The organism is Sphingomonas sp. LM7 (genome assembly GCF_002002925.1).
Classification (GTDB): domain Bacteria; phylum Pseudomonadota; class Alphaproteobacteria; order Sphingomonadales; family Sphingomonadaceae; genus Sphingomonas.
The window spans coordinates 1187136-1244806 of sequence record NZ_CP019511.1 but is presented as its reverse complement, the minus strand read 5'-3'; the positions used below and the strand labels follow the sequence as shown (position 1 = coordinate 1244806).

Below are 57671 nucleotides of genomic sequence, written 5' to 3'. Positions count from 1 at the left end.
CGCCGGACTGCTCGACGCGCAGGACGATATCTATCTGTTCGGCACCGAGGACGTGACTGCGATCCTCGATCCGGTGACGTTGATGCTCAACGACATCACCGAAGGCCATGACGGCGCGCTCGAACTGGTCGGCGTCGGCAACGCCGTCCATGGCTCGGTTTCGATCACCGCCGACGGCAGGATCGCCTTCACCGGCGCGGCCAATTACAACGGCGATGCGTTCTTCGACTATACCGTCCGCGACGACTTCGGCCGCGAATCCACGGCGCGTGTCGAAGTGAATCTCGCCCCGGTCAACGATGCGCCGGTCGGCGTCGATGATCCTCGGATCAACGCCACCGAAGACATGATCCTGCGCATCCGCATCGATGCGCTGCTCGCCAACGACTATGACGTCGATGGCGACGGCGAGTTCGAGCCGCTGACCATTGTCGGGGTGCGCCCGCTCAAGGATGAGGGGGGCAACGACCTCTATCCCTATTGGAAGCGCGACGAATATGAGGGGCCGGCGACCAACCTCACCTGGAAGATCGACGGCCAGTATATCGAGTTCAAGCCACGGCCCGATTTCTTCGGCTTCGCCGGCTTCGAATATATCTTGTCCGACTCCGCCGGCGCTACTTCGACGGCCAAGGTCGAAGTTTATGTGAACCCGGTCAACGACGCGCCCCGGCTCGACAAGCAGCAGCAGGTCGTCCGCATGGACATGACCACGACGATCACCGTCGCTGAGCTGATGGCGTCGGTCTACGATATCGAAACCGACGCCTTCTCGTTCGTCGGGCTGCATTATGCGGCCAACGGCAAGGCTACCGACAATGGCAATGCGATCTGGGATGCCGCGACCCAGACGATCGCCTATACGCCGGGTGCGCTGGGCAAGGGGTTCCTGACCTTCGACGTGATCGACGCGCGCGGTGCCTCGGCGACGCTGAGCTACGAGCTCAAGGTGCGCCCGCTCAACGACGCACCGGTCGCGCGCAATGATTATGGCCTGCGCACGCTCGAAGACACGATCCTCGTGATCGATCCGGCGACCCTGCTCGCCAACGATACCGACGAGAATGGCGACACGCTGACGCTCGTCAGCGTCCAGCGCTTCCCCGATAATGGCAAGGTCCGCATCCGCGCCGACGGGATGATCGAATTCAGCCCGCGTGCCGATTACAATGGCGGCGCCGGCTTCCAGTACACGATCAGCGACGGCCGTGGCGGCACTGCGACCGGCTATGCCGCGATCACGGTGATGCCGCGCAACGACGGCCCGGTGCTGCGCGACGATGTGGTCCGCGGGATCGAGGACAAGACGCTCTACGTCATCCCTGCCGAAGCCTTCGGCAACGATTACGACCTGCAGGGCGACGTGCTTTTCTTCCGCGACTCCGCGGTGCTCGGCGTGCTCGACCGGCGCTTCCTCTCGGCGGGCTTCACTGTCGAGGCGCGCGCTGCCAACAACGAGGGCCTGCCCGAGTGGCTGAGCTTCGACGCCGCGACGATGACCTTCACCGGCACCCCGCCTCAAGGCACCGTCCGCACCGACGTCGTCGTCTTCCTCCACGATCCCAGCAATGGCACCACCTTCGCGCACCGCTACAGCTTTGATCAGGGCGCGGCGGACGAACTCGCCGCCGGTCTGTCGGTCGGTGAAGAGGTGATGGGCGGCTATCAGGTCCGCGCACCCTTCGCCGTCAGCCATGAATTCGGCGAGACTGCGTTCGCCGCGGGCACCAGCGTTGTGGCGACCCTCGCCGACGGCGCGCCGCTGCCCGTCTGGCTCGCCTTCGACGCCGTGACGCGCCGCTTCACCGGCACCCCGCCGGAGGGCGCCACCGCACCGATCGACGTCACGCTGGCATTCAGCTGGCAGAACCCGGCCGATCCCGCGGCGGTGCCGGTGACTCGCAGTGAGACGGTGACGCTGGATCCTGCCGCCTTCTCAGGCGGTGCGGGCATCGGATATGACAGCGACCTTGCCCTGTTCGACATGGCGCAGGGTGGCTTTACCGCCAGCCTTGCCGGTGGTCGCGGGCTGCCCGACTGGCTCGGCTTCGACGCCGCAACGCGCACGCTCCACCTCACCGGCTTCGAGCCCGATTCCGACGCCCCGGTGGCGCGCCTCCAGATCACCTTCACGCCGCCGGCCGAAACGCTGGGCGAGGACGAGTATGACGCCGCCAAGCGCGGCTTCACGCTCGAGTTCGTCATCGATCCCCGCCTGCCGCTCGATCCGGCGATCAACGCATTGCTCGCGGGCGATCCCTATTTCGCCGCACAGGGCCTGTTCGCGCTCGACCTGGGCGGGGCAGGGGCGATCACTGCATCGCGTGAGAGCCGCGCGCCGCTGCCGAGCTGGCTGAGCTTCGATGCCGAGACCTTCGCCTTCACCGGCACGCCCCCCGCGAGCTTCGTCGGCGCAGTGCCTGTGCGGCTCGATATCGCCGGCAACGGAACGACGATCCCGGCGATGTCGATCATCACCGAAGTCGCAGTCGATGCGCATTATCGCCTCAATGATGCCGATGGCTTCGGGACCAGCACCGCCGGCGAGCGGATCAATCTTCACGCCCCGGTCGATTTCAACGGCACGATCGCGATCCTCTACAACGCCCAGGACGAGAAGGGCGGCGCCTCGCTCGATCCCGCGACGATTCTGTTCGATGTCGCCCCCGATGCCGAGAAGCCCGATGCCGGCGCCGACAGCTTCACGCTGCGTGAGGCCGAAACGGTCAGCTTCCGGATCATCGACCTGATCGCCAACGATCGCGATGACGATGGCGACCGGCTCCGCGTCACGGCGCTCACCGCAACCACCAACGGTGCGCTCGCCATCGCGCTCGCCACCGTCACGCTCGAAGTCCCTGCCGGGCTCGCCGCGGCCGGCGCGACTTGGTCGGCGACGCTCGCCGACGGCTCGGACCTGCCCGACTGGATGGTGATCGACGCCACCACCGGCACGGTCACCGCCACGGTGCCGCTCGATGTGCGCAAGAGCTTCGGCCTGGTCTGGACGCGCAGCACCGACGGTGTGACCGGCGCCGCGACGCGCTTCTTCGACGGCAATCTCGCCACGGTCACCTACACACCCAACACCGGCTTCTCGGGCCTCGACGGTTTCGGCTACACGCTGACCGACGATCGTCAGGGCGCCGTCTCCGGCCAGGTCTCGCTCGAAGTCCAGTCGCGCTTCGACGCCCCGCATGCCGTGACCGATCGGTTCCAGGGCCTCGAAGAGACGGTTCTGGTCCTCACCCCTGCGGACCTGCTCGCCAACGATTATGACGTCGATGGCGATGCGATCCGCTTCCTCGACGTGCTCAACGCAGTCAACGGCACGGTCAGCTTCGACGGCACCAGCATCCGCTTCACGCCCAAGGGCGACTGGGACGGTCTGGCGAGCTTCGATTACACCGTCACCGACGACGTCCACGGCACCAGCGTCGGCCGCGTCGAAGTCGATGTCCGCCCGACCAACCGTGCGCCGACCCTCGTCGCCGACGTCTTCGCCGCGACCGAGGATACGCCCTATATCTTCACGGCGGCCGACCTCCTCGCGAACGACAGCGATCTGGACGGCGACGCGGTCCGCTTCGTTTCTCTGTCGACCGAACATCCGGACGGCCGCATTCTGACGCTTCCGAACGGCCGCTACCAGTTCGTTCCCGACGAAAACGTCACCGGGCCGGTCGCGTTCAGCTACACGATCACCGATGGCCGCCGCACCAGCACTGGCAGCTTCACCTTCGATATCGCAGCAGTGAATGACGCGCCGATCGCCAATCCCGACGGAATCTATCTTGGCGATCAGGATACCGAGCTGGTCGTCAACTTCGCCGATCTGATCGCCAACGATCGCGATGTCGAAGGTGATGCGTTCACGCTCGTCGAAGTGTTCGACGGCGACAACGGCGTCGTCCGCCGCGAAGGCGATACCGCGGTGTTCCTGGGCCGCGAGGGCTATTATGGCGACGCGGGCTTCCATTACCGCGTTACCGATATCCACGGCGCGACCAGCACCGGCTATGTCTCGCTGATCATCAAGCCCGAGTTCGACTTGCCGATCGCGGTCTCCGACCGGGGCCTCGAAATGCTCGAGGACGGCTATCTCGACATCGATCCGGCGATGCTCCTCGCCAACGACTATATCCCCGAGGGCACCACGCCGATCTTCCTCGGCCTCACCGGCGGCAACGTCGTCGAGCTCGCCAACGGGCTGTGGCGCTTCACGCCCGACGCCAATTTCTTCGGCAAGGCGACGCTCACTTACGCGATCACCAACGAGAGCGGCTTCGCGATCCCGACTACCGTCACGATCGACGTGCTGCCGGTCGCCGATCGCCCGGTCGCGACCGGCGACACGCTGGCCATGGTCGAGGATACGCCGCTCACCCTCTTCACCACCCAGTTGCTCGCCAACGACTATGACGTCGATCGGCAGGCGATCGTGCTCAAGCGCATCGTCGACCAGCACAATGTCACTGTCGTCGACAACGGCATCGGCCAGCTGGTGATCACGCCCGCCACGAACGCCAACGGCGAAGCGTGGTTCGATTATGAGATCATCGATTCAAGCGGCGCCACGGCGGTCGCTCGGGTCGCAGTGACGATCGCCGCGGTCAACGATGCCCCGGCGATCGACATGCTGCCAGTGCTGACCGGCGTCGAGGACCAGCCTTTCACTGCCACGCTGCCTGCCGGCCTCGTCAGCGACGCCGATGGTGATGCGCTGGTCGTCGAACTGCGCGGGCAGGGCGGCACCGCGCTGCCCGACTGGCTCCACTATGATCGCCAGACGCGCATGCTCTCGGGCCAGCCGCCCGCCAATTTCAACGGCGGACTGGTGCTCGAACTCGCCGCCGCCGATCAGTCGAGCGAGACGATCCGGGAGATCCTCGTCTCGATCGCTCCAATCAACGACGCGCCGACGCTCACTGCGCCGATCGCCGATCGCACGGCGAGCGAGGACCAGCCCTTCGCCTTCGCGCTGACCAGCAACGCCTTCGCCGATGTCGACGGCGACACGCTGACCTTCAGCGTCGCGCTGGCCGATGGCAGCCCGCTTCCGGAATGGCTGGCATTCGACGGCACAATGCTCTCGGGTCAGGCGCCGCCGAACTTCAACGGCAGCCTCTCGCTGGTGGTGACTGCCAGCGACGGCAAGCTCACCGTGTCCGACAGCTTCGACCTGATTATCACACCGGTGAACGACGCGCCGATCGCCGCCGCTCCGCTCGCCGACGTCATCGTCGCCGAGGACACGCTGGTCGATATCCTGATCCCAGCCGCGGCATTCAGCGATGTCGATGGCGATGTGCTGACTCGCACTGCGCGGCTGGCGGGCGGCGATCCGCTGCCGGCCTGGCTCACCTTCGACGGCCTGCGGTTCTTCGGCCAGCCACCGATCGATTATACCGGCGTGCTCGATCTCGAAGTCTCGGCCAGCGACAGTGCATTCACCGCCACCCAGGGCTTCCGCCTGACGATTACCGGCGTCAACGATGCGCCGATCGCCACGGGATCGATCGCCGACGCCAGCTTCGGCGAAGACAGCCTCGTCGATATCGCGCTCCCCGCCGGCCTGTTCGCCGACGCCGATGGCGACACGCTCAGCCTTTCGGCCCGCCTCGCCTCGGGCGCGGCGCTGCCCGGCTGGCTCAGCTTCGACGGTACGCGCTTCACCGGCACGCCGCCCGTCGATTTCAACGGCGCGCTCGACCTCGCGGTCGTGGCGAGTGACGGCACGCTCGATGCCAGCGTCCAGTTCCGCCTGACTATCGCTCCGGCCAATGACGTGCCCGTGCTGCTGGTGCCGATGGCCGATGTCGCGCTGCGCGAGGACGAAGCGGTCTCGATCGCGCTGCCTGCGGGAATGTTCGCCGATGTCGACGGCGATGCGCTGACGCTCTCGGCCCGCCTCGCCTCGGGCGCCTCGCTTCCGTCATGGCTGACGTTCGATGGTGTCCGCTTCACGGGCACGCCGCCCGCCGACTTCCACGGCGCGCTCGAACTCGAAATTACCGCCAGTGATGGCACGCTGACCGCCGCCGATCGCTTCATCTTGTCAGTCGCGTCGGTCAATGACGCACCGATCGTCGTCGCCCCGATCGGCGACGTCACTACCCCCGAAGACCAGCCGATCGACTTCGCCATCCCCGCGGGCACTTTCGCCGATGTCGATGGCGATACCCTAGCGATCACCGCGACCCGCGCGGACGGCACGCCGCTGCCGGCCTGGCTCAGCTTCGACGGCAGCCGCTTCACCGGCACGCCGCCGGCGAACTTCAACGGCACCATCGCACTGACCGTTACCGCCAGCGACGGCACGCTCGCCGCGACCACCGGCTTCGCGCTGATCGTCGGCGCAGTGAACGACGCGCCCGCGCTGGTACAGCTGCTCGCCGACGTGCACGGTCGCGAAGATACCCCTTTCGACATCGCGCTCCCCGCCGGCAGCTTCACCGATATCGACGGCGACCTGCTGAGCTGGACCGCGCGGCTTGCCGACGGCAGCGCGCTCCCCGCGTGGCTCGCATTCGACGGCCTGCGCTTCACCGGTACGCCGCCCGCCGACTATAATGGCGCAATAGACATCGTCGTGACCGCCAGCGATGGCCAGGCGAGCGCGAGCGACATCTTCCGCCTGACGATCGATCCGGTGAACGACGCCCCGGTCCGCCTTGCCACCCTCGCCGATATCGCCTTTGCCGAGGATCAGGCGATCGTGATCGAACTGCCCGCCAATGTCTTCGCCGATGCCGACAGCGCCCTTACGCTCAGTGCGCGCCGCGCCGATGGCGAACCGCTGCCGACCTGGCTCGCCTTTGACGGGGTCCGGTTCACCGGCACGCCGCCCGCCAATTTCAATGGATCGATCGAGATCCAAGTCAACGCCAGCGACGGCCAGCTGACCGCCAGCGACGTGTTCGTGCTGACGATCACCCCGGTGAACGACGCCCCGGTCGCAACGCTGACCCTGGCCGATCGCCATGTCGGCGAGGACAGCGCCGTCGATATCGCGCTGCCCGCCAATCTCTTCACCGACCTCGACGGCGACGTGCTGACGCTCTCCGCGCTCGGTTCGGACGGCACGCCGCTCCCGGGATGGCTGACCTTTGATGGCGTCCGCTTCACCGGAACGCCCCCGGCGAACTTCACCGGCGCGCTCTTGCTTCGCGTCGTCGCCAGTGACGGTTCGCTCACCGCCAGCGCCGACTTCCGGCTGATCGTCGATCCGGTCGACGATGCGCCGGTGCTCGTCCATGCCGTCGGCGATCGCCATGTCGCCGAAGATGCCGCGATCCTCATCGCGCTGCCCGCAGGCCAGTTCATCGATGCCGATGGCGACGCGCTCACCGTCACTGCGCGGCTCGCCAGCGGCGGCGGGCTGCCAGCATGGCTCGCGTTCGACGGCGCGCGCTTCACCGGCACCCCGCCAGCCGACTTCAACGGCACGCTGGATCTCGAACTGGTCGCGAGCGACGGCACGCTGAGTGCCGTCGATCGCTTCCGCCTCGTCATCGATCCGGCGGCCGACGCGCCCGCGGTGCTGCGCCCGATCGCCGACCTCGTCTATGGCGAGGACGACGCCGTCGATTTCACTATCCCCGCTGGCACCTTCGGCGACGCCGATGGCGATGCGCTCACCGTTGCGCTCAAGCTTGCGAACGGCCAGCCGCTTCCCGCATGGCTCCACTTCGACGGTTCGCGCCTGACCGGCACGCCGCCATCGAATTTCAACGGTGCGGTCGACCTCGCCTTCACGGCGAGCGACGGTACGCTCAGCGTGACCGACCAGGTCCGGCTGAGCTTCCTCGCCCGCAATGATGCACCGGTGATCAACCGCGCGCTCGCCGATGTGGCGACGCCCGAGGACAGTGCCTTCAACATCCTCCTGCCCACCGACAGCTTCACCGATGTCGACAGCGATGCGCTGACGCTCACCGCGCGGCTGGTCGGCGGACAGCCGCTGCCCAGCTGGATCGGGTTCAACGGTGCGCGCTTCACCGGCACGCCGCCCGCCAATTACACCGGCGTGCTCGATATCGAGGTCACCGCGAGCGACGGTTCGCTCACCGTCGCGGACGTCTTCCGCCTCACCGTCAGCGCCGTGAACGACGCGCCGGTGGTGGCGCTGGCGATCGCGGACCGGACCGTGCCGGACAGTCAGGCGATCGACTTCACGATCCCGGCGGGCACCTTCACCGATATCGACAATCCGACGTTGGCGCTCACCGCCAGGCTGGCCAGCGGCGCGGCACTGCCGGCATGGCTGAGCTTCGCCAATGGCCGCTTCACCGGCACTCCGCCGGCCGGCGCCGCCGCGTTGACTCTGCGCGTTACCGCCAGCGACGGCACTGCAAGCGTGTTCGACGATTTCGTGCTCACGATCACCGCGAGCAACGTCAATCGCGCGCCCGTGGTCGCGCAGCCGCTCGCCGATCGCAGCACATTGGAGGACGCGGCGATCGACTTCACGCTTCCGGCAGGCAGTTTCACCGATCCCGACGGCGACGCGCTGACACTGACCGCGAGGCTCGCCAATGGCGACGCCTTGCCCAGCTGGCTGAGCTTCGCCAATCGCCGCTTCACCGGGCGTCCGCCGGCCAATTTCAACGGCGCAGTCGATATCCAGGTCACTGCCAATGACGGCAAGGGTGGCAATGCCAACGACGTCTTCCGGCTGACCGTCACGCCGGTCAACGATACGCCGACCGGCCCGACCACCACGCTGGCGCTCGCCGGAACCGAGGACCAGGCGCTATCGATCCTGATCGACACCTCTGGCTTCGTCGATGTCGACGGCCAGGCGCTGACCTTCACGATGAAGCGCTCCGACGGATCGGCGCTGCCCAGCTGGCTGACCTTCGCCAATGGCCGCCTCGCGGGCACTCCGCCGGCGAACTTCAACGGCGCGCTGGCGCTCAAGCTGATCGCCAGCGACGGCCAGACCAGCGCGAGCCGCCCGGTCACGCTGACGATCGCAGCCGTCAACGATGCGCCGGTCGGCGGCAATGACGGGGTCTATGTCGTCCGGGGCGGCGATCCGCTCACCATCCTCGGCTCCAGCCTGCTCGAAAACGACCGGGACGTGGACGGCGATACGCTGACGATCACGGCGGTTACCGGCGCATCGCACGGCGCGGTGCGGCTGGAGAACGGCAACGTCATCTATTCGCCCACGGTCGGCTATCAGGGCAGCGACCAGATCCAGTACACCTTGTCGGACGGCAAGGGCGGCACCGTGCAGACCAAAGTCAATATCGCGGTGGTCGATCCCTATGCCGGCTGGATCCAGGGCGGCGCCGAGGCGAACTGGCTGTTCGGCAACATCACCCGCGCCAATTCCATCGCGGGCAATGGCGGCAACGACACGATCACCGGCGGCTTCCTTGCCGATCGCCTTGCCGGTGGCGATGGAAACGACTGGCTGATCGGGCTCGACGGCGACGACCAGCTCTGGGGACAGGCGGGCAACGACGTGCTGGTGGGCGGCAATGGCCGCGATACCGCCTTCTATGCCGGGCTGCGCTCAACCTATTCGCTGACCACCGGCCTCGGCAATCTCTACATCACCGCCGCCGATCAGTCCGCCGCGGACGGCAACGAAGGCACCGACACGCTGATCGGCATCGAGACGCTGTCGTTCCGCAACGGCGAGACCGTGTCGATCGCCTCGCCGATCGTGCTCGATCTCGACGGCGACGGCACCGAGCTGGTGTCGGCCGGAGCGAGCAACGCGGCGTTCGACATGGACGGCGACGGCCTGGCCGACGACACCAGCTGGATCGGCCAGGACGACGCCTTCCTGTTCATCGACCGCGACGGCAACGGCACGGTGAGCGATGCAGGCGAGCTTAGCTTCGTCGGCGATGTCGAGGACGCCCGCTCCGATCTCGAAGGCCTGCGTGCCTTTGACAGCGACGGCAACGGCAAGATCGCTGTCGGCGACGCGCGCTTCACCGACTTCAAGATCTGGCAGGATGCCGATGGCGACGGCCGCGTCGATGCCGGCGAAGTGCGCACGCTCGCCGCGGCGGGGATTTCCGCGATCGGGCTGGCAGGGACCGCAGTCGATACCAAGGCGGCGATCGGCGGCGCGGCAGTGGTCAACACCGGCAGCTTCGTGAAGACCGACGGCACCAGCGGCAAATTCTCCGATGTCGCGCTGTCCTATTTCTCCGCCGCGCGCGCGGCACTGCCCGATATCGGTTTCACGGCGCAGAGCTTCTCGGAAAAGCGCGGCAAGTATCGGATCAACTTCGCCGGCGGCGCGATGACGATCACCCGCAAGGGGCGCGCCTCCAGCGTCCGCGACCTCGAACTCGCGACGATCATGCGCTTCAAGGGCGCGACGATCGGCATGCTCAGCGGGATCGTCCTCGATCTCGACGGCAAGGGCATCAAGACCGCGAGCAGCGGCCGCTCAAAGGCCAAGTTCGACATGGACGGTAACGGCGCGGCCGATCGGACCGGCTGGATCGGCAGTGGCGAGGCGTTCCTCGTCATCGACCGCAATCGCGACGGCCGCGTTAACGACGCCTCCGAACTGTCGTTCCGCGCCGAAGCGCCCGATGCCAAGACCGATTTCGAGGCCCTTGCCGCCTTCGACGTCAATGGCGACGGAATCCTGGATGCCAAGGACGCGCGCTTCGCCGAACTTTCGATCTGGCGCGACAAGAACGGCAACGGCGTCACCGACGCCGGCGAGATGATATCGCTGGAAGCAGCAGGGATCGAGGCGATCGGCCTCGGCAACAAGGCGACCACGGGCGTCGCCGGGGTAGGGGACAACATCGTCCTCGCCAACGGCGCCTTCCGCCGCAAGGACGGCACCACCGGCGGCACGTCGGAAATCGCCTTCGCCTTCACGCCTGCGGCAGCACCCCGCGGCACCGCTGCGCTCACCCAGTCGCAGCTGGCATCGATGCGCGATGCGATGTCGGGCAACGCCGCCTTCGCCGAGCGGCAGATCGCGGGCGACTATTATTCGCCGCAGACCTCGGGCCTGCCCTACGCAGCGCCGGCACTTACAGGAGCGAGCGGCGCGCTGAGCGAAGACGTTGCCACGCGCGAGCGGATCCTGCGCATGACCCACGACATGGGCAGCTTCGCCAGCGCGCAGGTCTATGCACGCGAGGCATTGGGAAGCGACGACCCGTTGGGCTACGCGCTCTGATCGGCGACCGGTACGCGGGCAGGTCTCCCGCGTACCGGAGCCACGATACGTCGCTATTTGGATTTGCGCTTCTTCGCCTCGAGCCGGTTGAGCCGCTCGCGCGCAGTCTCGCCGTCGGTCGTGCCCGCCAGCTTGTAACGCAGCTTGTCGGTCTCGCGCTCCTTCTTCTCGCCGTCACTCAGGTCGACGGGATCGATCGAGACGAAGGCGGCGGGCCGGATGGTCGCGATCGCTTCGTCGAGCATGTCGCGCATCTCGAAATCGGCGGCGAGCTGTCCGCGCAGTTCATCCTCCTGCGGCATCAGCTCGAACGCCCGATACAGCGCGTTCTGCGCCGATTCCGGCGGCGTCCGCCCTTCGCGGAGATAGCTCGTATAGAATCGATAGAGGATAGAGGGTTCGTCGGGCGACAGCTTGGCCGCCTCGGCATAGAGCTTGCGCACCGCGGTCCATTCTGCCGCGCCCTTGGCCTTCGCGCGCTCGAGCTGGTCGACGGTCAGCTCGGCCCGCGCGGCGACTGCCAGCCCATCCGTGGGCGCCGCCGCGACCCAGCGATCCGCAAATTCGATCGCACGGTCGGTCCGCCCGGCCAGCCGCAACGCTTCAGTCGCGAGGCGCAGTGCATAAGGGTTTGTGGAATGGCGTGCCGCCGCCCCGGTCACCCGATCGGCAAACGCGTCGGTCTCACGCTCCGGAATGCCGGCGAACAGCTTCATTTCGAGGACCAGCATGTCCTCTTCCGCCCGGTTCGCCTTGCGGGCGGTGATCGAGCCTACGTCCAGCTTCTTGAAGGGCAGCGCAACTGCGTTGAGCTTGAATTTGCCCGAATAGCTCCGAAGCTCGCCGTCCAGCTTGTCGAGATCGCCGAACGCCTGCTGCCCCGCCTGGCCGAACGCCATGCCCTGGTTGACCTTGTCGAGATAGGCCTTCAGCTGCCCCTGCCGGACGCCGGCATGGTTTAGATAATGCACCAGCAGCCAGCCTTCGGCATAGAGCAGGTGCGTGCTCCCTTTGACGTCACGATAGTTGCGCGCCGCCACCAGCTGCCGCACCGGCAGCCAGTCGTTGCGCCCGAACGAGGAATAGCGCGATTCCACGCGGTTCCCGACGATCACCGTGTCGCCCGATCCGATTTCCAGCGCGCCCAGATATTCGGCGAACCCTTCCGAATACCAGGTGGGATATGCCGCCGGGAAATACTGATACATGAAGTGGTGCGTGAGTTCGTGGAACAGGATCTGCTGCGGATCCATGTCGGCCACGAAGACTTCGCCGCGCGACCCCCGGCTACCTTTGATCTTGTTTCGCGACATGATCGTGAAGGGACCGCGCAGGGTGGTATTGTAATAGCCTGCGATCCCGCCGCCGCCGAACGGCCGGGTGGCCTCCAGCGCCGCGAGGTCGGAGACGAGGAAGACAGTTACCTTGACGCTGCTGGAGGGCGCAGTCGCTCCGGAAAGATAGCGCAGCGCGACCTGGAATTTCTCCAGGCGCACCGCCGCCTCGCGCGCCGCGCTTTCGCTCCCCTCGGCATAGACGACGAAATGCTTCGACGTCGCCACGTTCCACGACGCCGACGCCAGCGATGGCGACAGCAACGCCGCAGCGGCGAGCCCGGCCCGCAAGAGTGCCTTCATCATTTCCCCCTTTTCCCCGGTATGAGGCTATTGCCCTTGCCGCAGCGGAGCAACCCTGTGGTGCGGATCTAGAACAGCTCGCCCTGCGGACCAGGCGGCGCGCGGAACAGATCGGTCCGCAGCCGCATTCGCTCGCCGTCCAGCTCGAACCGCTTCGCCGCGATGTGGAAGCGCTTGCGCAGCAGTTCGGCCCACGGTCCTTGCCCGCGCATCCGCGTATGGAAATTGGGATCGTTGTCCTTGCCGCCGCGGATCGACTGGATCGTCGCCATCACCTTGCCCGCGCGATCGGGGAAGTGCGTCTCCAGCCATGCCCGGAACAGCGGCGCCACTTCGTGCGGCAGCCGCACGGGCAGGAAGAACGCCCCGCGTGCGCCCGCCGCGGCGGCCTTTTCCAGGATATGTTCGATCTCATGGTCGGTGATCGCCGGGATCACCGGCGCCATCGATACGAACACCGGAATCCCCGCATCGGTGAGCGTGCGGATCGCCGCGATCCGCTTGGCCGGGGAGGGCGCACGCGGCTCCACCGTCATCGCGATCTTCGGATCAAGCGAAGTGACCGACAGCATCACTGCCGCCAGCCCCTTGGCGGCCATGGGCGCGAGCAGGTCGATGTCGCGCGTCACCCGGTCGGACTTGGTGGTGATCGTGATCGGATGGTTGCATTCCGCCAGCACTTCAATGCAGCCGCGGGTGATCCGCCAGGTGGCTTCGATCGGCTGATAGGGGTCGGTATTGGTCCCGAACGCTATCGGCTTGCAGATATAGCCGCGCTTCGCCAGTGCCGCGCGCAGCAGTACCGGCGCGTCGGGCTTGGCGAACAGCCGCGTCTCGAAGTCCAGCCCGGGCGACAGGTCGTGATAGGCATGGCTCGGCCGCGCGAAGCAATAGATGCAGCCATGCTCGCAGCCGCGATACGGGTTCACCGAACGATCGAAAGTTATGTCGGGCGAACTGTTTCGCGTCAGGATCGTCTTGGGCTTCTCCACCGTCACGGTGGTGCGCAACGGCGCCGCCTCGCCGTCGATGCCCTCGCGATCGTCGAGCCAGTCGCCATCCGCCTCGCGCTCCGGCAGGTTGAAACGTGTGCTGTCACGATTATGCGTGGCGCCCCGGACGGCGCGAGTCTTTGCCATTGCCAGAGGCTAAGCCTGGCACTAGAACATAGCAAGAACATACGGAGGAATCGGTGGCCAAGCTTAATTACGTCGAATTGCCCGTGAAGGCCGTGGCGGGGGTGCGCGATTTCTATGCGCAGGCGTTCGGCTGGAGCTTCATCGACTATGGCCCGGCCTATGCCGCGAGCAGCGGCGGAGACGTGGCGCTCGGGCTCAACGGCAGCAGCGAGGAGGACGCCATTCCCGCCATCCTGCCGCTGGTCGAAGTCGAGGATCTCGAAGCCGCGCTCGCCGATGTCATCGCGGCGGGCGGCGAAGTCGTCGTGCCGATCTTCGGCTTTCCCGGTGGGCGCCGTTTCCATTTCCGCGATCCTGGCGGCAATGTCCTCGGCGTTTTCGTCAACGAGCCCGAATAGCCCGATTGCGCGAAGCGAGCCGGCTGCTAGGGGTCGCCGCGTCACCAAGGGGGAAATCGATGCGCCTGTTTCCGTTCGCCGCCGGCCTTGCCGCGCTCTGCCTGTCTGCGCCCGCCGTCGCCGAGGACAAGACGCCGTGCAGCGCCGGTCTGATCTGCGCCAGCAAGCCCGGGACCGTGATGGCTGCGATGGAGAAGGCCGGGCTCGAACCCAAGCTGACCAAGGACGGCGACGGCGATCCGATGATCGAGAGCGACGAATCCTCTTATCATTTCGACGTCTATTTCTATGGTTGTGCGGACCATAAAAATTGCGACTCGCTGCGCTTCGAAGTGCTGTTCGAAAAGGCGCCGGAGAACACGCCCGAGCTGGCCAACAAGTGGAACCGGCAGAAGCGCTTCCTCCAGGCCTATGCCCGCGACGACGGGCAATTCGCCGTAGCCTATGACCTCGCCACGATCGGCGGGCTCAACGCTGCGAATTTCGCCGATGTGATCGAATGGTGGAATTCGCAGCTCAGCGAGCTCGGCGAATTCTTCAAGCAGGAAATTCCCGAAGAAAAGCCCAAGAGCTGAACGTCAAATCCTCCCTTGCGAAGCGGGGGAGGAATAGACGCCTTATCGCTCGCGCTCAGCCTATATCGAAACCCGCCCTGTTCCCCGGCGGAGGCCGAGAGGTTGGCCGAACCTCGCTGGGTTCGTTGAAACTGAGCCCCGGCCTTCGCCGGGAACGGCAGTATCGGCAGAGCCTGCCTTTGGAGAGCTACCGCTCCAGCAACCGCGGCATCAGCTCGACGAAGTTGCACGGCTTGTGGCGAATATCGAGCTGGGTCGCGAGGATCCCGTCCCACGCATCGGTGACCGCCCCGGTCGAACCCGGCAGCGCGAAGATATAGGTCCCCCGCGCAACCCCCGCGGTCGCCCGCGACTGGATCGTCGAGGTGCCGATGGTCTGATAGCTCAGCCAGCGGAACAGCTCGCCGAACCCCGGGATTTCCTTGTCCCACACCCGCGCCAGCGCCTCGGGCGTAATGTCGCGCCCGGTAACGCCGGTGCCGCCGGTGGTGAGGATCACGTCGATCTGCGGGTCGTCGATCCAACTATGCAGCCGGCTGACGATCGTCTCGACATCGTCGCGCACGATGCCCCGATCGGCGAGTTCATGTCCCGCGCCCGTCAGCCGTTCGACGAGCCGATCGCCCGATCGGTCATCCGCCAGGGTTCGCGTGTCGGAAACGGTAAGCACCGCGATCCGGACCGGCCGGAACGCCATGGTCTCGTCAATTGCCACCGGCAACCTGAGTCGCTGCGGGAAGCTTGGGGGCAATGCGCGCAGTGACCTTCACGGCCTTGGCGCCGGGCAGGCCGGGGAATTTCGGCCACAGCCCCTGGGTCAGCGCCGATCGGCTTGCCGATGCGCGGCCTTCCTGGTTCTCGTACATCCAGTAGTTGCGTAGCACGGTCATCACGTATCCGCGCGTCTCCCAATAGGGGATGCTCTCGATATAGAGCAGCGGATCGCCATTGTCCTTCGAAAGGCTGTTCCACGCCGTCACCGGAGTAGGCCCGGCATTGTACGCGGCGATCACCTTGGGCAGCAGTCCGCCGGTGAAGGGCTGGTCGCGCAGCTGCTCGAGATAGGACTGGCCGATCTCCATGTTGACCGAAGGCTTGGTCAGGTCGCTGGCGGCATAGGTCACGCCCTGGCGGCGGCCCACGTCGATCGCCGCGCCGGTCTTGACCTGCATCAGCCCCATCGCGCCCGCGGCGCTACGGACTTCGGCGTTGAAGCGCGATTCCTGCAACGTGTGCGCGAACACCAGCGCCTTGTCGACGCGCCAGCCGCCCGCGGGCGTCCAGTTGGGCGAGGGGTAGCGGGCCTGCACCAGCGGCTTCGCGCCGGCCGGGCCGTTATGCGAGAGCCAGAGCTGGGTGGCGGCAAGGTTGAGCCGCCCGGCCAGGCGGCTGAGCGCGGCATGGTCGCCCGGCGTGCAGAACCTGGCCTGATGGCGCAGCACTTCATTGGCCAGGCCGTCCTCGCCGATTTCGGTCAGCGCCGCGGCGACGCGGACATTGGGGCGGCGTTCCAGCGCGCGCCAATCCTCGGCGACGAAGCGCTCGCCCTTGCCGGGCTTGTCCTGAATGCCGAGTGCGGCCCGGGCGAGCAGTCCGTAATAGGTCTCGCCGAACTGTGCCGCGGCCTTCAGGCGCGTGCTGACCTTTTCGGGCCGGCCGCACGCCATGTCGGCGCGCGAAGCCCAATAGAAGCCGGCCGAGCGGAGTTCGGTGTCGGTGGCGCGAGTGGCGACGCGTTCGAACGAGTCCGCCGAGGCGTGGCAGTCGCCTTGCCGCCAGGTGGCGAGGCCGGCGACCCAATCGGCCTGACCGACCCAGCTACCGGTGCCCAGCTGTGCCTTTTCGGCCATGCGCCGCGCATTGATGTCGTCGCCGGAGACATAATAGATCCATGCGACCTTCTGCTGCCATTCGGTCAGCGAGTCGGGCGTGAGGTCGGCAGCGAACTTGGCGATCACGGCTTCGGCTGCGACGCCGTCATCGGCCTTTACGAACGGCTGGATCTCGATCGCGACCGAAATCGCCGCGGTATCGCTCTTGATAGAGCGCGCGCGCTGGCGGACCGGCGCGGCATCGAACCAGATCAGCCGCTGGGCGGCGGGGAGCGACGGCGTGTCGAGCGCGCCGCGTGCCTTGGCCATGCGCACCAGCTGTTCGGCCTGGGGCAGGTCGGGCGCTTCGGACAGCAGCGCCATGATCGGCGCTAGATCGACCTTGGGGCTCTTCGCGGCGGTGTAGAGCTGGGCGCGCGCGATCGCGTGGAGCGGGCCCGGCTTCATCGAATCGAGCTGAAGCTGCGCGTCGCTCCATTGCTGTGCGCGGATCGCCGCGAACACCTTGCGGTATCCGCTTCGCTGTTCGGAATCGAGCTGGTCGGGAACCCCGTCGCCATCGCGTACTGCCGCGGCGGAAGCGGGGCGGTTGTCGGCAGTATCGTCGTCGGCATGCGCCGCTACGGGCAATGCGAGCAGCGCCGCTGCTAGGATGGTACGCTTGATCACTCGGTGGGTCCCCGGCTCAACAGCAGTAGGTGCTTCCAGGCTTCGCGCTTCACCGCCGGCCGCTCCAGGAGCCAGCGCGGGTGATAGCTCACGGCCGCCCGCGTCATCGTGCCGAACTGGTTAATTTGGCGTAAACCATCGTTCGGCGGCCAGCCATCCGTCGCGTCCAGCACACGGCTCGCCGATTGGCCGAGCAAAAACAGCATCTTGGGCTGGAGCAGGTCGAGATGGTGCCGCGCCAGTTCGATCAGGCGTGCCTCGTCGTCGGGACTGATCCGTCCCGTCAGCGGCCGTGCGAATGCGATCGGCACGACATGCACCGATTCGCGGCTCTGGCCGACCGCCGCGAGCATCTTGTCGAGCAGCCGCCCGGCCGGTCCCGACAGCAGCCGGTCCGAATCCTCGGCTTCGGGAACGTCGGTGACGACCACCCATTCGGCATCGATCGGACCGGTCGGTACGAAGCGCGGCGTATGCCACTCCGCCTCGGGCGCAGCCTCGCCGGTTCGCCAGGCCAGGAAGGCCTCGATCGTATCGGGCAGCGTCTCGACCGGTGTCGCCGCTACGACTTCCCCGACCGTTTCGGGGGCGGCAGGCGGCGGCGTCCGTGCCAGCCAGTCGCGCGCGTCATCCTCGACAAGCATGTCGACGCCTGCGTCGCGCCACCATTCGAGCGCGCTCGCGGCCAGCTTCTGCCAATCCTGAACTGGTTCCCCTCCCATACCGTATCTTTGAATCCCAGTTGACGGCGCGGTCAATCTGCCTCCATCCCGGAGAGGACAGGACGCCCCGCACACGCGACGACAGGCGCGGCGTGGCGTCCTTAGGACAGATTCGGCCAAGGATTAAGAGGATGAGTGAACGAGAGTCGATGCCCTATGACGTCGTGATCGTCGGCGCGGGCCCGTCAGGCCTCGCCGCGGCGATCCGGCTCAAGCAGCTTGCGGCCGAAGCCGGAAGCGAGCTTTCGGTGTGCATTCTCGAAAAGGGCTCCGAAGTCGGCGCGCATATCCTTTCGGGCGCAGTAGTCGATCCGCGTGCGCTCAACGAACTGCTGCCCGATTGGCGTGACCAGGATTGCCCGCTCGCCCGCACCCCGGTGACCGAGAACCACCACTGGATCCTCAGCGAAAAGGGCAAGTCGAGCTTCCCCGAATTCCTCACGCCGCCCTATCTCCACAACAAGGGCACCTATACCGGATCGCTCGGCAATCTCTGCCGCTGGCTCGCGGGCAAGGCCGAGGAGCTCGGCGTCGAGATCTTCCCCGGCTTCGCCGCCGCCGAGATCCTCTACAATGACGACGGCAGCGTGAAGGGCGTTGCCACCGGCGACATGGGCGTCGGCCGCGACGGCACCCACAAGCCCGATTATCAGCCCGGCCTTGAGCTCCACGCCAAATACACCTTCTTCGGCGAAGGCGTCCGCGGCCACCTCACCAAGCAGCTCCAGCGTCAGTTTGATCTGTGCGGCGATGCCCAGCCGCAAATCTACGGCATCGGCATCAAGGAATTGTGGGATATCGACCCCGCGAAGCACGTTCCGGGCAAGGTGATCCACACCCAGGGCTGGCCGCTCAAGGAAGGCGAATCCAATGGCGGCGGCTTCCTCTATCATCAGGCCGACGGGCAGGTCGCCTTGGGTTTCGTCGTCTGGCTCAACTACAAGAACCCCTATCTGTCGCCCTTCCACGAGATGCAGCGCTGGAAAACCCATCCAGAAATCGCCAGGATCCTGAAAGGCGCCAAGCGCGTCTCCTATGGCGCCCGAGCGATCAGCGACGGCGGCTGGCAGGCGGTCCCCAAGCTGGTGATGCCCGGCGCGGCGATCATCGGCGACAGCGCTGGATTCCTCAACGTGCCCCGGATCAAGGGCACCCACACCTCGATGAAGTCGGGGATGATGGCCGCTGAGGCCGCCTTCGCCGCGGTCCAGGCCGGCCGCACCAGCGACGAACTCGCCGCGTACCCGGAGGCGTACAAGACCAGCTGGGTCGAGAAGGAACTGCGCGGCGTCCGCAACGTAGCCCCGCTCGTCAAGAAGTTCGGCGACACCTGGGGCACGCTCTTTGCCGGCGCGGCGATGTGGATGGAACTGATCGGCCTGCGCTGGCCGTTCACGATGAAGCACCACCCCGATCACGAGAGCCTGCTGCATGCCAGCGCAGCCACGCCGATCGAATATCCCAAGCCCGACGGCGTTCTCACCTTCGACCGTCTCTCCTCGGTGTTCATCTCGAACACCAATCACGAGGAGGACCAGCCGGTCCATCTGACCCTCAAGGACCCCGATATCCCGATCGGCTACAATCTCCCGGTATACGCCGAGCCGGCGCAGCGTTACTGTCCGGCGGGTGTATACGAGGTCGTTGGAGAAGGCGATGATCTGCGGTTCCAGATCAACGCGCAGAATTGCGTCCACTGCAAAACCTGCGACATCAAGGACCCGACCCAGAACATCAACTGGGTGGTTCCCGAAGGCGGCGGCGGCCCCAATTATCCGAACATGTAGCCTTGGCGTAGCGACACTGCTCGCCTGGGCGCCACTCGCGCACGCCCAGGCTCCGGCCGTCCCCGATCCCACAGCCTATGTCCGTGCCCGCGCCGCCGATGCGGCCGGCGCGGCGCATCTCGCCTCTGCGGGCTATGCCGCGGCCTTGCGTGCGGCGCCCGAGGACGAAGTCGTCGCGCTGCGTGCCTATCGCCAGGCGCTCGCTGCCGGCGACTATGTCCTTGCCAGCCGCGCCGGGGCTGCATTGGTCAAGGCCGGCGTGGCGCCGCCCGATACCGCGCTGCTTGCCCTCGCGGTGGCGCTGCGCAGCGGCGACCGTGCCGGCGCCGGTCGCGCGGCCGATCTGATCGCCAAGGGACCGTTCGATTTCCTCGTCCCCGCGCTCCAGGCATGGCTCGCCTTCGATCGCGGCGAGGACGCGGTTGCGGTGCTCGATGCCGCGCCCGGCGACGCGCTTGCCCGCCGCTACACGCGGCAGCACCGTATCCTGCTGCTCATCGCGACGAAGCGCACCAATGAAGCAATGGCTGCGCTTGCCGCGGAACTCGCCTCGGACGATCGCGACGATGCGCGGATAGATGCCGCCATTCTGCTCGGCGAAACCGGCGCGCGCGAGCAGGCGCGGCGCCTGCTCGCCGGCGACCGGCCCGAATTCGAACGTCTGCGCAAGCAGCTCGGCAAGCGTGACAAGCCCGACGCGCTGTTCGGTGCGTCGCGGATGTTCCTCGAACTCGCCGTCGAGATCGCCGACGAGGATATGGCGCAGCTTTCGGTACTGCTCACCCGCGCCGCCTTGCTGCTCGATCCACAGGACGATCGCGCCCGCCTGTTCCTCGCCGAGGCGCTGTCGCACGGCGGGTCGGACGATCTCGCGCTCGCCACGCTGGCCGAGATCCGCCAGGACAGCGCCTTCGCGCGCGGTGCCGCGGCCGGACGCGTTGCCGCGCTCCGCCGCGCGGACCGCATGGCCGAGGCGCTGCTGCTCGCCGAGAAGCTGGCTCGTGACAGTCAGGCGACCAGCGCCGATAGCGAGACCTGGGGCGACATGCTCGTAGATCAGGGCAGCTTCGATCTCGCCGCCAATGCCTATGCCGCGGCGATCGCGCGGGACGGCGGCGACAGCAGCTGGCTGCTCCACTATCTGCGGGGCAGGGCGCTCGATCATGCCGGGCGTTGGGACGAAGCACTGCCCGCCCTGCAGCGCGCAGTAGCGCTGGGCCCGGATCAGGCGCCCGCGCTCAAATATCTCGGCTATGCTCAGGTCGCCCGCGGAGAGAACATCGCCGAGGCGCAGGCGCTGCTCGAACGCGCCAGCACGCTCAAGCCCGACGATGCCGAGATCGCCGATTCGCTCGCCTGGGCCTATTATCAACGCGGCGATGTCGCCAAGGCGCTGCCGCTGCTCGAACAGGCGGTGCAGGGCGATCCCGCCGCGGCGCGCGCCAACGAGCACCTTGGCGATGCCTATTGGCGGCTCGGCCGGCATTACGAAGCGCGCTACGCGTGGCGCGCGGCGGCGCTCACCGCCGAAAACGACGCGCCCGCCCGGCTCGAAGCCAAGCTCGCCAACGGATTAAAGCCGCAGCCCAATTGATGGTCACCGAAATCGCCCGCGCCAAGCTCAACCTGGCGCTCCACGTCCGCGCCCGCCGCCCCGACGGCTATCATGAGCTCGAAACGCTGTTCGCGTTCGTCGATTATGGCGACGTGCTCCGCGTTACGCCGGCCGATGCACCGGACTTCCGCCTCACCGGCCCCTTCGCCGCGGCGCTGGCCGGGGAGGGCAATAACCTCGTCACGCGCGCTGCGACGCGCTTTGCCGAAACTTTCGGCGGTGGCGCCCATGCGATTGAGCTGGAGAAGCACCTGCCCGTAGCCTCGGGCATCGGTGGTGGCTCTGCCGACGCCGCCGCCACGCTCCGCGCGCTCGCCCGACTCCACGATGTCGCATTGGATGATTCCCGCCTGTTCGCCATCGCCGACGGTCTCGGCTCGGACGTGCCCGCCTGCCTGCTCGGCAAGACTGCGCTGGGCAAGGGCAGGGGCGAGCAGCTCCAGCCGGTTGCGGGAATGCCGGATACGCCAGTGCTGCTCATCAATCCCGGCGTTGCCGTCTCCACTGCGGCGGTGTTCCGCCGCTGGGACGGCATCGACCGCGGGCCGCTCGGCGCCGATCCGCTGACAGCCCGCAACGATCTCGAAGCCCCCGCGCGCGGCATCGCCCCCGTGATCGGCGAAGTCCTCGCGGCGCTGGCGGCGCAGCCTGGCGTCACGCTGGCCCGCATGTCCGGCTCGGGCGCCACGTGCTTCGCGCTGTTCGAGGATGCCGAGGCGTGCCGGAGCGCTGCCACCCGGATCGCGCTGCCGGGCTGGTGGATCGTGGAAAGCCGGCTCCTCTAAATGCAGTCATCCCGGCGGACGCCCGGACCTCAGGCCAAGGTGCCGACGGGAATGCGAAGTTCCCCTCTTGTTCTTTAGGAACAAACGCGATACAAGCGTCACAACACAAGTTGAACGGCGGGGTCAAACCCTCTAGCGACGGGGATACGAAATGGCAGCTTCACTCAAGGTGATCGACGGCAACATGGCAGTATCCACGGACAAGCAGAAGGCGCTCGAAGCCGCCCTCGCACAGATCGACCGCGCTTTCGGCAAGGGCAGCGCAATGCGCCTAGGTTCGAAGGAGACGATGCAGGTCGAGACGATCTCGACCGGTTCGCTCGGTCTCGACATCGCGCTCGGCGTCGGCGGACTGCCGCGCGGCCGCGTCATCGAAGTCTATGGCCCCGAAAGCTCGGGCAAGACCACGCTCGCGCTCCACGTCATCGCAGAGGCACAGCGGGGCGGTGGCACCGCCGCGTTCGTCGATGCCGAGCATGCGCTCGATCCGGTCTATGCCAAGAAGCTCGGGGTCAATATCGACGAGCTGATCGTCTCGCAGCCCGATACCGGCGAGCAGGCGCTCGAGATCGTCGACACGCTCGTCCGCTCGAACGCGATCGACGTGCTGGTGGTCGATTCGGTCGCCGCGCTGGTTCCCCGCGCGGAAATCGAAGGCGAGATGGGCGACAGCCATGTCGGCCTGCAGGCTCGCTTGATGTCGCAGTCGCTGCGCAAGCTCACCGGCTCGATCAGCCGCTCGCGCTGCATGGTGATCTTCATCAACCAGCTGCGCATGAAAATCGGCGTGATGTACGGCAATCCGGAGACCACCACCGGCGGCAATGCGCTGAAGTTCTACGCCTCGGTGCGCCTCGACATCCGCCGTACTGGCCAGATCAAGGACCGCGACGAGATCATTGGCAACGCGACGCGCGTCAAGGTGGTCAAGAACAAGGTCGCACCGCCGTTCAAGCAAGTCGAGTTCGACATCATGTATGGCCAGGGCATCTCCAAGATCGGCGAGATCCTCGATCTCGGCGTCAAGGCGGGCATCGTCGAAAAGTCAGGCGCATGGTTCAGCTATGACAGCATCCGCATCGGCCAGGGTCGTGAGAATTCGAAGACTTTCCTCAAGGAAAATCCCGAGCTCTGCAACCGGCTTGAAGCTGCGATCCGCGCGCGGACCGATCAGGTCGCCGAGGGGCTGATGGCCGGCCCCGAGCCCGACGACGACATCTGAGCGCATGCGCGATAGTGTCGACTTCGTGTCAAGTTAGGCCGCGCCGGCATGATCCGTGTCAGGCGGCGGTCACGGGAGCATCTCCCATCGGAAGACCCGGCGCATTGCCCTGCGCCGGGTCTTTCCGTTTGTTGCGTTCGGGCGCAACTTGATTGCCGATTTACCGTGAAAACCGTGAAATTGAGGGAAGCAAATCCAACATGATCACCGTCCACCATCTCGAGAATTCGCGCTCGCAGCGCGTTATCTGGCTGCTCGAAGAGCTTGCGCTTCCCCACACGATCAAACGCTATGAGCGGAACAAAGCGACGATGCTCGCCCCGCCCGAACTGCGCCGGATCCATCCGCTCGGCAAGTCGCCGGTGATCGACGACGAGGGCACGGTGGTCGCGGAGACCGGCGCGATCGTCGAATATCTGGTCGAGAAGGCCGATGGCCGGCTCGGCGCGCCCGCGCACCGCGACGACGCGCTGCGCTATCGCCATTTTCTCCATTATGCCGAGGGCTCGCTGATGCCGCCCTTGTTCACCAAGCTGGTGCTCAGCCGGGTGCCGCTGCTCGGCAAGGTCGCGCAGAAAAAATTTCAGCCGATGGTCGATGTCCACCTCGATTATGTCGAGGCCGAACTCGCGGCGCGCCCGTGGTTCGCCGGCAAGGACTTTACCGCCGCCGACGTGATGATGAGCTTTCCGCTCGAAGCCGCGGTGCTCCGGGCCGGCGCCACCGAAGGCCGCCCCCATCTCGCCGCATGGCTCCAGAAGATCCATGCCCGACCCGCATATCAGGCAGCGCTCACGGCCGGCGGTCCCTATGCCTATGCCTGATCACTCTTCGCCGGGAACAACCACGATGGGAGGTCCTTTAAACTTGTGTAGCGGCGGCCCCTTGGGACAAATTAGGCGATAGAGTTGCGCATGCTCTGAACCTTCGAAGAGTGGGTCGCGCTCGATCTGGTTCGCAGGCACGGTTCGGGATCGGACCACTTCATTGTCCGCGCCGAATTGCTGGCCCGAAATCAGTGCAAGGCTGGGCTGTTCGCAATCAAGCTCCACGCGCGCGATGAAGGAAATGGGCGTGTCGCTTTCGGGTACTGCGCGAATGGAAACCTGAACGCGTTTTCCGTTCCGGACGGCGCCGGCCGGATCATAAAAAGTGGCGCCGTCGCGCGTAGTCCCCAGGCTGACCCATTTCACCGCCTGGCCTGTGGCCCAAGCCGGCCAAAGGCCAATCGCCGCAAATGCAAGCGATCCAGCGGCGGGGAAGATCTGCCAACGTGTCACGGCCGCGGCTGGCCCTCGCCATATTCCTCGAAGCTGTCGAGGTCGGGCGCACCGGCCGCCGGCAGTGGCTTGACCTCGGGCTCGGCCGCCTCGGGCGGATCGAGCTGGCCCTCCCAGCGCGCCACCACCGTCGCCGCCACGGCGTTGCCGATCACGTTGGTCGCCGTGCGTCCCATGTCCAGGAAATGATCGACCGCGAGGATCAGCAGGATGCCGGCCTCGGGGATGTTGAAGTGGCTGAGCGTGCCGGTGATTACCACCAGGCTGGCACGCGGCACGCCGGCGATGCCCTTGCTCGTGATCATCAGCATCAGGAGCATGACGATCATCGTACCCCAGTCGAGCGGAATGCCATAGGCCTGGGCGATAAAGATCGACGCGAACGTCATGTACATCATCGATCCGTCTAGGTTGAACGAATAGCCGAGCGGCAGCACGAAGCTGGCGATGCGCGGCGGCACCCCGAACCGGTCGAGCGCCTCGAGTGTCCGCGGATAGGCGGCCTCGGACGATGCAGTCGAGAAGCCGAGCAGGATCGGATCGCGCAGATAGCGCAGCAGCGTGCCGGTGCGCGGGCCGACGAACAGGAAGCACGCGCCGAGCAGCACTGCCCACAGCACGAACAGGCCGACATAGAAGGTGACCATGAAATAGGCGAGATCACCGACCACGCCAAGCCCGCGCGTCGCCAGCGTCCGCGCCACTGCGCAGAACACCGCCACCGGAGCGAACAGCATGACATAGCCCGTGACGGTCAGCATCACCGAGACCAGCGCCTCTAGCCCCTTGAGCAGCGGCGCGGCCTTCTCGCCCACTGCGGCCATGCCAACGCCGAAGAACAGCGAGAAGATCACGAGCTGAAGGATGTCGTTGGTCGCCATCGCATCGATCGCCGAAGTCGGCACGATGTGGATGAAGAATTTAGCGGCGTCGAAGCCTGCGCGGTCGACACCGCTCGATGCCGCAGCATCCGGCAGCGGCAGGTTCAGTCCCACGCCGGGCTGGAGCAGATTGACGAGCAGCAGCCCGAGAGTCAGAGAGATCAGGCTGGCGGTGACGAACCACAGAAATGCCTTGAGGCCGACCCGGCCGATCGCGCCGGTCCCGCCCATGTGCGCGATGCCGACGACCAGCGTCGAGACCACCAGCGGGGCGATGATCATCTTGATCAGATGAAGGAACATCTGAGTCGGGATGTCGAACCAGTAGCTGATGTCCTTCAGTCGCTGGGCGGCGGCGGGGGTGCCGTCGTCATAGGCGACATTGAGCCCCCAGCCGATCAGGCCACCCAGCAGCAGCCCGGCCAGAATGAACCACGTCAGTCGCTTACCCACAAAAAACCCCCAGCAAATTTCGCGGCAGGGAAGGGGATTGTCGCGGCCGGGTCAACCCCCGTGCGCTCAGCCGGTGATGTCGCGCTTGCCGCGCCAGCCGGCGATCGCAGTCTTGCGGTCTCGCCGTGCTGCCGCCGCATCGCCTAGCTTCGCCTCGACATGTGCGCGGATCGCCAGCGCCACCGGATCGAGCGGGCGGCGCTTGAGCGAAGCATCGACCGCCGCCAGCGCCCCCCAGACATCACCTTCGGCAAGCAGAGCCGCCGCCACGTCGCGGCGTACCGGATACCACCACAGCGGTGGGTCGGCCGATTCGGAGAGCGGCTTGGCCTCCTCGATCGCCGCGGCCCTGGCGAAGAACGCGACGGCGCGGCGGTTCTTGCCCTCCAGCATCGCCGCGCGGCCCTCGAGCACGTTGCGCCCGACCGCGAAGGCCGCCGGGATCATGCCGTCGCTGCGATCCTTCTCTACGCGCTTGGCCATCGCATGCGCCTCACGCCGCACCGCCTTGGCATCGTCGAGCCGGGCAAAGGCCTCGCCGCGGGCATAGTGCCACAGCGCCTGCGCGACCGGATTGGACTTGCCCGGATCGGCGATGCCAAGCATTTCGCCCGGCGGCGCGAACCGCGCAATCGCGACGAAGCCGTTGCCGAGCACTGCCTGGCGGAACATCGGCAGCGTGCCGCTACGTCCCGCCATTGCGACCATTGGCCGGGCAAGCTTCAGCCCCGCTTCGGCATCGCCCGACATCAATGCGCCGCCGATCCCGAAATGGACGTTGTGCGCGTGATAGGCGAGCGTCCAGACGCCGTCGGGCTCGGCCAGCTTGAGCCGCCGAGCATTGTCCATGCCGAGCTCGACGGCGCGGACGTTCGCCGTCGCCGCGTCGGCGTAGCGGCCCACCCCGTAATAGGTGTGCGAAGGCATGTGGACGAGATGGCTTGCCGCCGGCGCGATCGTCGGGAGCTTGTCGGCGAAAGGCTCGGCGCGCTTGGGATAGCCGGCGAGCTCGGTGGCATGGATGTAGAAGTGGATCGCCGGAGCGTAATCGGGTGAGCGCTTGAGCACGCCTTCCAGCAGCGCGACGGGGCTGGCCATCTTTTCCGGCTTATAGTCCGACGCGATCATCAGCGCGTCCGCAGCGACCACGCTCAGCGCATCGTCGCCCGGATTCGCCGCGGCCATCTTGACGATCGCATCGGCAAAGGCCTGGTTGCCCTGTTTGGCGTCGTCGGTGTAGCGCAACTGCATCGCCGCGATCAGCTGGCGCTCCTTTTCCGGAGCCCCGACCGACAGTTTCTCGGCAGCGGCGGCGATCTCGGCGAGCCTCTTCCTCTCGTCCGGGCCGACGCCGTAATTGAGCGTCGGCCCCGCGGCCCAAGCCTCGCCCCAGGCGCACATCGCGCAATCCGGATCGAGCCGCCGCGCCTCCTTGAAGGCCGCGATCGCCGACTTGTGCGCGAAGGCGTGACCGAGCTGCATGCCGTTAGTGAAGAACGTCTGCGCCTCGGCGCTCCTGGTTTGGATCGCGAAACCGCCGGGGCCGTAGCCGGGAAGGATTGCGGTCTTGTCGTTGCTGTCCACTAGGTCGCTGCACCAGCGCGCGAAGATCTCGGGCGCGGGCGAGGGCGCCGCCGGCGCGGTTGCGCCAAGGAGCAGGATCAGCGGTGTCACGGCAATATGGCGCATGCGAGTTCCCCATTCGCTTGCAGAAACCCTAGCGGAGGGGATTGAAGCCCGGCGATCAAGCGCTCTATCGCGGGCGTCCGATCTTTTCCGGAGAGCATGATGCCCGTGACTGCGCCGACCTTCAACCGCCGTGTCCTGATCGCCGCGGCCGGCGCGCTGCCGCTGCTCGGCCTGCCCGGCATCCTTCACGCCGCCGACCCCGACGTTTCGGACCTCCGCGACATTACCACGGGCGCGCAGCCGATCGGCCCCGAGGAGCGCAAGGCGCGTATCGCCCGAGCCCAGGCACTGATGAAGGCGAGCGGCATCGGCGCCGTGCTGATCGAGCCGGGTTCGTCGCTGATCTACTTCACCGGGGTGCGCTGGAGCCGCAGCGAGCGGCTGACCTGCGTGGTGATCCCGGTCGAAGGCGAGCCGTGCATCGTCACGCCGTTCTTCGAGGAGCCTTCGGTTCGCGAGTCTCTGGGCATCGCCGCCGAAGTCCGCGTCTGGCAGGAGGACGAGGACCCGCTCAAGGTGGTCATCGGTTTTCTCAAGGACCGCCGGCTCGCGGAGAAGCCGGTAGGGATCGAGGAGACCAGCCGCTACTTCATCGTCGATGGGTTGCAGAAGGCGCTGCCCACCACCAGAATCGTATCGGCGAACCCCGTCGTGCGGGGGTGCCGGATGATCAAGACCTCGCCCGAGCTGGCGCTGATGCAACTCGCCACCGACGTGACGATCGCCGCCTATCGCTGGACCTATCCGCGGATTCGAGAGGGCATGAGCAACGGCGACATCGCAGCGTTGATGACGGCTGCGACGCGCAAGCTGGGCGGCGCAGTCGAGTTCAATCTCATCCTGCTTGGCGGGGCCGCCGCCTATCCGCACGGCACGCGCAAGCAGCAACGCGTGACACCCGGTGAAGTCGTGCTGATGGATTGCGGCTGCACCGTACAGGGCTATCAGTCCGACGTCTCGCGCAGCTTCGTCTTCGGCAGGGCAAGCGCCGAGCAGCGCAAGGTTTGGGAGGTGGTCGCGCACGGCCAGCAAGTCGCGTTCGAGGCGGCAAGGCTCGGCACGCCCGCCGGCGCGGTGGATGACGCGGTCCGGGGCTATTACACTTCGCTCGGCTACGGCCCCGACTACAAGCTGCCTGGCCTGTCGCACCGCACCGGCCACGGCATCGGCATGGACGGTCACGAGCCGGTCAATCTGGTGCGCGGCGAGAGGACCCCGCTCGCGTCAGGCATGTGCTTCTCGAGCGAACCCGGCATCTACATTCCCGGCAGCTTCGGGGTGCGGCTGGAGGATTGCTTCCACATGACCGAGGCCGGGCCGAAATGGTTCAGTGAGCCGCCCAAGTCGATCGACCAGCCGATGGGGTGACGCGCGGCCCTACACGGCGCCGAGTCGTCCCGGCAAAGGGTACACGAAGGTCACACTGTCTGCGTGTTCCTGCGACGGCATATTTGTCCCAGTTTCCAAGAGACGCGCGCATTGAGTAGCATTCTTGCGCCGAGCGGGGTCCTATATTTCCTGTCTAGTGAAAGAGCAGCCGGTGGTGCGCGCCCGCGGTGAGAGGCAAGCAGGCGAATCCTACATTGCAGGGCGCGCCGCCCCGCCCGACGACCGTCCGCATCGCCAGGCAGCGCACCGAGCCGAGGTTCTTCGAGTTGAGACCTTGGCCAGGAATTGCACCCGCGCCACAGTCCTGCCGCCAATCCCCCTGATCGAAGTGTTTCGCTTGAGGAAAGTGCGGACCGCAACTAAGTCGCCGATATGACTTCCACCAACGACATCCGCCGTTCGTTCCTCGACTATTTCGAGAGCCAGGGTCACGCCCGCGTGCCCAGCGCACCGCTGGTGCCGCATAATGATCCGACACTGATGTTCGTGAATGCGGGGATGGTGCCGTTCAAGAACGTGTTCACCGGCCTCGAAACGCGTCCCTATTCGACCGCGACGAGCAGCCAGAAGTGCGTTCGCGCCGGCGGCAAGCACAATGATCTCGACAATGTCGGCTATACCGCGCGCCACCATACCTTCTTCGAAATGCTCGGCAATTTCTCGTTCGGCGACTACTTCAAGGAACAGGCGATCACGCATGCGTGGACGCTGCTGACCGAGACCTGGGGTATCCCGGCCGACAAGCTGACCGTCACGGTCTATCACACCGACGATCAGGCGTTCGACCTGTGGAAAAAGATCGCCGGGCTGCCCGAGAGCCGGATCATCCGCATCGCCACCAAGGACAATTTCTGGGCGATGGGTTCGGATGGTCCTTGCGGGCCGTGCTCGGAAATCTTCTACGATCATGGCGACCATATCTATGGCGGCCCGCCGGGATCGCCCGAGGAAGATGGCGACCGCTTCGTCGAGATCTGGAACCTCGTGTTCATGCAGTATCTGCAGGAAAATGACGAGATCGTCAGCGAATTGCCCAAGCCCAGCATCGATACCGGCATGGGGCTCGAGCGTCTCGCCGCGGTGCTCCAAGGCGTCCACGACAATTACGATACAGACACGTTCAAGGCGCTGATCGCCGAATCGGGCGCACTGACCGGCGCCATCACCACCGGCGACAACCAGGCGAGCCACCGCGTGATCGCCGATCACCTGCGCTCTTCGGGCTTCCTCGTGGCCGACGGCGTGCTGCCGGCGAACGAAGGCCGCGGTTATGTGCTGCGCCGGATCATGCGCCGCGCGATGCGTCACGCGCATCTGCTGGGTGCCAAGGATCCGCTGATGCACCGCATGGTGCCCTCGCTGGTTGCCGAGATGGGCGCTGCCTATCCCGAACTCGTCCGCGCGCAGCCGCTGATCAAGGCGACGCTGCTGCAGGAAGAGACCCGTTTCCGCCAGACGCTCGCCAATGGCTTGCGCTTGCTCGACGACGCGACGCACGGGCTGACGGAAGGCGATACCTTGCCCGGCGCGACGGCGTTCAAGCTCTATGACACCTTTGGCTTCCCTTATGACCTGACCGAGGACGCGCTGCGTGCCAACGGCATCCAGGTCGACCGCGCCGGCTTCGACACTGCGATGGCCGAGCAGAAGCGCGCCGCACGTGCCGCGTGGAAGGGCTCGGGCGACAAGGCGTCGGACGAAGTCTGGTACGACATTGCTGACGAGCTCGGCGGCACCGAATTCACCGGCTATGTCGGCACTGAGGGCGAGGGCCAGGTCGTCGCGCTGGTCAAGGACGGCAAGCGTGTCGATACGGCAGGCGCCGGCGACAGCGTCACCATCCTCACCAACCAGACGCCGTTCTACGGCGAATCGGGCGGGCAGATGGGCGACGCCGGCAGCATTTCGAACGACAAGATGACCGCAAGGGTCGAGGATACTTCGAAGCCGCTTGGCCGCCTGCACGCGCATCATGCCAGGATCGAGAACGGCGAGCTCGCCGTAGGCGACACCGTCAAGCTCTCGGTCGATGCCGAGCGCCGCGATGCGATCCGCGCCAACCACAGCGCCACCCATTTGCTCCATGCGGCGCTGCGCAAGCACCTGGGCGGGCATGTCAGCCAGAAGGGCAGCCTCGTCGCACCTGATCGGCTGCGTTTCGATTTCTCGCACCCCTCGGCGCTGACGCCGCAGGACATTGCCCAGATCGAAACCGATGTGAACGCGCAGATCCGCCATAACGAGAGCGTCGGCACCCGACTGATGACGCCCGAGGACGCGATCGCCGCGGGCGCCATGGCGCTGTTCGGCGAGAAATATGGCGACGAGGTCCGCGTGCTCTCGATGGGCCGCGGCGACGAGCAGCATTATTCGGTCGAGCTGTGCGGCGGCACCCATGTCAACGCCACCGGCGACATCGCGATCTTCAAGATCGTCTCGGAGAGTGCTGTTTCCTCGGGCATTCGCCGCATCGAGGCATTGACCGGTGAAGGCGCGCGCCAGTGGCTCAATGCGCGCGACGATCGGCTCAAGGAAGCCGCTGCGGCGCTCAAATCGTCGCCGGACGAAGTGCCCGCGCGCGTTGCTGCTCTGGTCGAGGAACGGCGCCGGCTCGAGCGCGAGCTCGCCGAGGCCAAGAAGGCGCTCGCGCTCGGCGGCGGCGCTGCGGCGGCACCGGCGGGGCCGGAACAAGTGAACGGCATCAACTTCGTCGGACAGGTGCTCGAGGGCCTCGATCCCAAGGCACTGCGCGGCGCTGTGGATGAGGCCAAGGTACGGATCGGTGGCGGCGTGGTCGCGCTGGTCGCAGTCAATGAAGGCCGCGCGTCGGTCGCCGTCGGCGTCAGCGATGGGCTTGGCGTGAGCGCAGTCGACCTGGTCAAGGCAGCGGTGGCGGTGCTCGGCGGGCAGGGCGGCGGCGGCCGGCCCGACATGGCGCAGGGTGGCGGTCCGGACGGATCGAAGGGCGCCGAGGCGATCGAGGCAGTCAAGGGTGCGCTCGCCGGAGCCCGCGAGACCGCGTGACGCTCAGGGGGCGACGGTGTACCCGTCCTCCGGCTTCACCCACAGTGCCTTTTGAGTCATTTCGGGCCGGGCGACGCCGTCGATCGAGACTTCCATCCTGAGCAGCGCGCCGTCGCGTACTTCGCGCATGCAGCCCGTCTTGTTCGCCATCGGGGCGATTGTGCCCACGATCTGCGGGCGGATCGCCGCGGCGGTCGCGGCATCCACCGGCTTCCCGTCAGTCCGATAGGTCGCCGTCTCGAAATCCGCGGTGCGGATCGGCGAACAAAGCGCGCCGTCCTTGACCGTGCCGGCCGATCGGATCTCCATCGTGGTCACCGGCTGCGGCGAGATCAGCACCGTCCCCGTCGATTCGAAGCTGCCGTCGCGCTTCACCTTGTACCGGGTCAGGCTCACACAGGTCTTTTTCTCGACATTGGGATTGGTGCACTGGATCTTGCCGGCCTTGGCCGCGGCAAGCGGATCCGCGGGGGTCTGTGGCGCGACGCTCGCCAGCATCAGGAACAATCCTTCGATCATCGACTGGACTCCCTCACAGGTTCAGCTCAGCGACCGACCGCATAGCCTTCGCTCGGCGATACCCAGGCAATGGTCTGCGCGAGTTCGGGGCGGACGACGCCGTCGATAGTGACTACTGCGCGGATTACGCCGGCCTCGGTGCGGTCGAGATAACAACGCTTCTTGCCCTGCATCGGCTGCACCGTATTGAGTATTTGCAGCCGCATCGCTCGCTCGGCATTGGGCGACAGCCGTTTGCCACTGCTCAGCAACATACCGTTCTGGAAGTCGCCGACGCGCATCGTCACGCAGACGCCACCCTGCTCGACATTGCCGAAGGTGTCGTAGCGCAGCAGCAGTGTTCGATCGCCGCCGACAAGCCCGCTCACCACGGCGTCGAAGCTTTTGTCGCTGTTGATCTTGTAACGGATGATCGTTTGGCAAGTGAGCCGGGCCGGATTGGGCGCGATGCAGCGCAGCTTGCCCGCGCGCGCCGGCGCGAGTGGATCGGCGGTCAGGGCGGGGGCGTTGGTTAGGGTAGGTGTAGATTGTCCCGTCAGCAGGCCGGCGAGCAACAGGGCAGCGATCATCGGGAAAGGCTCCTAAACTGGCGCGCAGGGATGCGCCCTTGCGCGCAACCCCGCAACCCCGAAGCAGTCGAGCGGTCTATCCGGCCACTTCGCTCGGCCGCGTCCGCCGCAGCCGCAGCCGGGGCTCGCGATCGATGTCCGACGCCTGCTTGATCGCCTTGCGCATCTCGTCGCGCTTCTCGTGGATCGATGCGATCACCGGGCCGACGGCGATGCCGACATCGACCAGCACCGCTTCGGAGAGCTGGAGCGAGCTTTCGAGCGTCTCGGGCACGGCGTCGGTAGCGCCGGCCTTGTAGAGCTCGGCGGCGTGATCGGTATCGCGCGCGCGGGCGATGATCGGCAGATCGGGTACCCAGCCGCGGACGCGCTTGGTCAGCCGGACCGTGAGCACCGGATCGTCCATGGTGAGCACCAGCGCCTTGGCATGGCCTAGCTTGAGCTGATCGACCAGCTCGGTGCGGGTCACGTCGCCGAACAGCACGACATAGCCGTCCTTGCGCGCCGCGTTGACGTTGTCGATGTCGGCATCGACGCCGAGATACGGGACATTGTGCCGCCGCAGCATGTCGGCGACGAGCCGCCCGACGCGGCCGAAACCTATCACGATCGTGCCCGGGCCCGCGGCATCGACCGCGGCGGGGGCGTCGTCGTTCTTCTCCTGCTGCTCGATCAGCCGTGCGACCAGCTGGCCGCCCTTGGCGAGCAGCGGCGTGGCGGTCAGGCCGATCGCAGTGACGGTGGTCCAGAAGGTCGCAGTGGTGCCCGAGATCAGCCCGGCCGCGCCGGCGACGCCGAGGACGATGAGCGTCGTCTCCGACGGGCTGGCCATCAGCACGCCGGTCTCTGTCGCGGTGCCGGTGCGCGCGCCCGAGAGCTTGAGCAGGCCGGTGGTGACCGCAACCTTGACCACCATCACCACGATCGTGGCGCCGAGCAAGGGCGCCCAATTGTCGAGCACGAAGCCGAGGTCGAGCCGCATGCCGACGGTGATCAGGAACACGCCGAGCGCGAGGCCCTTGAACGGCGCAGTGATCGCTTCGACTTCGCCGTGATATTCGGTCTCGGCGATCAGCAGGCCCGCGATCAGCGCGCCGACGATGGGCGACAGCCCGGCCGCAGTGGTCGCGAGGCTGGCGGCGATCACTACCAGCAGGCTGGCGGCGAGGAAGAGCTCGGGGCTCTTGGTGCGCGCGGCCTGCCCGAACATCCGCGGCAGCAATAGCCGTCCGCCGACGAACAGGATCGCGACGGTAAGCACGCCCATGCCCAGCGTGAGCAGCAGCCCGGCTCCCCCGGCGACACCGGGAACCGGGGAAAGCGCGCCGAGCATGAAGATGATCGGGACGAGCGCGAGGTCTTCGAACAGCAACATCGCGAAGGCGGCGCGGCCAACCGCGCTGGTCGTCCCCGCGATCGGAACGACGAGCGCCGTCGAGGACAGCGCCAGCGCCAGCCCGAGACCGATCGCCCCGCCGGTGCTCAGTCCGGTGAGGTACAGCGCCGCCGCGAGGATCAGCCCGGCACCGGCCAGCTCGGCCGCACCCACGCCGAAGACCAGCCTGCGCATCGCCCAAAGCCGCTTGAACGACAGTTCGAGGCCGATCGAGAACAGCAGCAGGATGATGCCGAATTCGGCGAACGGCTCGATCGAATGCGAGTCCGAGATGGTGAAATAATAGAGCCAGGGATTCTGGCCGACCAGGGTGCCGAGCCCGGCGGGGCCGACGAGAGCGCCCACCAGAATGAACCCGATCACCGGACTGATCCGGAAACGTGCGAAGGCCGGGATGACCAGCCCGGCGGCACCCAGAATGACGAGTGCGTCGCTGAAACCGCTGTTCTGAAGGCTGAGCATCAGCTGATCGGCGCGCTAGAGTGACTCAGTCGGCGGATGCCGCGCGCAACTCGCAATTTTATTTCGTGAAACAAGTAGTCGAAGGGTGCGCTGGCGGCATGGCAAATCATGTCGGATATGCCAGCATGTATATCTTTGCATTGCAACCCGCGGCGATCGCAGCGTGGCCGCGGCAGGGTGCGAATGCGGTTGACCGATGCGGTTTTCGATGCCGCGCAAAGCAGGCGCAAAAAAAGGGGCGGCTAGAAACCGCCCCTTTTCGGTCTTGTGGATCGTGGCTTACTGCCAGCTGCCCATTTCGTTCTCGAGATTGACGCGGATCGCCTCGAAGAACTGCTCGGTGGTCATCCAGGCCTGTTCCGGCCCGATCAGCAGCGCGAGGTCCTTGGTCATCGCGCCGCTCTCGACGGTCTTGATGCAAACCTTTTCGAGCGTCTCAGCGAAACGCACCACATCGGGGGTCTCGTCGAACTTGCCGCGATACTTCAGGCCGCCGGTCCAGGCGAAGATCGACGCGATCGGGTTGGTCGACGTCGCCTTGCCCTGCTGGTGCTGGCGATAGTGGCGGGTGACGGTGCCGTGCGCGGCCTCGGCCTCGATCGTCTTGCCGTCCGGCGACATCAGCACGGAGGTCATCAGGCCGAGCGAGCCGAAGCCCTGTGCGACCTGATCCGACTGGACGTCGCCGTCATAGTTCTTGCAGGCCCAGACGAATTCGCCGTGCCACTTGAGCGCAGACGCGACCATGTCGTCGATCAGGCGGTGCTCGTAGACGATGCCGGCTGCCTTGAACTGGTCCTTGAACTCGGCGTCGAACACGGCCTGGAAGATGTCCTTGAAGCGCCCGTCATAGGCCTTGAGGATCGTGTTCTTGGTCGAGAGGTACAGCGGCCAGCCGCGGCCGAGCGAGTAGTTCATGCTGGCGCGGGCGAAATCGGTGATCGATTCGTCGAGGTTGTACATGCCCATCGCGACGCCGGCATCGGGGAAGTTGAACACTTCCTTTTCGATCGTCTCGCCGTTCTCGCCTTCCCACTTCATGGTCAGCTTGCCCTTGCCGGGCACCTTGAAGTCAGTCGCCTTATACTGGTCGCCGAATGCGTGGCGGCCGACGACGATCGGACGGGTCCAGCCCGGGATCAGGCGCGGTACGTTCGAGATCACGATCGGCTCACGGAAGATCACGCCGCCCAGGATGTTGCGGATCGTGCCGTTGGGCGACTTCCACATGTCCTTGAGGCCGAATTCCTCGACGCGCTGCTCGTCCGGAGTGATCGTCGCGCACTTCACGCCGACGCCGTACTGCTTGATCGCGTTGGCCGAATCGATCGTGATCTGATCGTTGGTCTCGTCGCGCTTCTCGACGCCGAGATCGTAATATTTGAGGTCGATGTCGAGATAGGGAAGGATCAGGCGCTCGCGGATCCACTGCCAGATGATCCGCGTCATCTCGTCGCCGTCGATCTCCACGACCGGCGTTGCAACCTTGATCTTCGCCATAGTGCTAGCTTCCTTTTTGAAGGTTTGGCGAGCGTCTAGGGCGATGGGGAGGGGGGATCAAGCGGCGCGGGCTACTTCTTCCAGGCCCACCAGAGCTGCGCGGGGGGAAGGTTCCACAATTCGACCTCGTGATCGATATGCTCCCAATAGGGCGTCAGGAAGTTCCGCACCTTGGGGTTGTACTGATAGACCATGAAGGCGCCGCCGGGGCGAAGGATGTCGTGCGTCGCATGGGCAATCGCGTCACCCACGCCGGTCGGCAGCGTCGAGAAGGGCAGGCCGGACGCGATGAAGTCGGCATGGTCGAAGCCGTGATCGGCGATGATCCGCTTGATCTCGGACGCCGAATCATTGACCGCGATGAAGCGCGGATCGTCGATCATGTGCTTGAGATAGCGGATGAAGTCCGGGTTGGTATCGATCACGATCAGCTTCGCATCGGGCGCGAGGCGCTTGAGGATCGGGCGCGTGAAGGTGCCGACGCCAGGGCCATATTCGACGAACAGCTTGCAATTCGCCCAGTCGACTCGGTCGAGCATGCGATTCACCAGCCGCTGCGACGAGGACGCGATCGCGCCGACCATCACCGGATGCTTGAAGAATCCCTTGAGGAACATGACCCAGGGCGAGGACACTCCGGCGGCGCGCATACTGGCACGGCTGCGCTTGGCGGAGGCGGTCGATGCGGGCATTGGGATCCTTTGCAGGTTTCGTGGGCAACCGGGGCGCACGCGCTTCCGCGAAAACAAACGAATATTCAAGCGCGACAGGTGCTTTAATCGGGGACGACATGCCCCCGAACTCGAATTGCTGCTGGCGCAGATACACCAGCCGCGCCGCGCCGCAAAGCCGATCTGCGACGAGCGGCTTTCGAGCGGTCTATTCCTCGAAGCGGGTCGATGCGTCGCGGTCCTTCTCATATCGTCGCGCCAGCGGAAATTGCGGCAACCAGGATTCGCGGCGGATGGTCCAGCATTCATAGGTCGGTACCAGCTGGTCGGGCGCGTCCAGCGATCCCAGGTTCACTTCGATTTCGTCGCCGCTGCGCATGAAAACCGACGAACCGCAGGCGGGGCAGAAGCCACGGCCGGCATAGTCGCGTGTCTCGCCCTCGATGGTCACTGCGTCCTGCGGGAACATGCCGGCGGCGTAGAACAGTGCGCCGTGATGCTTGCGGCAGTCGAGGCAATGGCAAAGGCCGACCCGGTTCGGGCGCCCCGATGCCACGAACCGCACGCTGCCGCACAGGCAGCCACCGGTATATCGTTCCATGCTGGATTTCCTCCCGCTCAAATGGCCAGCGCGCTATTCCTGGTGATCGACATCGTCGCCGAGCACCGCGACCCAGGCATGTTTGCGCTCTTCGTAGACCGAGAAACGCGGCGAGGGGAATTTCGGATCGGCGAACGCGCCGACCGGGACGGCGATCATGCCCGGCATCGCTTCGTTGACATAGGCCATGGTGGCGCCGCACGCGGGGCAGAACCGATAGGTGGACAGGCTGCCGCTGTCGCCGGCTCGAGACCATAGGCTGGCCGTGCCGATCACTTCGACCTGCGCTTCGGGCCAGCGCGCCTGCGTGGCGAACGCGCTGCCGGATCGCTTCTGGCATTCCAGGCAATGGCAGACCGATACCCGGATGGGATCGCCGGTGCATGCCACCCGCAATTGCCCGCAGCGACAGGTTGCGACTCGTTCGATCATCGGGTGCGTTTCTAGCCCGGGGCGAGGGCGACTGCCATGCCGGACTAGGCGTGTTGCTGCGTACGAGGCGCGGCGGAAAGGGACGGCGCGGATAATCGCCGCCGCCGTCTAGGAAAGCGCGGGCCATGACGCTACACCGCGCGACATGGCATCGCTCGACAAGCCCCCCGTCGGTACATCGACAGTTAAATGGCGTTTTCCCGACATCCACCCCGAAGGGCGCAAATATGTGCTGATCGCCGGCGCGATCGCGCTGGTCAGCCTGTTCGTCTGGGATTTCATCACCTGGCCCCTAGTGTTCCTGACGCTCGGCGTCGCGGCGTTCTTCCGCGATCCGGTGCGCGTGACGCCGCAGGGCGAGGGGCTGATCGTCTCGCCCGCCGATGGCCTGATCACGATGATCGAGCGCGTCGACCTGCCCCCCGAGCTCGCCGGCCCGCAGGCGCTGGGCGAAGGCAGCATGCTGCGCGTGTCGGTGTTCATGAGCGTCTTCGACGTGCACATCAATCGCACTCCGATCACCGGCACGATCCGCCACGTCATCTATATCGCCGGAAAGTTCATGAACGCCGACTTCGACAAGGCGAGCGAAGAGAATGAGCGCCAGCACATCATCGTCGAGGACAAGAACGGCCAGCGGATCGGCTTCACCCAGATCGCCGGGCTGGTCGCGCGGCGCATCGTCAGCTTCGTCAAGGCAGGCGACATGGTCGTCGGTGGACAGCGCGTTGGCCTGATTCGCTTCGGCAGCCGCGTCGACGTGTTCATTCCCGAGGCCTATGGCGTCGAAGTTGCGCTCGGCCAGCGCGCGATCGCCGGCGAGACGATCCTTGCGCGCAAGGGAGCGCCGCGCGCGATCGGTATAGCCCAATGAGGCCGCCCCGCGCGGGCAGACGGATTCCCAAGCTGCGCCGCGAAGGCGGCATCCCGCTGCGCGCGGTGCTGCCCAATATGGTCACTGCGCTGGCGCTGTGTTCGGGGCTGACGGCGATTCGGTTCGCGATTCTCGGCAATTGGGAAGTCGCGGTGCTGATGGTGCTGGCGGCGGCGGTGTTCGACGGGCTGGACGGCAAGATCGCCCGGCTGGTGCGTGCCGAGAGCCGGTTCGGTGCCGAGCTCGACAGCCTGTCCGACGCGATTTCGTTCGGCGTCGCGCCCGCGCTGATCCTCTATCTCTGGTCGCTGAACGAGCTGGGCCGCTTCGGCTGGCTGATCGCGCTGCTGCTCGCCTTGTTCTGCGCGCTGCGGCTGGCGCGGTTCAACGCGAATATCGATCGCGAGGATCAGCCGCACAAATCGGCCGGCTTCCTCACCGGGGTTCCCGCGCCCGCGGGCGCACTGCTGGCGATGATGCCGCTCTATCTCTGGCTATGGACCGGCGAGCTGCTGCGCCCGCCGGTGCACGATCTCACGCCGGTGCTGCTGGTCGAGACGGCGAATCAGCTCCTGCGCAGCCCCGCGGTGATCGCGCCCTGGACCGCATTCATCGCCGTGCTGATGATCTCGAGCATCGCTACCTATGCGCCGACGATTCGCCTCAAGGAGCGGTTCCGCTTCGAAGCGCTGGCGGTGCTGGTGGTGCTGGTCGCGGCGTTGGTCTCGGCGCCCTGGCCGACGCTGGCGCTGCTGGCGATCGCCTATCTGGCGGTCATTCCGTTCAGCGTCCGCAGCTATCGCCGGATCAGGCAGCTGCGCGCAGCTGCTTCCGCGTCGGCAGCCGCGCCGGAACCGCACGTACCGTAACCCGGCTCAGCCGCGGCGGCAGCGCGGGCAGGGCGGAAGCGGGCAGCAGCAGTTCGGCAAAGCGGGGAAGCTGCGGCCGGATGCTGGCATAGAGCGTCCAGGCGGCGGCCACGAAGGCGGACCCGAACAGCAGGGCGATCGCAAATCCAGTCATCGTACAGCTCCTGTCCGCGCACAACCGGCGGGAATTCAATGATTCCAACCCTTTGGCGACGTGAGGCGTTCCATGCCCCGCTTCTGAACTCTTTATGTTCCGTTAACGTTCCGCGGTCAATGGGTTGTTCCAAATTTGTTCTACTTGCCTGACCGCTTCGCTTCGGCTAAGCGCGCCGCCTCAACCCCGCATGGGAAGCATCATAACCCGGTGCCGTGAATGCCTGCCCCCGCCATTTTTGGCGTGGGGATCACAGGATCCCGGTTCCCGCTTCCCAGAGGCTCAACCGGAAGGAGTTATCCCTATGGCGGCACCAGTCGTCTCCATGCAGCAGTTGCTCGAATCGGGCGCACACTTCGGTCACCAGACGCACCGCTGGAACCCGAAGATGAAGCCCTACATCTTCGGCGACCGCAACGGCGTCCACATCATCGACCTTTCGCAGACCGTGCCGCTCTTCGCGCGCGCTCTCGAATTCGTGAACTCGACCGTCGCCGCCGGCGGCAAGGTCCTCTTCGTCGGCACCAAGCGCCAGGCGCAGGAGCCGATCGCCGAGGCAGCACGCCGCGCGAACCAGCATTTCGTCAACCACCGCTGGCTGGGCGGCATGCTCACCAACTGGAAGACCATCAGCAACTCGATCAAGCGCCTCAAGACGCTCGAGGAGCAGCTGTCGGGCGACACGCACGGCCTGACCAAGAAGGAAGTGCTCCAGCTCACCCGCGAGAAGGACAAGCTCGAGCTCTCGCTCGGCGGCATCCGCGACATGGGCGGCGTTCCCGACATCATGTTCGTGATCGACGCGAACAAGGAAGAGCTGGCGATCAAGGAAGCCAACACGCTCGGCATCCCCGTCGTCGCGATCCTCGATTCGAACGTTAGCCCGGACGGCATCGCCTTCCCGGTTCCGGCGAATGACGACGCCAGCCGCGCCATCCGCCTCTATTGCGAAGCCGTGGCGATCGCCGCGACCCGCGGTGGCCAGGAGCAGCAGCGCAACCAGGGCTTCGACTTCGGCGCCGCCGAGCAGCCCCCGGTCGAGGAAGCGCTTGCCGCTCCCGCGCCGGTCGCTGACGAAGCACCTGCCGCCGACGCGCCTGTCGTTACTGCCGAGGAGTTCGAAGCTCCTGCCGCGGAGCCCGAGGCTCCCGCAGCCGTGACCGAGCCCGAGCAGGCTGCAGAGGGCGAGCGTCAGATCGACGCGTAAGTTGAAACTGGCTGTCTCCGAACTGACATAGGCACGCACTAGGCGGCCGTCAGTTCGGAGCGCCGACCCAACCCCGTTCGGGCTGAGCCTGTCGAAGCCCCGTACTTCTTCTCCCTCGCAGGGCCAAAGAAGACGGCCCCTTCGACAAGCTCAGGGCGAACGGGGTTTGATTTATGAGCATCGCGCGAGAGCCGCGACCAGCAAGAGGAATGGAAACATGGCCGAGATCACTGCAGCAGCCGTGAAGGAGCTCCGCGAAAAGAGCGGCGCCGGCATGATGGATTGCAAGAAGGCACTCACCGAGACCAATGGCGACCTCGAAGCCGCCAGCGACTGGTTGCGCTCGAAGGGCCTGGCCGCAGCTGCCAAGAAGTCGAGCCGCACCGCCGCTGAAGGCCTGGTCGGCGTCGCCGTCGCCGGCACCAAGGGTGTCGCCGTCGAAGTCAATTCGCAGACCGATTTCGTCGCCAAGAACGAGATCTTCCAGGGCTTCGTTCGCGAAGTGACGTCGATTGCACTCGAAAAGGGTGACAGCGTCGATGCGATCAAGGCCGCGGCGATGGCTGCCGGCGGCAGCGTCGAGGACGTGCTGACCGCGAACATCGCGACGATCGGCGAGAACCAGGTTCTGCGCCGCGCCAAGAAGGTCGAAGTGACCAAGGGCGCCGTGATCCCTTACGTCCATAACGCGGCGGCCCCCGGCCTCGGCAAGATCGGCGTGCTCGTCGCGCTCGAATCGGATGCCGGCGTCGACGTGCTCGAGCCGCTAGGCAAGCAGCTGGCGATGCACATCGCTGCCGCTTTCCCGCTGGCGCTGTCGGTCGAAGGTCTCGATTCCGAAGTCGTCGAGCGCGAGGCAGCGATCCTGCGCGAAAAGAACGCCGAGAAGATCGTCGGCAAGTCCGCAGAGGTCGCCGAGAAGATCCTCAACGGGCCGATCGAGAAGTTCAAGAAGGAGAACGCGCTGCTCACCCAGGCGTTCGTCATGGACGGCAAGACCCCGGTTCAGGACGTGATCGCCAAGGCCGGCAAGGACGCCGGCACGACGATCACGCTGACCGACTATGTCCGCTTCCAGCTCGGCGAAGGCATCGAGAAGGAAGAGAGCGACTTCGCTGCCGAGGTTGCCGCTACGGCCGGCCTCACCAAGTAACGCGAGGCGCCGGGGCGTTCCGCCTGCACGGTTTCTCCCCGGCATCTCCGCTTGTTCCTGCGGCGCGGCACCTCTAAGGTCCGCGCCGCTTCGCTATCCGCCTCCTACCCAAGGCTCAAATGACCGCTCCCAGCTTCAAACGCATCCTTCTCAAGCTCTCGGGCGAGGTCCTGATGGGGTCGGGCCAGTTCGGCATCGACCCCGCTACCTGTGACCGCGTGGCCACCGAAGTGAAGGAGGCCGTCGAGACCGGCCTGGAAGTCTGCATGGTCGTCGGCGGCGGCAATATCTTCCGCGGGCTTGCGGGCGCTGCGCAGGGATTCGATCGCGCCAGCGCCGATTATATGGGCATGCTCGCGACCGTGATGAACGCGCTGGCGATGCAGAACGCGATGGAGAAGATCGGCGTGCAGACGCGGGTCCAGTCGGCGATCCCGATGGCCAGCGTGTGCGAACCCTATGTCCGGCGCCGCGCCGAGCGGCACATGGAGAAGGGCCGCGTTGTGATCTTCGCCGCGGGCACCGGCCTGCCGTTCTTCACCACCGACACCACTGCCGCGCTGCGTGCCGCCGAAATGAACTGCGACGCGCTGTTCAAGGGCACTTCGGTGGACGGCATCTATGACGCCGACCCGAAGAAGGTGCCGACTGCGAAGCGATATGATTCACTTAGCTACGACCGTGTCCTCGCAGACAATCTGAAGGTGATGGACGCATCGGCCGTGGCGCTTTGCCGCGACAACAATATCCCGATCGTGGTGTTCAACATCCGCGACGAAGGCAATCTCTCCGCCGTGCTGCGCGGCGAGGGTGCTTCGACGATCGTCCAAAACGAAACAATCGACGCATAACAGGAGAGCCGGCAATGGCCGCTTACGACAAGGCAGATATCGAGCGCCGCATGGCCGGTGCGGTCGAGGCGCTCAAGCACGACCTCCAGGGCCTGCGCACGGGCCGCGCATCGACGACGTTGCTCGATCCGGTTTCGGTCGAAGTCTATGGCTCGCACATGCCGATCAACCAGCTCGCCAGCGTTTCGGCGCCCGAGCCGCGGATGCTGTCGGTCCAGGTGTGGGACAAGACCAATGTCGGCCCGGTCGAAAAGGCGATCCGCTCGGCGGGGCTGGGCCTCAACCCGATCACCGACGGCCAGACGCTGCGCCTGCCGATCCCGGACCTGACCGAGGAGCGCCGCAAGGAGCTCGCCAAGCTCGCCAACCAATATGCCGAAAAGGCGCGCATCGCCGCCCGCAACGTGCGCCGCGACGGCAATGACAGCCTCAAGACCGACGAGAAGAAGGGGCTGTTCGGCGAGGACGAGCGCAAGCGCCTCGAAACCGAAGTGCAGAAGCTGACCGACGCCACGATCGCCGACATCGATGCGGCCGCCGCGTCGAAGGAAAAGGAAATCCTGGGCAAGTGACGTGTGAACGGCATCGCTGTTCACGGCATGCCGGACTCCTCCGGGCGGCTGGTCATGGCTGCTAGGCCCGCCCCGGAGCTTCCGTCGGGAACGACTCCGCGCCACGTCGCCATCATCATGGACGGCAACGGGCGCTGGGCGAAGAAGCGCTTCCTGCCGCGGATCGCCGGGCACAAGCAGGGCGTAGAGGCGGTCCGCCGCGTCGCGCGCGCCGCCCGCACGCTCGGCATCGACGTGCTGACGCTCTATGCCTTTTCCTCGGAAAACTGGCGCCGTCCCGAGGACGAGGTCCGCGACCTGATGGGGCTGCTGCGCCATTTCCTGGCGAGTGAGCTCGACGAGCTGGTCGGCGAGGGCGTGCGGCTCCGGGTGATCGGCGACTGGCGGGGCCTGGCTCCCGATCTGGTCACGATGATCGACGCCGCAGTCGCGCGCACCGCGACCAATCCGGGGCCGACATTGGTCATCGCACTCAACTACGGCGCGCAGGCCGAGATACTGGCCGCTGCGCGCCGCCTCGCCGAACAGGCGCGGTACGGTTCGCTCGATCCCGCCACGATCGACGAGGCGCGGTTCGAAGCCGAGCTGGAGACCGCGGACCTGCCGCCGCTCGACTTGCTGATCCGCACCTCTGGCGAGCAGCGCCTGTCGAACTTCCTGCTGTGGCAGGCGGCCTATGCCGAATTGCTGTTCGTCGACACGCTGTGGCCCGATTTCGACGAAAAGGCGCTCGCCGACGCGATCGACCGGTTCGGGCAGCGGCAACGGCGTTTCGGAGGCCTGTGAGCGCCAAGAACTCCGATCTCGGCAAGCGCCTCGTCGTTGCGGTCATCCTGATCGCAGTGTCGTTCGCGGCGCTGTGGTTCGGGGGCCTCGTCTTCTGGTTGCTCGTCGCTGTCGGCGGGTTGCTGATGATGGGCGAATGGGCCGATCTTGCCGGCGCGACGCTGAAGCAGAAGCGGCTGGCGCAATATGCGATCACCGTGCCGCTGGCGATCATGGCGCCGGGTCTCGCCGCCGGACCGGGGTTCCTCGCGCTCGGGCTGATATTCGCGGCCTGCTTCTTCCTGGGGGCGGCGGTCCGCAAGCCGCAGCTTGCGCTCGGCGCGCTCTATGTGGGGTTGCCCGTGCTCGGGCTGCTGGCATTGCGCGAACAATCCAACGGCTTTCTGCTGACGCTCTGGGCAATGGCGCTCGTGTGGACCAGCGACACCGCCGCCTATTTCGCCGGTCGCGCGATCGGGGGAGCGAAGCTCGCGCCGGCGATCAGCCCGAACAAGACCTGGGCCGGCTTTTTCGGCGGGCTTGTCGGTGCGGGCGTGTTTGCCGCAATCCTTGCAGCCGGGTTCGGCCTGCCGCTCATCCTGGCGCTGTGTACGCCGCTGCTGGCGATGCTGTCGCAGCTCGGCGACCTGTATGAGAGCCATTTGAAGCGAAGGGCAGGGGTCAAGGATTCGGGCAGCCTGCTCCCCGGCCATGGCGGGGTGCTCGATCGGCTCGACGGCCTTGTTGCAGTGGCCCCGGTCGCGGCGGCGCTGGTACTGGCGTTCGCCTGATGAAAACCGTGACGATTCTCGGTGCCACCGGTTCGGTAGGCAGCTCGACGCTCGACCTGATCGAGCGGGCGCCGGACCAGTTCCAGGTGCTCGCGCTCGCTGCCAACCGCGATGTGGACAAGCTGGCGGCTGCAGCGATCCGTACCCGCGCGAAGGTCGCCGTCGTGGCCGACCCGGACTGCCTCGACCGCCTGCGCGACGCACTGGGTTCGAGCGGTATCGAGGCGCGGGCAGGGGCCGATGCGGTGTGCGATGCAGCGCGCATGCGGGCGGACTGGACGATGGCGGCGATCGTCGGCACCGCCGGTCTCAAGCCGGTGATGGCGGCGCTGGAAGCGGGCGGCACTGTTGCGCTGGCCAACAAGGAATCGCTGGTTTCGGCGGGCGAAGTGATGATGGCGGCGGCACGGGCGCACGCCACGACGCTGTTGCCGGTCGATTCGGAGCACAACGCCGTGTTTCAGTGCCTAGACCGGACTGCCCCACGCGGCGTGCGCAGGATCATCCTCACGGCTAGCGGTGGTCCGTTCCGCGAGACTTCGCTCGAAGCGATGCGGGCGATCACGCCGGCACAGGCAGTGGCGCATCCCAATTGGTCGATGGGCGCCAAGATCTCGGTCGATTCGGCGACGATGATGAACAAGGGGCTCGAGCTGATCGAGGCTTTCCACTTGTTCCCCGTCCGCGCCGACCAGCTCGACGTGATCGTCCATGCCCAGTCGGTGGTGCATTCGATGGTCGAATATATCGACGGATCGGTGCTCGCCCAGCTGGGCAGTCCCGATATGCGCACGCCGATCGCCTTTGCGCTGGCCTGGCCCGAGCGGATGGAGACGCCGTGCGAGCAGCTCGATCTGGCGCGGGTCGGCCGGCTGGACTTCGCGGCGCCGGACCCGGTGCGCTTCCCCGCGCTGACGCTGGCGCGCGACGCACTGAGCGCAGGCGGGGCACGGCCGGCGATCCTCAATGCCGCCAATGAGGTGGCCGTGGCGGCATTCCTCGACGGGCGTGTCGGATTTCTTGAAATTGCCGCAATCGTTGCCGATACGCTGGCGCGCTACGACCCGGCCGCCCCGGACTCGCTGGATGCCGTGTTGGCAATCGACGCCGAGGCGAGGGCGTATGCCGGCGAGCGTGTGAAGGACTGCGTTCTTTGATCGAATCCCCCGCCATCCCGATATATTTCATTGCGTTCGTCCTGCTGCTCGGACCGCTCGTCTTCCTGCACGAGCTGGGGCATTATCTCGCCGGGCGGTGGTTCGGAGTGAAGGCGGAGGAATTCTCGATCGGCTTCGGTCGCGAGATCGCCGGCATCACCGACAAGCGCGGGACCCGCTGGAAGTTCGGCTGGCTGCCGCTGGGCGGCTATGTGCGTTTTGCCGGCGACATGAACCCGGCGAGCCAGCCTTCGCCCGAATGGCTGTCGCTGCCCGCGCACGAGCGCGCGCAGACGTTTCAGGCCAAGAAGCTGTGGCAACGCGCGATCATCGTGGCGGCGGGGCCGATTGCCAATTTCATCGTGGCGATCGTCATCCTTGCCGGCTTCGCGCTCGCTTATGGGCAGAATGTCACGCCGTCGCTGGTGGGCACGGTGCAGCCGGGCAGTGCCGCCGCAATTGCGGGCCTTCAGCCCGGCGACCGGATCACCGGGCTGGGCGGACGTTCGGTCGAAACGTTCACCGACATCGCCAAATATGCCCAGCTTCGCCCCGGCGAAGCGGTGCAGGTCGATTTCGAGCGCAGCGGCACGGCGATGGCTGCCGATACCGTGATCGGCGTCCGTGAGGAGCAGGACCGCTTCGGCAACAAATATCGGATCGGCATCCTCGGCGTGGGCAGCAGCAAGCCGGTGCTCAGGCCGGTGGGCGTGCTGGAGGCGCCGCTGGTCGGCATCCGCCAGACTGGCGACATCGTCCAGATGACGCTGGACGGGCTGGGGCAGATCATCACCGGCCGCCGGTCGCTCTCCGAACTCGGCGGGCCGCTCAAGATCGCGCAAGTCTCCGGCGAGCGTCTCGCGATGGGACCGGTAGAGTTCGTGTTCCTCATCGCGCTCATTTCGATTAATCTCGGATTCATCAACCTGTTGCCAGTTCCAGTGCTGGATGGCGGGCATCTTCTGTTCTACGCAGTCGAAGCCGTACGCCGCCGCCCGGTCGAGCCGCAGGTCATGGAATGGGCCTTCCGGGGTGGCTTGATCGCAATACTGGCGCTGATGCTGCTGGTGACGTTGAACGATCTGGGCGCATTCGGCGTCTGGAGAAATCTGGCCGGGTTGATCGGCTGATGCGGTTAAGGCAGGGGCGGTTGTTCCGGCGTCGCGTGGGCAGCGGCATTACTCGAAATCCGACTTGGGGTGGGATGTGACGATCAAGGTTTATCATTTCGGCGCACGCGCCACTGCGACGCTTCTTGCGGGCACGATGCTCTCGGGACTCGCAACTGCGCAGACCGCTCCCGCCCCGAAGGCGCCGACGCCCGCGCCCCAGGCTGCGGCGCCCGTCGCTGCGCCCGCGCCCGTACCGGTGCAGCAGGTCCGGACGATCCGCTCGCTCCGCGTCGAGGGCTCCCAGCGCCTCGAACCCGAAACGGTGCTCTCCTATACCCGGCTGCGCACCGGCGAGACCTACACCAACGAGACCGTCGATCAGGCGATCAAGGACCTGCTCGCGTCGGAGCTGCTGGCCGATGTGTCAATCGAAGGCGTCGAGACCGGCGACCTGGTGATCCGCATCCGCGAGAACCCGGTGATCAATCGCGTGATCTATGAGGGCAACAAGCGGCTCAAGCAGGACAAGATTGGCAAGGAAGTGAAGCTGGCGCCGCGCCAGATCTTCACGCGCACCGCGGTCCGCGCCGACGTTGCTCGCATCGTCGAGCTGTATCGCCGCCAGGGCCGCTTCGCTGCGAATGTCGAGCCCAAGATGGTCAGCCTCGACCAGAATCGCGTCGATGTGATTTTCGAGATCGACGAGGGCCCCAAGTCCAAGGTCCGCCAGATCAACATCATCGGCAACGAGGTGTTCTCCGACGGCAAGCTGCGCGGCGAGATGGCGACCAAGACGTCGAGCCTGATGAACATCCTGAGCTCCAACACCAGCTACGACCAGGATCGCCTCGCCTATGACCAGCAGAAGCTGCGCCAGTTCTACCTGACCGAGGGCTATGCCGATTTCCGCGTGATCTCGGCGATCGCCGAGCTGACGCCGGACAAGCGCGACTTCATCATCACTTATGTGGTCGAGGAAGGCCCGCGCTATAAGTTCGGCCCGGTGACCGTCGACAGCGCGATCCGCGACTTCGACGACAAGCGGCTCGCTACGGCGCTGGCGATCAAGGAAGGCCAGTTCTACAACGCAAAGGCCGTCGAAGACACAGTCGAGCAGTTGAGCGAGACCGCCGGCGCGTTCGGCTATGCGTTCGCCGACGTGCGCCCCGAATTCCAGCGCGACCGCGAAGCGCTGACGATGACGATGAACTTCCACATCGGCGAATCGAACCGCACCTATGTCGAGCGGATCGAGATCACCGGCAATCGCCAGACGCAGGACAAGGTAGTCCGCCGCGAGTTCCGCGTGGCCGAGGGCGACGCCTTCAATACCTTCCTCGTCAAGCGTTCGCAGGACCGGATCAACTCGCTGGGCTATTTCCAGGACAAGTTCGAGATCGAGCGCAAGGAAGGCTCGGCACCCGACCGGATCGTGCTTGCGGCGAATGTCGAAGAGCGTCCGAACGGCGAGCTGACGCTGTCGGCTGGCTTCTCGAGCCTCGAGCGCTTCATCCTCCAAGCATCGATCCGCCAGCGCAATTTCCGCGGCATGGGCCAGACGGTGTCGGCATCGGTCGACTATTCGAGCTATTCGAAGTCGGTGGAGCTGGGCTTTACCGAGCCGTATCTGTTCGACACCAACATCGCGCTGGGCGGTACGCTGTTCCGCCAGGACTATAACGCTTTCAACTATATCGGCAGCGACCGCAGCACGACCTACAGCCAGGTTGCGACGGGCGGCCAGCTGGTGGCGGGCCTGCCGCTCACCGAATATTGGACGCTGTCGGGCCGCTACACGCTGCGCCAGGACAACGTCACGCTCGACAAGTCGAGCTTCTACACCAACGGCGTCTGCGATCCGCTCAAGGCGGGCCGCTATTATTGCGAGGCCGTCGGCAACCGCATCACCTCGCTGGTCGGCGTCTCGCTGATCTATGACAGCCTCAACAGCCGCCTGCGTCCCACCCGCGGCCAGCGCCTCAGCGTCGGTGCTGACTTTGCCGGTCTCGGCGGCGAAGTGAAATATGTCCGTGCCCGTGCCGAGGGCTCGAAATATTGGAACGTCGGCAGCGGCTTCATCTTCTCGATGTCGGGCGAGGGCGGCTATATCCATAGCCTGGAGAAGACCAGCGCGGGCGTCGATCCGGTGCGCATCACCGACCGCTTCTATCTGGGCGAGCCGCAGTTCCGCGGCTTCGACATCCGCGGCGTTGGACCGCGCGTGCAGCGTATCAGCTATACCGGCGATGCGGCAGCGGGCACCCAGCTGCTGGTCACCGACGAAGACCAGATCATCGACGACGCACTGGGCGGCAAGGCCTATTACCTCACCAAGGCCGAGCTGGAGATTCCGCTCGGTGCCGGTGCGGCCGAAATGGGCCTGCGCCCGTCGATCTTCGTGATGGCCGGCAGCCTGTTCGGGATCACCCGGCCGGGCAAGACGATCGAATTCGCCCAGAAGACCGATGGCGCGGGTAACCTCGTCTTCAACGCGGACGGCTCGCCGACGCTGCTTCCCAAGGATAATTTCCTCAAGGACGCGAGCGGCAATCAATATTATGTCGTCAGCACGGGCACCAATGCCGGGGCGCTGACGACCTGCACCGTCGGCTATTCGGCAAGTGCCTCGGCAGCGTGCGTCGGCACATCGATCAACGCGATCGCCAACTCCCCGACTACGCCGTTCTTCGAGCGCTTCGTCGGCGATTCCGCGAAGCCGCGCATTTCGGTGGGCTTTGGCGTCAACTGGAATTCGCCGTTCGGGCCGCTCCGCATCGACGTCGCGAAGACTCTCGTGACGGTGGACGGCGACGATTCCAAGCTTGTGACATTCAACGTAGGGACCCAGTTCTGATGATTACCAAGAAAGCACTCCTCGCGGCGATGCTCGCCGCTCCCGCGGCACTCGTGATCGCAGCGCCCGCACAGGCGCAGGTCGCGGGCATCGCTTATGCGAACCCGACCAGCGTCGTCGCTTCGTCCAAGGCGTTCAACGCCGCGAACCAGCAGATCTCGACGACCTACAAGGCGGCGTTCGATCAGATGCAGCAGCGCCGCACTGCGCTGGACAACGAGCTCAAGCCGCTCGTCGCACAGCTCGACGCCAACAAGGACGGCAAGGTCAGCGAAGACGAGGCGAAGGCCGCGCAGACCGCCAAGAACCCGGCGATCGAGAAGATCCGTACCGCGCAGACCAATGCGCAGAACGACATGCAGCGTCTCAGCAACCCGGCCGCCCGCGCCGAGCTGTTCGCGATCGAGTCGGTCCTTCGCCAGTATGAGGCCGCGCAGCTGCGCGTCGTGAACGCCCGCAAGATCAGCGTCGTGCTGTCGCCGGAAGTGTTCATGTATGCGCCGGATTCGGCCAATATCAGCCAGGCGATCGTCGCCGAAATCGACAAGACCACGCCGACCGTCGGCATCCAGCCGCCAGCCGACTGGCAGCCCTCGCGCGAGACGCTCGCCATCCAGCAGCAGATCGCTCAGGCCGCCCAGATCCAGGCCTATCAGCAGGCGGCCGCGCAGCAGCGCCCGGCACAGCCGGGTGCGGCGCCCGCGCCGGCCGCGACCACCCAGTCTGCAAAGCCGGCCGAGCCTCGGTGAGCGAGACCGAAACCGGCAGCGTCTCCATCGGCCCGCTTGATATCAAGCGCGTGATGGCGGCGCTGCCGCATCGTTACCCGATGCTGCTCGTCGATCGCGTCGAAGAACTGGTCCTCGACCAGCGCATCGTCGCGATCAAGGCGGTCTCGATGAACGAGGAATTCTTCCAGGGGCATTTCCCCGGGCGTCCGATCATGCCCGGCGTGCTCCAGGTCGAAGCGCTGGCGCAGGCGGCGGGCGTGCTCGCCGTCGAGAGCCTCGGCCTCGCCGGATCGGGCAAGCTGGTCTATTTCATGTCGATCGACGGCGTGAAGTTCCGCAAGCCCGTCGAGCCCGGCGTGCTGCTCCGCCTCGAAGTCGAGTTCATCCAGAAGCGGTCCCGGGTCTGCAAGTTCGCGGGCAGGGCGTTGCTGAATGGCGAAGTCGCCACCGAATGCGAATTCACGGCGATGATCGCGGAGCCGCCCGCAGCCTGATTCTCCCCGCGCCGGGCGCAAAGGTTGCCTTCGCCGCAACCCTCTGCTAGTCGCGCGCGTCCGCTGCCGGTCGGAAACCGGCGGCTTTTCCAAGGAATTCGATCGTGAAAAAAGACACGCATCCCGATTACCACATGATCAAGGTCCAGATGACCGACGGCACCGTGTTCGAGACTCGCTCGACCTGGGGCAAGGAAGGCGATCTGATGACGCTCGACATCGATCCGCTGGCGCATCCCGCCTGGACCGGTGGCCGTGGCCAGATGCTCGACCAGGGCGGCCAGGTCGCGCGCTTCAACAAGCGCTTCGGCGGTCTCTCGCTCGGCAAGAAGTAAGCGCAGGCCGCCCGACGGAGGCCCGCTTCGATATTTTCGGGATCCCGGCACGGCCGGATCGCATGACGAGCCGAGGCTCGCCCGATCCGGCCGCGCCGGGATTTCGTCGTTAACGCGGCATTAGCCAGACGCGGTTAGCCTGACTGCATGGCGACCCAACTCATCCATGCACCCTTCGCGGCCGAGTTCGAACCTGCCGAGAGCCTTGGCCGGCGGCGCGTTCCCCGGGCGCCGGTGTCGCTCGATGCGCGGGTCGGCCGCGGCGGTCTCGATCGCACGCTGTGCCGCGTCACCGATCTCTCGATCCATGGCGCGCGACTCCAGACCTATTCGGAGCTTCGCGCCGGCGCGATGATCTGGCTGACGCTGCCCAAGCTCGGCCAATGGTCCGCACGCGTCGTCTGGGCCCATGATTTCGAAGCGGGTCTCGAATTCCAGACGCCGCTGACGATCGAGGAATTCGATACACTTACGGCGCAGTGAGGGCAGGGCGCGGCGGAACGAGACAATTCGCATTGCGCCCTTGCCCCACACAAGTCATCCTGCGGCATCTTCACTGGTTTGGGGAAACGGTGATGCTCAAGGCTCTGCTCGGTTGCACCATTGCCTGTGGACTTTCGCTTCCCGCGCTGGCGGGGGAGCGTGCCGGACGCGTCCGAACGCCTCCGCCCCCTGCCGCATTGATCAAGGACCCCGCCGGCGTGCGCAGCCCGGCAGTTTCGTCCGGCAACGCAAGGCTGCAGCCGTTCATGCTTCCCGCCGGTGATACGCGTCTCGAACGCCTGCCTGCCGGTCCCGTGACTGCGGAAACCAGGCAGGTGCGTTCCAGCGCAACATCGGAGCCCGCGACATGGGGACCCGGCGCGACGCTGCCCGAGATCACTGCCCATGACGGGGGAAGCTATGCGGTCCACGATATCATTCGCGACCAGCCCCGGCCGCGGATCCGCAAGTCGGCGCTGAGCGCCGCCTTCGTGCTCAAGCTCGATGGCGATGACGACAGCCCGCCGTTCAGCGTAGGCGGCGGCGGCGTGGCCGCGGCGGTATGGCAAGCCGTGCCGAGGTGAACGCCCGGTCCGTGGCGCTGGCGTGCGGACTTTCAGCGACAATTCAGCCCGATGACACCGCCACGCAAGCGGGCGACACGTGCGTTCAACGGCACAATGCCCGTCATCCGCTATCGGAAATTCTCTGTTCGCAGTTGCTGCTGGACGCACCGGGGGGCGCGGCCAAGCGACGAGCGACCGGTTTTCGATCCGGGGGGAGGAACATTCCCGGCCGCCGAACACGGGCGGGGACGTTAAGACGGGCCGATCCAGGCGATTGCCCATCTCGAAGACCAGAACACCCCCGGAAGCAATTCCGGGGGTGTTCGTTTTTTCAGCTACTGAAAGTCGCGCCTATTGGTCGAGGAACGACCGCATCTTACGCGAACGGCTCGGGTGCTTGAGCTTGCGCAGCGCCTTGGCCTCGATCTGGCGAATACGCTCGCGCGTAACGCTGAACTGCTGGCCGACTTCCTCGAGCGTGTGATCGGTGTTCATGCCGATGCCGAAGCGCATGCGCAGCACGCGCTCCTCGCGCGGGGTGAGGCTGGCCAAGACACGGGTGACCGTTTCCTTGAGGTTCGCCTGGATCGCGGCATCGACCGGGATGACGGCGTTCTTGTCTTCGATGAAGTCGCCGAGGTGGCTATCTTCCTCGTCGCCGATCGGCGTCTCGAGGCTGATCGGCTCCTTGGCGATCTTCATCACCTTGCGAACCTTCTCGAGCGGCATGCTCAGCCGCTCGGCCATTTCCTCGGGCGTGGGCTCGCGGCCCTGCTCGTGGAGGAACTGGCGGCTGGTGCGAACCAGCTTGTTGATCGTCTCGATCATGTGGACCGGGATGCGGATCGTCCGCGCCTGATCGGCGATCGAGCGCGTGATCGCCTGACGGATCCACCAGGTGGCGTAGGTGCTGAACTTGTAGCCGCGGCGATATTCGAACTTATCGACTGCCTTCATCAGGCCGATATTGCCCTCCTGGATGAGATCCAGGAACTGCAGCCCGCGATTGGTGTACTTCTTGGCGATCGAGATGACGAGGCGCAGATTGGCTTCGACCATTTCCTTCTTGGCGATGCGCGCCTCGCGCTCGCCCTTCTGCACCATGTTGACGATGCGGCGGAACTCGCCGAGCGCCATGCCGGTCGCCTGGCTGATCTCCGAAATCTCGATGCGGATGCGATCGACGGCAGCGGCCTCGTTCTCGGCGAACGCCTTCCACTTCTTGTCGAGCTTCTCCACGGTGGCGATGAAGCTCTCGTCCATCTCGTGATTGACGTAGCGGTCGAGGAAGTCCTTGCGCGGCACCTTGTGGCGCTCGGCAAGGCGCAGCATCTGGCCGCCCAGCGCGGTCAGGCGCCGGTTGAAGCTGTAGAGCTGATCGACAAGATATTCGATCTTGGCGTTGTGGAACTGGACGCTCTCGACTTCGGCGGTCAGCTCTTCGCGCAGCTTGTGATAGTTGCGCTCGCTCGCCGCCGGCAGCTCGCCGCCGGCCGACATCGCGTCGAGCCGCTGCTGCTGGAGCTTGCTGAACTTCTTGTAGATCGAGGTGATGTTGGCGAACTTCTCAAGCGCCTGCGGCTTGAGCGTCTCCTCCATCTGCGCGAGGCTGAGGGTGTTGTCCTCTTCCTCGTCGTCCGAGATCCGCGGGGCGCGGCGCTCGGTCATCGAGTCCTCGTCCTCCTCCTCGGCGGCTTCCTCGGGCTCGGCTTCTTCCTTGAACGACGCGCCGGCGGTCTTCTCGCTGATCTCGCCGTTATCGTCTTCCTCGGCATTCTCGACCTGCTCGGCCGAGGGGCCCTTGGAAAGCATCGCGTCGAGATCGAGGATCTCGCGCAGCTGCATCGTGCCTTCGTTCAGCGCGTTCGACCAGCCGATGATCGCATTGAACGTGATCGGCGACTCGCAGAGCCCCAGGATCATCGTGTCGCGGCCGGCCTCGATGCGCTTGGCGATGGCGATTTCGCCCTCGCGGCTGAGCAATTCGACGGCGCCCATCTCGCGAAGATACATGCGGACGGGATCGTCGGTGCGATCGACCGTTTCCTTCTTCTTCGCGATCTCGAAGGCAGGCTCGTCGCTGCTGCCGTCCGAGGCATCGACTTCGTCCGGGGTATCGTCCTCGGCCTCGGCGTCCTCGCCGCCTTCCTCGTTCTCGACGACGTTGATGCCCATGTCGTTGAGCGCGGACATCACGTCCTCGATCTGCTCCGAGGTCATCTGATCCTGCGGGAGCATTTCGTTGAGCTGGTCGACAGTGATGTAGCCGCGCTTCTTCGCACGGGCGACAAGCTTCTTGAGCGTGCCTTCGTTGAGATCGATCAGCGGTGCGTCGCCCACGTCAATCGTGGTGTCTTCGCCGCTGCCGCCGCCATTAGCCTTCGCCATCAATAACCCTCGAAATCCAGATGGCGGCTATTATACGCCGCCCTAATCATCGAATTCTTCTTCGTCCGCAAGCATCAGATTCGCAAGCCGCGCCTGCAACTCCTGCCGCTTGCGCGAAAGCGCCACCTGACGGGTGAACGCCTCCTCGGATCCGTCCCGCACCAGGACCGCCGTAGCTTCCGCCAACGCCGCATCGACCGCCGGTTGGGCTACCATAACCGCAATGGCCTCGTTCAGGTCCTCACGCGCCCTCGCTTCGTCCGCCTGGTTGCGGGTGAACGAGAAAGGAAGCGTATCGGCTCTCAAGAGATCGCTCGCCACAGAATCAAATCCGGACCGGGCCAATATGGTGAGAACTTTGCCGCTATCAAGCTGCCGGTCCTCCAGCGCGACGTCGATCACCGCCTCGAACAGTTTCCCGAGCGCGCCAGAGGCACTGCGCAGGCTGCCCAGCACTTCCATGTGGCGGGCGATCTCGGCGGGATGGCGGATCAGCCCGGCGAGCACGGCGCGGGCGAGGATCGGATCCAGCCCGCCGCTCGCCACCAGGCCGCGCATCGTCGCGCCAGGCATCGCCTCGGGGGGCTGCCAATTGCCGCGTTTGTCGCGCTTGCCGCGTGCCGGAGCGGCGGGGCCACGCTGCGTCCTCGCCTCATAGGCGCGGGGCCCGCGGCCGAAATGCGTGTCGAGGCGCTCGCGGAATTCGGCGAGATATTCGTGCTTCACATTGGGTTCGGCGATGCTGCCGGCCAGTTCGGTCAGGCGGCGCTTGAGCCCGGCGCGCTGCTCGGGCGTGTCGAGCGGCTCGGCGGCGACTTCGCTCTGCCACAGGCGATCGACCAGCGGCTGCGGCGCCTTGAGCAGCGCCTCGAACGCATTCGCTCCCTTGGTGCGGACGAGATCGTCTGGGTCGAGCCCCTCGGGGAGCGTCACGAAGGCTAGGCTGCGGCCGGGCTGGAGCATCGGGAGGGCGCGATGCGCGGCACGCAGCGCGGCCTTCTGGCCGGCCGAATCGCCGTCGAAGCAGAGCAGGGGGACTTCGGCGATGCGCCACAGCCGCTCGAGCTGGTGCTCGGTCAGCGCGGTGCCGAGCGGCGCGACGGCCTCGCCGAACCCGGCCTGGGCGAGCGCGATCACGTCCATATAGCCTTCGACTGCGATGATCCGGCCGGACTTGCGTGCCGCCGCCTGCGCGCGATCGAGATTGTAGAGCGTGCGGCCCTTGTCGAAGAGCGGCGTCTCGGGGGAGTTGAGATATTTGGGCTCGCCGTCGCCGATGATCCGGCCGCCGAACGCTATCGTCCGGCCGCGAACGTCGCGGATCGGGATCATCAGGCGGCCGCGGAAGCGGTCGTAGGGTTCCTTTTCCTCGACCTGGATCAGCATGCCGGCTTCGACCAGCATCGCATCGCCATAGCCCTTGAGCGCTTCCTTGAGCTTGCCGCGCGAATCGGGGGCGAAGCCGAGGCCAAAGGATCGCGCGACATCCTCGGTAACGCCCCGGCGCTTGAGGACATTCCGCGCCTCGGCGCCCTCGATGCCGTTCAATTTCTCGACAAACCAGGTTGCGGCATCGGCCATCGCCTCGTGCAGCCCCTTGGCGCGCTCGGCCTTCTCGGCGCTGCGTCGGTCCTGCTCGGGCATTTCCATGCCGGCGGCCTGGGCGAGTTCCTTGACTGCATCGATGAAGGGCAGCCCGCGCTGGTCGGTCATCCAGCGGATCGCGTCGCCATGCGCCGAACAGCCGAAGCAGTGATAGAAGCCCTTGTCGTCGTTGACGTAGAAGCTCGGGGTCTTTTCCTGGTGGAATGGGCAGCAGGCGCGGAACTCGCGGCCGGCCTTTTGCAGCTTCACCGTCTTGGCGACGAGGCCGGACAGGAGCGTGCGGGCGCGGA

General features: G+C 65.9%; 44 protein-coding genes (2 of these 44 cut by a window edge). 26 read left to right on the top strand and 18 right to left on the bottom strand.

Annotation, left to right across the window (positions count from 1 at the left end):
• Positions 1-11173, top strand: the end of a protein-coding gene (locus BXU08_RS20290; protein ID WP_150125427.1) for a tandem-95 repeat protein. Its footprint begins 25169 nt before the window's first position; only the last 11173 of its 36342 coding nucleotides appear in the window; the start codon falls outside the window, past its left edge; it ends in the stop codon at positions 11171-11173.
• Positions 11174-11226: 53 nt separating this feature from the next.
• Here the strand turns inward: BXU08_RS20290 and BXU08_RS05750 are convergent, their stop codons facing one another.
• Together BXU08_RS05750 and BXU08_RS05745 are read right to left on the bottom strand one after the other, a co-directional pair.
• On the bottom strand, positions 11227-12813 hold the full coding sequence (locus BXU08_RS05750; protein WP_077509214.1) for a hypothetical protein: 1587 nt from the start codon (positions 12811-12813) through the stop codon (positions 11227-11229).
• Between the two features lie 65 nt (positions 12814-12878).
• Positions 12879-13949: a PA0069 family radical SAM protein gene (locus tag BXU08_RS05745; protein WP_077509213.1), complete on the bottom strand. Its 1071-nt coding sequence runs from the start codon at positions 13947-13949 to the stop codon at positions 12879-12881.
• A 53-nt stretch (positions 13950-14002) separates the two neighbouring features.
• On the opposite strand from BXU08_RS05745, the gene BXU08_RS05740 reads away from it, so the two are divergent.
• Together BXU08_RS05740 and BXU08_RS05735 are read left to right on the top strand one after the other, a co-directional pair.
• Positions 14003-14347 (top strand): VOC family protein, encoded by a 345-nt coding sequence (locus tag BXU08_RS05740; RefSeq protein WP_077509212.1) that lies wholly within the window; start codon positions 14003-14005, stop codon positions 14345-14347.
• A 59-nt stretch (positions 14348-14406) separates the two neighbouring features.
• Complete coding sequence (locus BXU08_RS05735; RefSeq protein WP_077509211.1) at positions 14407-14922, top strand: YbjN domain-containing protein; 516 nt, start codon at positions 14407-14409, stop codon at positions 14920-14922.
• 187 nt (positions 14923-15109) lie between these two features.
• Here BXU08_RS05735 and moaB read toward each other — a convergent pair whose 3' ends face one another.
• From moaB to BXU08_RS05720, 3 genes are read right to left on the bottom strand one after another with little or no spacing between them, the layout of a single operon-like run.
• Positions 15110-15637, bottom strand: a complete 528-nt coding sequence (moaB, locus tag BXU08_RS05730; protein WP_077509210.1) for a molybdenum cofactor biosynthesis protein B — start codon at positions 15635-15637, stop codon at positions 15110-15112.
• Positions 15627-17423: a lytic transglycosylase domain-containing protein gene (locus BXU08_RS05725; protein ID WP_150125426.1), complete on the bottom strand. Its 1797-nt coding sequence runs from the start codon at positions 17421-17423 to the stop codon at positions 15627-15629. The genes moaB and BXU08_RS05725 overlap by 11 nt, the downstream gene beginning before the upstream one ends.
• Positions 17420-18145, bottom strand: a complete 726-nt coding sequence (locus BXU08_RS05720; protein ID WP_077509209.1) for a uracil-DNA glycosylase family protein — start codon at positions 18143-18145, stop codon at positions 17420-17422. The genes BXU08_RS05725 and BXU08_RS05720 overlap by 4 nt, the downstream gene beginning before the upstream one ends.
• Before the next feature lie 131 nt (positions 18146-18276).
• On the opposite strand from BXU08_RS05720, the gene BXU08_RS05715 reads away from it, so the two are divergent.
• From BXU08_RS05715 to BXU08_RS05695, 5 genes are all read left to right on the top strand, one after another.
• Positions 18277-19932 carry an electron transfer flavoprotein-ubiquinone oxidoreductase gene (locus BXU08_RS05715; protein WP_077509208.1) on the top strand — a complete coding sequence of 552 codons (1656 nt, stop codon included), beginning with the start codon at positions 18277-18279 and terminating at the stop codon, positions 19930-19932.
• A gap of 145 nt (positions 19933-20077) precedes the next feature.
• The gene (locus BXU08_RS05710) at positions 20078-21526 is read left to right on the top strand and encodes a tetratricopeptide repeat protein (RefSeq protein WP_150125425.1); all 1449 of its coding nucleotides are present in this window, start codon (positions 20078-20080) and stop codon (positions 21524-21526) included.
• On the top strand, positions 21526-22332 hold the full coding sequence (locus BXU08_RS05705) for a 4-(cytidine 5'-diphospho)-2-C-methyl-D-erythritol kinase (RefSeq protein WP_077509207.1): 807 nt from the start codon (positions 21526-21528) through the stop codon (positions 22330-22332). The genes BXU08_RS05710 and BXU08_RS05705 overlap by 1 nt, the downstream gene beginning before the upstream one ends.
• A gap of 151 nt (positions 22333-22483) precedes the next feature.
• On the top strand, positions 22484-23554 hold the full coding sequence (gene recA, locus BXU08_RS05700; RefSeq protein WP_077509206.1) for a recombinase RecA: 1071 nt from the start codon (positions 22484-22486) through the stop codon (positions 23552-23554).
• Between the two features lie 200 nt (positions 23555-23754).
• The gene (locus BXU08_RS05695) at positions 23755-24378 is read left to right on the top strand and encodes a glutathione S-transferase family protein (protein WP_077509205.1); all 624 of its coding nucleotides are present in this window, start codon (positions 23755-23757) and stop codon (positions 24376-24378) included.
• On the opposite strand, the gene BXU08_RS05690 is transcribed toward BXU08_RS05695, so the two are convergent.
• The 3 genes from BXU08_RS05690 to BXU08_RS05680 form a co-directional block, all read right to left on the bottom strand.
• A complete protein-coding gene (locus BXU08_RS05690; protein ID WP_171982434.1) occupies positions 24379-24834 on the bottom strand; it encodes a hypothetical protein in 456 nt (151 codons plus the stop codon). It lies immediately after the preceding gene.
• Complete coding sequence (locus BXU08_RS05685) at positions 24831-26168, bottom strand: dicarboxylate/amino acid:cation symporter (RefSeq protein WP_077509203.1); 1338 nt, start codon at positions 26166-26168, stop codon at positions 24831-24833. The genes BXU08_RS05690 and BXU08_RS05685 overlap by 4 nt, the downstream gene beginning before the upstream one ends.
• Before the next feature lie 66 nt (positions 26169-26234).
• A complete protein-coding gene (locus tag BXU08_RS05680; protein ID WP_077509202.1) occupies positions 26235-27857 on the bottom strand; it encodes a hypothetical protein in 1623 nt (540 codons plus the stop codon).
• A 99-nt stretch (positions 27858-27956) separates the two neighbouring features.
• On the opposite strand from BXU08_RS05680, the gene BXU08_RS05675 reads away from it, so the two are divergent.
• Positions 27957-29225 carry a Xaa-Pro peptidase family protein gene (locus BXU08_RS05675; protein WP_077512045.1) on the top strand — a complete coding sequence of 423 codons (1269 nt, stop codon included), beginning with the start codon at positions 27957-27959 and terminating at the stop codon, positions 29223-29225.
• A 393-nt stretch (positions 29226-29618) separates the two neighbouring features.
• The gene (gene alaS, locus BXU08_RS05670) at positions 29619-32270 is read left to right on the top strand and encodes an alanine--tRNA ligase (protein ID WP_077509201.1); all 2652 of its coding nucleotides are present in this window, start codon (positions 29619-29621) and stop codon (positions 32268-32270) included.
• A gap of 3 nt (positions 32271-32273) precedes the next feature.
• Here alaS and BXU08_RS05665 read toward each other — a convergent pair whose 3' ends face one another.
• The 7 genes from BXU08_RS05665 to BXU08_RS05635 form a co-directional block, all read right to left on the bottom strand.
• Entirely contained in the window at positions 32274-32789 is a 516-nt protein-coding gene (locus BXU08_RS05665; RefSeq protein ID WP_077509200.1) for a hypothetical protein, read from the bottom strand.
• Positions 32790-32815: 26 nt separating this feature from the next.
• Complete coding sequence (locus tag BXU08_RS05660) at positions 32816-33358, bottom strand: hypothetical protein (protein WP_077509199.1); 543 nt, start codon at positions 33356-33358, stop codon at positions 32816-32818.
• Positions 33359-33434: 76 nt separating this feature from the next.
• Positions 33435-35216, bottom strand: a complete 1782-nt coding sequence (locus BXU08_RS05655) for a cation:proton antiporter (RefSeq protein WP_077509198.1) — start codon at positions 35214-35216, stop codon at positions 33435-33437.
• A 279-nt stretch (positions 35217-35495) separates the two neighbouring features.
• Complete coding sequence (locus BXU08_RS05650; protein ID WP_077509197.1) at positions 35496-36716, bottom strand: NADP-dependent isocitrate dehydrogenase; 1221 nt, start codon at positions 36714-36716, stop codon at positions 35496-35498.
• Positions 36717-36787: 71 nt separating this feature from the next.
• Positions 36788-37408 carry a class I SAM-dependent methyltransferase gene (locus BXU08_RS05645; RefSeq protein ID WP_077509196.1) on the bottom strand — a complete coding sequence of 207 codons (621 nt, stop codon included), beginning with the start codon at positions 37406-37408 and terminating at the stop codon, positions 36788-36790.
• Positions 37409-37595: 187 nt separating this feature from the next.
• Positions 37596-37988 carry a GFA family protein gene (locus BXU08_RS05640; RefSeq protein ID WP_077509195.1) on the bottom strand — a complete coding sequence of 131 codons (393 nt, stop codon included), beginning with the start codon at positions 37986-37988 and terminating at the stop codon, positions 37596-37598.
• Between the two features lie 33 nt (positions 37989-38021).
• Positions 38022-38420: a GFA family protein gene (locus tag BXU08_RS05635; protein WP_077509194.1), complete on the bottom strand. Its 399-nt coding sequence runs from the start codon at positions 38418-38420 to the stop codon at positions 38022-38024.
• A gap of 145 nt (positions 38421-38565) precedes the next feature.
• On the opposite strand from BXU08_RS05635, the gene BXU08_RS05630 reads away from it, so the two are divergent.
• Positions 38566-39294 carry a phosphatidylserine decarboxylase gene (locus BXU08_RS05630; protein ID WP_077509193.1) on the top strand — a complete coding sequence of 243 codons (729 nt, stop codon included), beginning with the start codon at positions 38566-38568 and terminating at the stop codon, positions 39292-39294.
• On the top strand, positions 39291-40163 hold the full coding sequence (gene pssA, locus BXU08_RS05625) for a CDP-diacylglycerol--serine O-phosphatidyltransferase (RefSeq protein ID WP_077509192.1): 873 nt from the start codon (positions 39291-39293) through the stop codon (positions 40161-40163). Before BXU08_RS05630 ends, pssA begins: the two co-directional genes overlap by 4 nt.
• Here the strand turns inward: pssA and BXU08_RS05620 are convergent.
• A complete protein-coding gene (locus BXU08_RS05620) occupies positions 40102-40317 on the bottom strand; it encodes a hypothetical protein (RefSeq protein WP_077509191.1) in 216 nt (71 codons plus the stop codon). The genes pssA and BXU08_RS05620 overlap by 62 nt on opposite strands.
• Positions 40318-40621: 304 nt before the next feature.
• Here BXU08_RS05620 and rpsB point away from each other — a divergent pair, with 304 nt between their 5' ends.
• From rpsB to BXU08_RS05550, 14 genes are all read left to right on the top strand, one after another.
• Positions 40622-41524 carry a 30S ribosomal protein S2 gene (gene rpsB, locus BXU08_RS05615; RefSeq protein WP_077509190.1) on the top strand — a complete coding sequence of 301 codons (903 nt, stop codon included), beginning with the start codon at positions 40622-40624 and terminating at the stop codon, positions 41522-41524.
• Between the two features lie 217 nt (positions 41525-41741).
• Positions 41742-42677: a translation elongation factor Ts gene (gene tsf / locus BXU08_RS05610; RefSeq protein WP_077509189.1), complete on the top strand. Its 936-nt coding sequence runs from the start codon at positions 41742-41744 to the stop codon at positions 42675-42677.
• A 119-nt stretch (positions 42678-42796) separates the two neighbouring features.
• Entirely contained in the window at positions 42797-43528 is a 732-nt protein-coding gene (gene pyrH, locus BXU08_RS05605; RefSeq protein ID WP_077509188.1) for a UMP kinase, read from the top strand.
• Between the two features lie 14 nt (positions 43529-43542).
• Positions 43543-44100 carry a ribosome recycling factor gene (gene frr / locus BXU08_RS05600; protein WP_077509187.1) on the top strand — a complete coding sequence of 186 codons (558 nt, stop codon included), beginning with the start codon at positions 43543-43545 and terminating at the stop codon, positions 44098-44100.
• A 54-nt stretch (positions 44101-44154) separates the two neighbouring features.
• The gene (locus BXU08_RS05595) at positions 44155-44886 is read left to right on the top strand and encodes an isoprenyl transferase (RefSeq protein WP_077509186.1); all 732 of its coding nucleotides are present in this window, start codon (positions 44155-44157) and stop codon (positions 44884-44886) included.
• Positions 44883-45656: a phosphatidate cytidylyltransferase gene (locus BXU08_RS05590; protein ID WP_077509185.1), complete on the top strand. Its 774-nt coding sequence runs from the start codon at positions 44883-44885 to the stop codon at positions 45654-45656. The genes BXU08_RS05595 and BXU08_RS05590 overlap by 4 nt, the downstream gene beginning before the upstream one ends.
• The gene (locus tag BXU08_RS05585; protein ID WP_077509184.1) at positions 45656-46813 is read left to right on the top strand and encodes a 1-deoxy-D-xylulose-5-phosphate reductoisomerase; all 1158 of its coding nucleotides are present in this window, start codon (positions 45656-45658) and stop codon (positions 46811-46813) included. The genes BXU08_RS05590 and BXU08_RS05585 overlap by 1 nt, the downstream gene beginning before the upstream one ends.
• The gene (rseP, locus tag BXU08_RS05580) at positions 46810-47943 is read left to right on the top strand and encodes an RIP metalloprotease RseP (protein WP_077509183.1); all 1134 of its coding nucleotides are present in this window, start codon (positions 46810-46812) and stop codon (positions 47941-47943) included. Before BXU08_RS05585 ends, rseP begins: the two co-directional genes overlap by 4 nt.
• A gap of 136 nt (positions 47944-48079) precedes the next feature.
• A complete protein-coding gene (gene bamA, locus BXU08_RS05575; RefSeq protein WP_077512043.1) occupies positions 48080-50779 on the top strand; it encodes an outer membrane protein assembly factor BamA in 2700 nt (899 codons plus the stop codon).
• Positions 50779-51528, top strand: a complete 750-nt coding sequence (locus BXU08_RS05570; RefSeq protein WP_253190517.1) for an OmpH family outer membrane protein — start codon at positions 50779-50781, stop codon at positions 51526-51528. The genes bamA and BXU08_RS05570 overlap by 1 nt, the downstream gene beginning before the upstream one ends.
• The gene (fabZ, locus tag BXU08_RS05565; protein ID WP_077509182.1) at positions 51525-52004 is read left to right on the top strand and encodes a 3-hydroxyacyl-ACP dehydratase FabZ; all 480 of its coding nucleotides are present in this window, start codon (positions 51525-51527) and stop codon (positions 52002-52004) included. The genes BXU08_RS05570 and fabZ overlap by 4 nt, the downstream gene beginning before the upstream one ends.
• 104 nt (positions 52005-52108) lie before the next feature.
• Positions 52109-52339, top strand: a complete 231-nt coding sequence (rpmE, locus tag BXU08_RS05560) for a 50S ribosomal protein L31 (protein ID WP_029724515.1) — start codon at positions 52109-52111, stop codon at positions 52337-52339.
• A 147-nt stretch (positions 52340-52486) separates the two neighbouring features.
• Positions 52487-52822 (top strand): PilZ domain-containing protein, encoded by a 336-nt coding sequence (locus BXU08_RS05555; protein WP_077509181.1) that lies wholly within the window; start codon positions 52487-52489, stop codon positions 52820-52822.
• A gap of 92 nt (positions 52823-52914) precedes the next feature.
• A complete protein-coding gene (locus tag BXU08_RS05550) occupies positions 52915-53406 on the top strand; it encodes a hypothetical protein (protein ID WP_171982433.1) in 492 nt (163 codons plus the stop codon).
• A gap of 333 nt (positions 53407-53739) precedes the next feature.
• On the opposite strand, the gene rpoD is transcribed toward BXU08_RS05550, so the two are convergent.
• Both rpoD and dnaG read right to left on the bottom strand, forming a co-directional pair.
• A complete protein-coding gene (gene rpoD / locus BXU08_RS05545; protein ID WP_077509179.1) occupies positions 53740-55776 on the bottom strand; it encodes an RNA polymerase sigma factor RpoD in 2037 nt (678 codons plus the stop codon).
• 42 nt (positions 55777-55818) lie between these two features.
• Positions 55819-57671: the 3' portion of a DNA primase gene (gene dnaG / locus BXU08_RS05540; protein ID WP_077509178.1), read on the bottom strand. Its footprint extends 31 nt past the window's final position; only the last 1853 of its 1884 coding nucleotides appear in the window; the start codon falls outside the window, past its right edge — the gene reads right to left on this strand; it ends in the stop codon at positions 55819-55821.

Excerpts from the sequence above, each read along its gene's own strand:
- BXU08_RS05675 (WP_077512045.1), top strand. The coding sequence starts at position 27,957 with ATGCCCGTGACTGCGCCGACCTTCAACCGCCGTGTCCTGATCGCCGCG.
- BXU08_RS05720 (WP_077509209.1), bottom strand. The coding sequence starts at position 18,145 with ATGGGAGGGGAACCAGTTCAGGATTGGCAGAAGCTGGCCGCGAGCGCG.
- BXU08_RS05595 (WP_077509186.1), top strand. The coding sequence starts at position 44,155 with ATGGCTGCTAGGCCCGCCCCGGAGCTTCCGTCGGGAACGACTCCGCGC.
- BXU08_RS05630 (WP_077509193.1), top strand. The coding sequence starts at position 38,566 with ATGGCATCGCTCGACAAGCCCCCCGTCGGTACATCGACAGTTAAATGG.
- BXU08_RS05550 (WP_171982433.1), top strand. The coding sequence starts at position 52,915 with ATGCTCAAGGCTCTGCTCGGTTGCACCATTGCCTGTGGACTTTCGCTT.
- alaS (WP_077509201.1), top strand. The coding sequence starts at position 29,619 with ATGACTTCCACCAACGACATCCGCCGTTCGTTCCTCGACTATTTCGAG.
- BXU08_RS05660 (WP_077509199.1), bottom strand. The coding sequence starts at position 33,358 with ATGATCGCTGCCCTGTTGCTCGCCGGCCTGCTGACGGGACAATCTACA.
- pssA (WP_077509192.1), top strand. The coding sequence starts at position 39,291 with ATGAGGCCGCCCCGCGCGGGCAGACGGATTCCCAAGCTGCGCCGCGAA.
- rpoD (WP_077509179.1), bottom strand. The coding sequence starts at position 55,776 with ATGGCGAAGGCTAATGGCGGCGGCAGCGGCGAAGACACCACGATTGAC.
- BXU08_RS05645 (WP_077509196.1), bottom strand. The coding sequence starts at position 37,408 with ATGCCCGCATCGACCGCCTCCGCCAAGCGCAGCCGTGCCAGTATGCGC.
- BXU08_RS05650 (WP_077509197.1), bottom strand. The coding sequence starts at position 36,716 with ATGGCGAAGATCAAGGTTGCAACGCCGGTCGTGGAGATCGACGGCGAC.
- BXU08_RS05695 (WP_077509205.1), top strand. The coding sequence starts at position 23,755 with ATGATCACCGTCCACCATCTCGAGAATTCGCGCTCGCAGCGCGTTATC.
- BXU08_RS05745 (WP_077509213.1), bottom strand. The coding sequence starts at position 13,949 with ATGGCAAAGACTCGCGCCGTCCGGGGCGCCACGCATAATCGTGACAGC.
- BXU08_RS05680 (WP_077509202.1), bottom strand. The coding sequence starts at position 27,857 with ATGCGCCATATTGCCGTGACACCGCTGATCCTGCTCCTTGGCGCAACC.
- BXU08_RS05705 (WP_077509207.1), top strand. The coding sequence starts at position 21,526 with ATGGTCACCGAAATCGCCCGCGCCAAGCTCAACCTGGCGCTCCACGTC.
- tsf (WP_077509189.1), top strand. The coding sequence starts at position 41,742 with ATGGCCGAGATCACTGCAGCAGCCGTGAAGGAGCTCCGCGAAAAGAGC.
- BXU08_RS05640 (WP_077509195.1), bottom strand. The coding sequence starts at position 37,988 with ATGGAACGATATACCGGTGGCTGCCTGTGCGGCAGCGTGCGGTTCGTG.
- rpsB (WP_077509190.1), top strand. The coding sequence starts at position 40,622 with ATGGCGGCACCAGTCGTCTCCATGCAGCAGTTGCTCGAATCGGGCGCA.
- pyrH (WP_077509188.1), top strand. The coding sequence starts at position 42,797 with ATGACCGCTCCCAGCTTCAAACGCATCCTTCTCAAGCTCTCGGGCGAG.
- BXU08_RS05585 (WP_077509184.1), top strand. The coding sequence starts at position 45,656 with ATGAAAACCGTGACGATTCTCGGTGCCACCGGTTCGGTAGGCAGCTCG.
- BXU08_RS05750 (WP_077509214.1), bottom strand. The coding sequence starts at position 12,813 with ATGATGAAGGCACTCTTGCGGGCCGGGCTCGCCGCTGCGGCGTTGCTG.
- BXU08_RS05570 (WP_253190517.1), top strand. The coding sequence starts at position 50,779 with ATGATTACCAAGAAAGCACTCCTCGCGGCGATGCTCGCCGCTCCCGCG.
- BXU08_RS05665 (WP_077509200.1), bottom strand. The coding sequence starts at position 32,789 with ATGATCGAAGGATTGTTCCTGATGCTGGCGAGCGTCGCGCCACAGACC.
- bamA (WP_077512043.1), top strand. The coding sequence starts at position 48,080 with ATGCTCTCGGGACTCGCAACTGCGCAGACCGCTCCCGCCCCGAAGGCG.
- BXU08_RS05715 (WP_077509208.1), top strand. The coding sequence starts at position 18,277 with ATGAGTGAACGAGAGTCGATGCCCTATGACGTCGTGATCGTCGGCGCG.
- BXU08_RS05635 (WP_077509194.1), bottom strand. The coding sequence starts at position 38,420 with ATGATCGAACGAGTCGCAACCTGTCGCTGCGGGCAATTGCGGGTGGCA.
- BXU08_RS05655 (WP_077509198.1), bottom strand. The coding sequence starts at position 35,216 with ATGCTCAGCCTTCAGAACAGCGGTTTCAGCGACGCACTCGTCATTCTG.
- BXU08_RS05620 (WP_077509191.1), bottom strand. The coding sequence starts at position 40,317 with ATGACTGGATTTGCGATCGCCCTGCTGTTCGGGTCCGCCTTCGTGGCC.
- recA (WP_077509206.1), top strand. The coding sequence starts at position 22,484 with ATGGCAGCTTCACTCAAGGTGATCGACGGCAACATGGCAGTATCCACG.
- BXU08_RS05555 (WP_077509181.1), top strand. The coding sequence starts at position 52,487 with ATGGCGACCCAACTCATCCATGCACCCTTCGCGGCCGAGTTCGAACCT.
- frr (WP_077509187.1), top strand. The coding sequence starts at position 43,543 with ATGGCCGCTTACGACAAGGCAGATATCGAGCGCCGCATGGCCGGTGCG.
- BXU08_RS05735 (WP_077509211.1), top strand. The coding sequence starts at position 14,407 with ATGCGCCTGTTTCCGTTCGCCGCCGGCCTTGCCGCGCTCTGCCTGTCT.